We start from the raw sequence: 55,173 nt of genomic DNA, 5'->3' as shown, positions 1-55,173 counted from the left end.
TCGGCTCCATCCTGCATTCCGTTCAGGATTCATTCGCAGCCGGACACACGGAGCGCGAGACGATGGCCAGGTCGGAGGCATGCCCGGGCGCCGACTATCCCGCGCCCGGCAGGGTCGTCGAATTCCACAGTTACGCGAGGCAGGACGGCCACGCGCACGACGGTCAGGACAAGCGTGAGGCCATGGTCGTGGCCGGCGGCTCGGACTGGCCGCATGCAATCGCAGCCAGTCGTCATCTGATGCGTTTGCACGACTCGCGTACGGCCTGGAGCGAAGCGAAGCCATTCATCGATTGCCTTTTCGAGCTCGCACCCGAAGCGCGGCCCTCTTCACCCGGCGAACGGTTCATCAAAAGCGCCTCGCACTGAAGCTCCGGACGCCGATGATCGATTCGCAGATTTCGCTCATTCCCATCCAGCTGGTGGACGAGCAGCCGGTCGACAGGTCCCTGTCGAAGGACTTGCTGTGGACAGGGTGCGATGAACAAGGGAAGCGGTATGCGCTGAAGACAGTGGAGCGCGCGCATCCCCTCCTGCCGTTAACCGAGTGGCTGTGTTATCACCTCTGCAGCCGCATCGGCGTGTTGATTCCCGAGTACACCGTCGTCGTCAGGCTCGATGGAAGCCTTGCGTTCGGCTCGCTTTGGGAGATCGATGCCCGTCAGTTCTCACCGGCGAGCGTTTCCGAAGCGCAGTTCTTCACGTGGTTGGAAAGTGCGAAGTCGGATGTCAACGCGATGTTCGCACTCGACGCGTTCCTTCCGAACGAGGATCGTCACTTCGGCAACATGCTGTTCGTGGACACCGGGGCACGCGTGCGTGCATTGGCCTTCGACTGGTCACGAGCGCGCATCTTCAACCCATGGCCATGGCCGGCAGATTGCAAAAGCGAGCGAAGCTGGAACTGGCTCGCACACGTCCGGCTCCACGACCCGAAGCTCATTCGCTCGAAGCTCGACCGCCTGCAGCTCATTCCCGGTACCGATATCCGCCAGATCCTCATGGCAGCGCCAGCGGAATGGCGAATGGGCTTCGATCTCGATCAGTCGACCGTCTGGTGGGAGGGTCACCGGAGCCAGCGCGTGGACGACACGGTTAGACTTCTCCGGCCATGAAAACGAGGTTGGTTGCCCAGTACGGCGTGCTCTCGCACTATCCGCGACCGCACCTGACCGAACACGTGCATATCGGACTTGTCTGTTTCCTTGCAACCGGAGAGGTCCGCGTGCATTTTGCCGACGATCTCAGGAAGCTGCGGGCCATTGACACGACGGTCGACATGGATGCAGTTCGATCATGGGAGACGGGCCTTCCACGCCTTGTCGCAAACATGAGCGTCGCGGAGGCCACGGCATTCATCCGGGACTTCGGCCAATGGGGGGTGTCCGGCGAACTCGGACGATTCGCCTATGCCGACGAGGACGAATACGCACAGCGTGTTTCGCACGCGATGCGGAATCTGGTGGCCGCGCCGTCCAATAGTCCACGTGACCGGAGTGAGGTGTCGCGTCTTCACGTCGATCTGAAGATCGCCTTCAGCGCGAAGGGTTGGCTCGGCCGAGACATTCGCAATCACGAAATCGTCGAGCGATACCCGCTGGGACCGATGACGACGGCCGAATTCGCGTTGGAGAACGGGCGACTTCACGTCATAGAGACGCTCGATCTCCGGCGAAGCAACCTCTCCGCGAAACGCAGCGATGCGCGTTCGAAGGCTCTCACGCTGGATATGGCAAGAAGAAAATCAGGCGACTCCGCGCGCTATGCCGTAGTCGCGGGGCGCGAGAGCCCCTTGCTTCCCGAGGCCAGGGATCTTCTTTCCGACTACTGTCAATCCGTTCTGCAATGGGAGAGCGTCGCCGACATGAACGCTCTATTTGAGCAACTTGCGGAAGCCACTGGAAAGCCCGGCCTTCCGCTTCCTCTGTAGCTCTGCAGCACGGACTGCACGAGCAGACCTTCAAAAATCCACTGCCGCGCTAGAACTTCCGTGTGTCCGACGTGTCTATCGGTCTGTTCCTACACACCCATCAACACGGACCGACACCACGATGCAGAGCTTCACCCGCACCCTTACCGCCTTCTCAGTCGTTGCAACTGCCCTCGCCGGCGGCGCCAGCGCAGTGATGAGCCAGGAAGGTGCGGTTGCTGCGGCTGAGCTCCCGGTGGCGCAGACCGTGACAGCTCAGGCCGCGGTGGAGGCGCTCACGCCCGCCGCACCGCCGCAGCTCCAGTTGGGCACGATCAAGACGAAGGTTCCGCCCGTCACCCAGGCCGCGCAGGTCGCCGATGCCAACGAGGCCGCGCTTCGCGCCGAGCTCAAGTACGAGACCGTGCGCTGGAACGGCAAGCCGGTGCTCACGCTCGACGAAGGCTCGCGCGTGCTGCTCGTGAAGGCCGCCGCGCGTGAAGCGGGCCTCGACAAGGTCGGGCTGAGCTTCCACGACGTCTACGGGATCATCGAAGCCGAGACCTCCTGGATCCCGCGCACCGGCGCCAGCAAGGACGGCACGGCCAATCTCGGCCTGGCGCAGTTCGAGCCGCGCACGGCGCAGGGCCTGGGCATCGAGGACCCGAGCGATCCGGTGGAGGCCGTGTTCGGCGCCGCCAAATACATGAAGGACGGCGCGAAGTGGGCGTCGGCCAAGCTCGACGGCCTGAAGCTCTCGCCCGACGAGCGCGCCGCCAAGCTGCGCGAAGGCATCTCGATCCACTACAACCTGTCGATCAAGGGCCGCAACAAGTGGGACGGCCACAACAGCGCCGCGTTGCCGATCGAGACGCAACGCCACATCGCCAACGCGCGGGCCGGCGCCGCCGAAGCGGCTCACCTCGCGCGCACCCTGCGCGCCTGAGCTTTGCCGATTCGCGCCTGATTCACGCCGGCACGGCTGAGCCTAGCGCGGACCCCATCGGAAACGCCCGCGCGCGCACGACAGGCAGAATCCATGCCGTGCCTCTTCCTCTCCCGGATTCCTCCCACCGCACCGCCGCCGTGATTGGCGGCGGCCCCGCCGGCCTCATGGCCGCGGAGGTGCTCGCCGATGCCGGCGTGCAGGTCGACCTCTTCGACGCCATGCCGTCGGTGGGGCGCAAGTTCCTGCTGGCCGGACGCGGCGGCCTGAACCTCACCCATTCGGAACCCACGGCCAGGCTGCTGAGCCGCTATCCGGACGCGCCGCCCGGGCTGCTCGCGGCCATCGAAGCCTTCGACGGCGAGGCCGTGCGCCAGTGGGCGGCGGGCCTCGGCATCGACACCTTCGTCGGCACGTCGGGCCGCGTGTTCCCTAAGGACATGAAGGCCGCGCCGTTGCTGCGCGCCTGGCTGCACCGCCTGCGTGCCGCGGGAGTGCGCTTTCATACGCGGCATCGCTGGACCGGCTGGGCCGACGACGACGCGCTGCGCTTCGAATCGCGCGAAGGCCCGGTCTCCCACCGGGCGCATGCCGTCGTGCTCGCGCTCGGCGGGGCGAGCTGGCCGCGGCTCGGCTCCGACGGCGCGTGGGTGCCATGGCTCGAAGCGCGCGGCGTCGCGGTCGCGCCGCTGCGCGCATCCAATTGCGGATTCGACATCGCGCCGACCGGACCCGGTCGCGCGGCCTGGAGCGACTACTTCCGCGAGCGCTACGCAGGCCAGCCGGTGAAGCCCGTTGCCGCCGCGCTCGTCGACGCGAGCGGCGAGGCGGCGCGCCCCGCGCAGGGCGAGTTCGTCATCACCGACACCGGGGTCGAAGGCAGCCTGGTCTACGCCCACAGCGCGGCGCTGCGCGACCGGATCGAGGCCCACGGCAGCGCGACCTGGACCCTGGACCTGCTGCCTCGGCACGACGCCGCCCGGGTCCTCGCCGAAGTGGCGCATCCGCGCGGCTCCCGCAGCCTGTCGAGCCACCTCAAGTCGCGCCTCGGCATCCACGGACTGAAACTCGCCCTGCTCCACGAACTGCTCCCCGCGACGCACTTCGACGACGCGAAGCTGCTCGCCGCCGCGCTGAAGGCGCTGCCGCTCACGCTCGCCCGGCCGCGCCCGGTGGACGAAGCGATCAGCACCGCGGGCGGCGTGCGCTTCGATGCGCTCGACGACCGCGGCATGCTGCGCGCGCTGCCCGGCGTGTTCTGCGCGGGCGAGATGCTCGACTGGGAGGCGCCCACGGGCGGCTATCTCCTCACCGCCTGCTTCGCGACCGGGCGGCGCGCCGCGCAGGGAGTGCTGCAATGGCAGTGAGGATCACCGAGCTGCGCCTGCCGCTCGCGCACGATGCGGACGCGCTGCGCCCGGCCATCGTCGCGCGGCTCGGCATCGCCGACGCGGACCTGCTCTCCTTCGACGTGTTCCGCCGCGCCTACGACGCGCGCAAGAAGCACGCGATCGTGCTCATCTACACCGTCGATTGCGTGCTGCGCGACGAGGCGGCGGTACTCGCCGCGAAGGCCGGCGATCCGCACGTTCGCACCGCGCCCGACACCGCCTACCGCTTCGTCGCGCATGCGCCCGCGGACTTCCATGCGAGCGGGCGGCCGCGTCCGGTCGTCGTCGGCTTCGGCCCCTGCGGCCTGTTCGCCGCGCTCGTCCTCGCCCAGATGGGCCTGCGGCCGATCGTGCTGGAGCGCGGCAAGGAAGTGCGCCAGCGCACGAAGGACACGTGGGGCCTGTGGCGCCAGGGCGTGCTGAATCCGGAGTCGAACGTGCAATTCGGCGAAGGCGGCGCCGGCACCTTCAGCGACGGCAAGCTCTGGAGCCAGATCAGCGACCCGCGCCACCTCACGCGCAAGGTGCTGCACGAGTTCGTGAAGGCAGGCGCGCCGGAAGAGATTCTTTTCGTGAGCAAGCCGCACATCGGCACCTTCCGGCTCGTGAGCATGGTCGAGAAGATGCGCGCGGAGATCGTGTCGCTGGGCGGCGAGATCCGCTTCGGCCAGCAGGTGACCGACGTGCGCATCGAGCGCCGCGGCGATGCGCTGCAACTGCGCGGCCTCACCCTCGCCTCGGGCGAGCAGCTCGACGCCGACCACGTGGTCATGGCGCTCGGCCACAGTGCGCGCGACACCTTCGAGATGCTGCACGCGCGCGGCGTGTTCATGGAGGCGAAGCCGTTCTCGGTCGGTTTCCGCATCGAGCATCCGCAGGGGCTCATCGACCGTGCGCGGTTCGGGCCGAACGCGGGCAACCCGATCCTGGGCGCCGCCGACTACAAGATCGTCCACCACGCGAGCAACGGCCGCGGCGTCTACAGCTTCTGCATGTGTCCGGGCGGCACGGTCGTGGCCGCGACCTCGGAGCCGCAGCGCATGGTCACCAACGGCATGAGCCAGTACTCGCGCAACGAGCGCAATGCGAATGCGGGCATCGTGGTCGGCATCGCGCCGCAGGACTACCGGCAGGACGGACGCGCCGACGGCCCGGTCGACCCGCTCGACGGCATGCGCTTCCAGCGCATCTGGGAGTCGCGCGCGTACGAGCTCGGCGGCGGCGGCTACGTCGCGCCGGCCCAGCGCGTCGGCGACTTCATCCGCCGCCAGCGCAGCACGGCGGTCGGCGCCGTGCTGCCGTCGTACAAACCCGGCGTGGCGATGGTCGACCTGGCCGAGCCGGGACGCGGCAGCCTGCCGGAATACGCGCTGGACGCGATCCGCGAAGCCTTGCCGGCGTTCGAGAAGCAGATACGCGGTTTCGCCATGGACGACGCCGTGCTGACCGGCGTGGAGACTCGCACCTCGTCGCCGCTTCGGATCACTCGCGATCGCCAGCACCAGAGCCTGAACGTCCGCGGCCTGTTTCCGGCCGGGGAAGGGGCGGGCTACGCGGGCGGGATCATGTCGGCGGGCGTGGACGGGATCGAGGTCGCCGAGTCCGTGGCGCGGTCGATGCTCGCAGTGGCCGAGCAACGGCCGGCCTGACCGCGGCGCTGTCGCGGCCGATGCCGCGACAGCGTCCGTCCCGCGGTCGAACTTTCGAATTCAGTGCAGCGCCTGCGGCGTCCCCAGCCCCAGCCGCTTCCTCAGCGCATCCTCGTACTCCCAGTCCGCGGCGCAATCGCTGTCGCAGAACAGGCGGTCGTCGATCCCGCGGTCCTCGGCGCAGTGGTGGCAGTAGCCCACCGGCTTGAGCGCCGAGCTGCGCTGGCGCTGCGCGGCAAGGGCCTGGGACAGGTGACGCTGCTCGGAGTCGAATGCGAGGTCTGCTTCGTCGGCCATGGTGTTTCTCGGTTGCTACGGGGTTGAGGGGTGTTCCGAAGCCAGATTCTTTCTTCGCCGCGTGCCGCGCGGTGCTCCGCGAAGCCGCACTTGCTGTAGGACCGCGGCCCTCGGCGCTACCCGACGATTGGCGCCTCGCGCGTGCGACGGTTGCCAAGCCGGCGCTTCCCGGGCACGATGGTTGCGTCCGCGACGAGCGAATTACCCGACGCCCCGAAGATGTTCTACCTGTGGCCCGAATACCTCTGGGCGCTGCTCGCCGTACCCCTGCTGCCGGTGGTGTACCTGTGGCTGCTGCGCCGCCGGGGCAAGCCCGCGGTGCGCTTCAGCAGCGTGGCCGTGGTGCGCGCGGCCCATGCGGGGCGGCAGTGGCGCCGCCACGTCCCCCCCGCGCTCCTGCTGGTCGCCTGCTGCGGCCTGCTCTTCGCCGCCGCTCGCCCCGTGGCGCGCGTGCCGCTGCCCTGGGCCCGCTCCACGATCATGCTGGCGATGGACGTGTCGCTCAGCATGCGCGTGTCCGACGTCAAGCCGACGCGCCTGAAGGCCGCGCAGGAGGCCGCCAAGCTGTTCCTGAGCGAGTTGCCGCGCGAGGTCGAGGTCGGCCTCGTCACCTTCGCGGGCAGCACGCAGGTGGTGCAGCGTGCGACGCACGACCGGGGCGCGCTGGTCACCGCCATCGACGCCTTCCAGATGCAGACCGGCACGGCCGTCGGCAATGCCATCGTCATGTCGCTCTCGGAGCTGTTTCCCGACCACGGCCTCGACGTGGGCGAGATGACCTACGGCAACAACCAGAACTACGGCGGCAGGGGCGGCGCCGGCAATTCGGGCAATGGAGGCAACGGCAACAACCGGCGAAGCAATGCGCGCAGCCTCGACGACCGCGTGAAGCCGCAGCCGAAGCAGATCACGCCGGTCGCGCCGGGCTCGTACAACTCGGCGGCCATCATCCTGCTGAGCGACGGCCGCCGCACCACGGGTGTCGATACGCTGGAGGCCGCGAAGATGGCGGCCGACCGCGGCGTGCGCGTGTACGTGGTCGGTCTCGGCACGGTGGACGGCGAGTCGATGAGCAACGGCATGCCGATCTACCTGCGCCTCGACGAGCCCACGCTGCGCGAGGTCGCGCGCATGACGGGCGGCGAATACCATCACGCCGGCACGGCGGAGAAGCTTCGCAGCGTGTACGAGACGCTGAGCTCGCGCGTGCAGGTGCAGTCGCGCGAGACCGAGATCACGGCCCTCATCGCGCTGGGCGCCGCCCTGCTGGCCGCCACGGCCGCTGCCCTGTCGATGCTGTGGCATCGGCGCATCGCCTGAACGCCCGATCGCGTTCGACGCGACACGCGTCGCGCCCGGCCGGACAACAATCCTGCCTCCGCCCCTTGCGCTTCCGTAGTGCGCCTCGCGCGTCGCCATGACATCGATTACCTATCGCCCCTTTGCCGGCATCGACGACTTCCCTGCGATGGTCGTCTGCGCCAATGCGTCCTTCGCCGCCGACGGGCTCGACAGCGTGCGCCGCGTCGACGAAATGGTGCGCGACTATGCCGCGTTCACCTCGTGCGTTCCCGCGCGCGACGTGTGGATCGCCGAGGCGGGCAGCGAGATCGCGGGCTATGTCCGCGGCTGGCACTGGGAGCAGGCCGATGGCCTGCGCCTGTACGGCCAGCTCGGATTCGTCGCGCCGCAGTGGCGCCGGCAGGGTGTCGGCACCGCGCTGCTGGCATGGCTGGAAGGCCGCCAGCGCGAGATGGCGGCCGAGCACCCGGCCGCGCGCGCGCATGCGCACCACGCCTTCGTGCAGGAGAGCGAGACGGCGCGCGCGGCGCTGCTCGCCAGGCACGGCTACCACCGGGAGCGCGCCTTCTTCTCGATGGTGCGGCCGACGCTGCGCGACATCCCCGGCTTCGAGTTGCCCCCGGGGATCGTCCTGCGTCAGGTGCAGCCCGATCACCACCGCGCGATCTGGGACGCGCACGTCGCCGCGTTCGCGACGCACTGGGGCTGGTCGCCGCCGAAGGACGACAGCGACTACCAGTGGTGGCTGAAGAGCCCGCTGTTCCAGCCGCACCTGTGGCAGATCGCCTGGGACGTCGAGACGAACGAAGTGGCGGGCCAGGTCCGTGCCTACATCGACGCCAGCTACAACACGTCGCAGGGGCGCAAGCGCGGCTGGACGGAGTTCATCAGCGTCGGCCGGAAGTGGCGCCGGCGCGGTATCGCGCGGGCGTTGATCGCGCACAGCCTGCGCGCGCAGAAAGCGGCGGGCATGACGGAATCGGGCCTCAGCGTCGACGGCAACAACCACGACGGGGCGACGCGGGTGTACGAGGACTGCGGGTTCCGCGTGGTGAAGCGGAACTGGGTTTATCGGAAGGCGTTCGATTTAATTGGGATCTGACCCCAATTAATTGCCCTTCAATACCCTCTCACCGGATCCACCACGTTCCTCAGGCCCTCGCCCTTGCGCATCCGCACGAGATTCCCGGCCGCGATGTCCATGCAGCGCATCAGGAAGTTCTCGGGGTCGTCCATCGCCACGTGCGGCGTCATCACGAAATTGGGCAGGCCCCAGATCCACGAGTCGGCGGGCAGCGGCTCCACCGGAAAGACGTCGGAGACCGCGCCGCTCAGGTGGCCCGATTCGAGCGCGACGCGCAGCGCGTCGTGGTCCACGACCTTGCCGCGCGCCACGTTGACGAAACCGGCGTCGGGCTTCATCGCGGCGAACTCACGCTCGCCGAACATCCCCTGCGTTTCCGGCGTCAGCGGCACGCAGGCCGCGACGAACTCCGCCTCGCGCAGCGCCTCGAGCAGGCGGTCGGGCGTGAACATGCGATCGAACTCCGGACGCGCTTCGCCGGAGCGCCGCACGCCGATCACCCTCAGGCCGAGGGCGCGCGCCGAATGCGCGAACGCCTCGCCGAGGTTGCCGGCGCCGACCACGCACAAGGTCTTGCCCGCGATGGCCGTCGTGTGAACCTTCTCCCACTTGCTCTGCCGCTGGTTCGCCGCCATGCGCGGCAGTTGCGTGTTGAGCATCAGCAGCGTCATAGTCGCGTATTCGCGCGCCTTGATCGCGTGCGCGCCGCGGCTGTTGGTGAGCGTCACGGCCGGGGGCAGCCAGTCGAGCGGCAGCAGCTTCTCGATGCCGGCATTGGTGACGTGGATCCAGCGCAGATGCGGCGCGGCCGTGGCGAGGTCGCGGAGCGGAAAGCGCGGATGCGAGAGCACGAATTCGGAGGTGACCAGCACCTGCGCATCCGCCAGCGCGCCCGCGATGCCTGCCAGGTCTTCGCCACGCGAGACCTGCACGCCGGCGAACGCCTCGCCATGCGCGGCGCGCAACTGCGCGAGCCTCGCCTCGGTGATGTGGAAGACCGCCCGGTCGGTCAGGCTCTCGAAGTGAACGCGAAGCAGGGTGGACACCGCGCAACTATAGCGGAGCATGATCGATTAAATCCATCAAATCGATTCCCGTCCCCCCGAAAACGGGTGTAGCGGCTGTAGCGGCCGATACAGACGACAAGGCGCCGCGGGTCCACTATCCTTGCGCGATGACCCCGCCCGCCCTCCCCTTCAACATCCAGAAGCTCGGCTACATCGAGTACCAGGTCACCGACCTGGAGCGCTCGCGCGACTTCTACGTCGACATCATCGGCCTGTTCGAGACGGCGCGCGACAGCGAGCGCGTCTACCTGCGCGCCATCGAGGACCGCGAGCACCACTGCATCGTGCTCAAGCGCGCACCGCGCGCGGGCGTGGCGCACTTCGCTTTCAAGGTCGAGAGCGAGCAGGACCTCGACGCGCTCGAGGCGCACTTCCGCAAACTGGAGCGGCCGATGCGCTGGATCGCCGCGGGCGAGCGCCGCGCGCAGGGGCGGACGCTGCTCGTGCAGGACCCCCTGGGATTTCCCGTCGCCTTCTACGCGAAGCTCGAACCCGTCGAATGGTTCCTGCAGAAATACCACCTGCACCGCCACGGCTGCCCCACGCGGCTCGATCACGTGAACGTGCTCACGCCGGATGCGCAGAAGGGCTACGAGTGGTATTGCAACGGCCTCGGCTTCCGCCCCGCGGAAATCACCGAGGGCGACCCGCCCGAGAGCCGCATCTGGGCAAGCTGGCTGTTCCGCAAGTCCACGGTACACGACATCGCGGTGATGACGGGCGACGGCCCGGCGGTGCATCACGCCGGCCTCTCGCTGATGGAGCCCATGGGCGTGATCCGCGCTTGCGACGCGCTCGCGGGCGCGGGCTATGCCGACAGCATCGAGCGCGGCCCGGCGCGGCACGGCATCTCGAACGCGCTCTTCGTCTACGTGCGCGACCCCGACGGCAACCGCTTCGAGCTCTACACGGGCGACTACCTCACCACCGACCGCAATGCGCCTCCTGTGCGCTGGCGCCTCGACGACGCGCGCCGGCAGACGCTGTGGGGCCCGCCGCCGCCGCGCCGCTGGTTCGAGGAGTCGATGGCCGTCTCGAGCATCGAGACCGGCGAGGAGATCGCGAAGCAGCCCGCGCTAATGCGCGCGATTCCGACCTACGTCAGTTGAACATCGTCGCGCGACGCGAGGGCAGCACGATCGAGCGGCCGACGACGTCGATGCGGCCGTCCTTCTTCAGGCGCTGCAGCGCGCGCGTGACCGTGACGCGCGACAGGTTGGTCAGCGTGCCGATCTGTTCGTGCGTGAGGTCCACCTTCACCGCCGCGCCCTCGGACGCATGCACCTGCGCCATCTGGTCCAGGAACTTCATGACGCGCTGTGTCGGCGACTCGAAGACCGCCTGGTGCAGGCGGTCCACGGCGAGCCGCTGCTTGAGGCTCAGCAGCACCATCAGGCCGACGGCGAAGCGCGGATCCTTCGCCACGTACTCCTCCATCCTCAGGGTATCGAGGCGGATCAGTTCCGAACTCTCAAGCACGCGCGCCGCCGAGTAGCGCGGCAGGTGCGTGAGCGCCGCGGCTTCGCCGATCACCGAGCCGGGCCCGGCGATGTGGAAGCTGGATTCGTGGCCCTCGTTGCTTAGGTTGTAGACATGAACCTTGCCGGAGATGAGGACGTAGAAGAAATGATCGACGTCGCCCTGGCTGTAGAGGTACTCGCCGGGCTCGTACGCGACGCGCTCGCCGATGCCCGAGGCGAGCATGTGCGAGACGTATTCGCCGCGGGGCATCCAGGTTTCGGAGACCGAAGGGGAGGCGTGAGGGTGTTCGGCATGCATGGCGCTGGCTCCTGCAACTAACGTACCACCGGGCGGCGGCGGGCGCGAGAGGGGATTCACGGTGGGCGCGGAGGTGGCGCCTCCCCCGATGGAAGAGGCGCCGCCCTTTACTCGGCGGTGATGCCCGCTGCCTTCACGATCTGCGCGGACCTCGAAATCTCCTGCTGCACGAACTGGCGGAACGCCTCGCCCGTGCGCGGGATCGTCTGCACGCCGATCGTGCGCAGCGTCGCCTTCACGGATGCGTCGTTCATCGCGGCGTCGCTCGCACGGCGCAGCTCGGCCAGCACGTCGGCCGGCGTGCCCTTCGGCGCGAACAGGCCGGCCCAGGTGCCGAACACCATGTCCTTGTAGCCCAGCTCCGCGAAGGTCGGCACGTCCGGCAGCGCGAAGTGGCGCTCGGCCGAGGCGATGGCGAGCGGGCGCGTCTTGCCGCCCTGGATCAGCGGCAGCGACACGGCCACCGTGTCGAACATCATGTCCACCACGCCGCCCATCAGGTCGACCGAAGCGGGGCCGCCGCCCTTGTACGGGACATGCGTGAGGTCCACGTTCGCGAGGTGCTCGAACATCGCGCCGGACAGGTGCAGCGATGTCCCCGTGCCGGCCGACGCGTAGGTCAGCTTGCCCGGCGACGCCTTCGCGGCGGCCATCAGCTCCTGCAGCGTGCGCGGTCCCTTCTGCGCATTCACCACGAGCACGTTGGGCACCAGGCCCCACAGCGCGATGGGTTCGAAGTCCTTCTGCGCGTCGTAGCCGGGCTTCGAGAAGAGCGAGGGGTTCGCGCCATGCGTCGCGGACGTGCCGACGAGCAGCGTGTAGCCATCCGCCGTTGCGCGCGCGACGGATGCCGCGCCGATGTTGCCCGCGGCGCCGGCGCGGTTCTCCACCACGACGGACTGGCCCAGCTCCTTCGTCATGCCCTGCGCGATGGCGCGCGTGATGTTGTCGATGGCGCCCGCGGCCGCGAACGGCACGATGAACTTCACCGGCTGCTGCGGGTACTTGCGCTGCTGCGCGAAGGCGGCGGGCACGGCGGCCGCGGCCACCGTGCCGACGGACGCGGCCAGCCACTGGCGGCGCGTCGATTTACTGCTGATCGTCATGTCTCTCGATTCATTCGGTCGTGATCACGGCGAACTTCTCCAGGGTCTCGTCGATCTCGAGCACATAGGGCACGCCCTTGCGCAATTCGATCACGACACCCGGGGAGAACTCCACCACTTCGTCGCCGTCCCGCACGCGCCCACGGCCCTTGTAGACCACGAAGGTCTCGGACCACGGCATGCCCGCGGGGCGGTCGTACTTGCCCGGCTCGCCTTTCCATTTGGCCAGGCGGTAGGGTTGCTTGCCCCGCTCGGTCGGCACCGGCGCGCTGAACGTGCCGGCCGTGCCTTGCGGGATCGGGTTCCACGTCACCGTGGCGCCACTCATTTCGAATTTGCTGGTCATGGTTTTCCGCTCGGGAATGGAGAAAGGGTTCAGGCATGCGCCGGCAGGGGCGCAGACACGCGCGCGGCCGCGCGCGCCCGCGCCGCGCCATGCACGCCGCGCGCAACGGCGTAGAGGGCGCCGAGCACGACGATGGCGATGAGGAGCAGCACGAGCAGCGCCGCGGCCTGCGTGGGTGCGCCGGCCTGCAGCGCGGTGAAGACCTGGATGGACACGGTGGGCGTGGTCGAGGCGAGCAGCATCAGCGGCACGTCGAGCGTGCCGGCGATCATCACCGCCGTGACGATCCAGCCGGCCACGAGGCTGCGGCTCATGAGGCGAAGGATGATGTCGCGCAGGATGCGCAGCGGCGTGGCGCCCGAGATCGCGGCGGCCTCTTCGAGGTCGCGCCCGATCTGCGCGAGCGCGCCCCGGACGGCTCGGCTCGCGATCGGCATCACCGACACCACGAGCCCGATCAGCGCGAGCCACACCGTGCCGTACAGCTGGCGCAGGCCCGGAACGGAGATGTACGACCACAGCAAGGCCACCGCGAGCGCGACGCCGGGCATGACGATCGGGACGAGCGTCGCCGTGTCGAGGAAGCGCTCCATCGACTTCGAGGAATTGCGGCCCACGTGGCCGATCAGCGCCGCGAGCAGCATCGCGACCGCGCCGCCGGCGAAGGCGAGCATCGCGGTGAGGCGGAACGCGCCCGCCGTCTGCCGGTCGTTGAGCACCGCGGTGAAATTGGCCATCGTCATCTTCCACACGCCGATGGTCGGCTGGAAGGACGTGAGGACCAGCTGGACGACCGGCAGCACGAGCGCGACCAGCGTGAAGACCGCGACGAAGGCCGTGCCCGCCGCGCCCCAGCGGCCCAGCTCCCACTCGTCCTGCCGGAACGACTTGCCCGTGACCGTGACATAGCGGCCCGGCTTCACGACGATCCACTGCGCGACCAGCATCAGCACCAGCGCGAGCATGACGAAGAGGCTCAGCGCGCTCGCGCGGCCGTAGTCCGCGGGCACGTCGTAGTTGATCGCCTTGAAAATCTCGGTGGAGAGGAAGGAGATGCCGGACAGCGCGCCGAGGATCTGCGGAATGTCGAAGGTGCCGAGCCCGAACACGATGCCGACGATCAGCACGCCGAAGATGGCGGGCGTCATGGAAGGAAGCGTGATGCGCAAAATGGTGCTGAGCCGCCCCGCGCCCGAGATCATCGAGGCTTCCTCGTAGCTGCGGTTCATGTTCTGGAACGGCCCGAGCAGCATCAGGTAGCAGAAGCCCGTGAGCTTGAGCGACTGCACGACGACGAGGCCCGTCCAGGTGTAGGCGTTGAACAGCGTCGCCTTCGTCCCCGTGACCGCGCGAAAGCCGAGGTTGATGAGCCCCGCGCCCGGGTCGGCCAGCAGCGACCAGCTCACCGCGTAGAACAGGTTAGGCGCCGCGAAGATCAGCACCATGACCGGCGTGATGATCCAGCGCAGGCGGATGCGCGTGCGCGTCGCGAGCAGCGCGAGGAGGAGCGCCATCACGGTCGCGAGCAGCGTGGATGCGACGGCGTAGATCAGGGAATTCTTCAGCGCGCCGTAGGTGTCCTTGCTGGAATAGACGCGTATCAGCGTCTTGAGCGTCCAGTCGCTCTTCGTGCCCGGCGCCGCGTCGCGGAAGATGCCCAGCACCTGCATCAGCACCGGCCACAGGAAAAAGAACGCGACGATGGCGAAGAGCACCGCGACGCCCGCGCGGCGCGTGAGCACCGCACCCGATCCGCTCCTGTCGTTGCGCGTCGTGCCGGCCATGGCGTCCCTCAGGCGGCTTCGGGCAGCACCACGGCCTGCTCCGGCCGGACCCACAGGGTCAGCGACGTATCGCCCTCCAGCCGCGCGCCGGGCAGTTTCGCCACGAGGCGCGTGCCGTTGGCGGCAAGCACGAGCTCGGTCTGGTCGCCCAGGAACATGCGTTCGGTGACTTGCGCGTCGACGCGGTTCGCATCGTGCGTCTCGTTTTCCTGCAGGCTCGAGCTGCGGAAGGCGACGACGGCGCGCGCGCCCTGCTGCACGCGCGCCGCGGCGCTCATGCGCGCGCGCAGCGGCTGCGACCCGCCCTGCGGCTGCACGACGGCGACGTCGCCTTCGACGCCGGTCACCGTGCCGCTCACGAAGTTGTCGAAGCCGACGAATTCCGCCACCCACTGGCTCGCGGGCGACTCGAAGATCTCGCGCGGCGTGCCCAGCTGCTGCAGCCTGCCGCCCTTCATGACGGCGATGCGGTCGGACAGCGTCGCGGCCTCGAGCTGGTCGTGCGTGACGTACACGCAGGTCGTGCGCACCTCGCGGTGGATGCGGCGCAGCTCGCGGCGCATGTGGGTGCGCAAGGAGGCGTCGAGGTTGGACAGCGGCTCGTCGAGCAGGAGCACGCGCGGCTTGCTCACGAGCGCGCGCGCGAGCGCCACGCGCTGCTGCTGCCCGCCGGAGAGGTCGGACACGGCGCGCTGCTCGTACATCTCCATGCCGACGAGCGCCAGCGCCGCGCGCACCTGCGAAGCGATGTCCTTCTCGCCGCCGCGCACCTTGAGCGGATAGCCCACATTGCCGGCCACGCTCATGTGGGGCCACAGCGCGTAGCTCTGGAACACCATGCCCAGGCCGCGCTTGTCCGCGGGCATGGACCATTTGTCGCTGCCGTCGGCCACGAGTTGCCCGCCGATGGAGATGCGGCCGGCAGACGGCTGCTCCAGCCCCGCGATGCAGCGCAGCGTCGTCGTCTTGCCGCAGCCGCTCGGGCCCAGCAGCGAGAGGAACTCGCCGTCGGCCACGCGCAGTTCGAGCCGGTCGACCGCCGGCGGGCCGTCGCCGTAGCGGCAGGACATCGACTCGATGTTGATTTCGCTCATATCTTTCCTCGGCGCAGGGTGTCGGGCAGGCTGCTCATCGCATAGCTCGCCAGCCGGTTGTCGAGCTTCGACGGCGCGCGGCCTTCGCGCAGCGCGGCCTCCTTGCGGGCGACGGCGTTGCGGATCGACACGGCCGCCGCGTAGCGGATCGGCTCCGGCGGATACCAGCCCTTGCGCGCCCGGCTGAACAGTTTGCCGAGTTGCGACCAGTCATCGTCCTTGCCGAGCAGTTGCGAAGCCATGATGCGGCCGCCCAGCGCCGTGGCGCCCATGCCGTGGCCGCTGTAGCCGATGGCGTAGTGCACGCGCGGGTCGCCGGCGAGCGACGCGAACCACGGCAGGCCGGTGGGGGAACGGTCGATGGGGCCGGACCAGCCGGCGGCGATGGGCACGTCGTTCAGTTCGGGATAGAGGTAGCGGAAGTCGGCTTCCACTTCCTTCAGCATGCGTTCGCTGCGGTCGAACTCGGGTCCGATGTGGTTGGCCCACGCGATGGACCCGCCGCCGCGGCCGAGGTAGGCGCGGCCATTGCTCGTGAGGCCGCCGTAATTGAGCATCATGCGCGAGTTCACGCCGCCCGGCCGCTTGCGCAGGTTGCGCTGCGCGAGGATCTCGGGGATGGGCTCGGTCACCACGATCTCGCTGGAGGTCACCGCGATGTAGGGCTTGAACTCGGGCAGGTGCGACATCCAGGCGTTGGCCGCGAGCAGCACCTTGCCGGCGCGCACCGTGCCCTGCTCCGTGAACACCGCGACGTTGTCCTTCTCGCTCGCCACGCGCGTGACGGGCGAAGTCTCGTAGATGCGCACGCCGCGGTCGACGAGCAGCTGCCGCAGCGCGCGCGCGAGCCGCGCGGGTTGCACGCGGATCGCCTGGTCCTCGACGATGCCGCTGTAGAACGGGGCCGAGCCGAAGAGATCGCGCATTTCGTCGGCCGAGAGTTCGCGGTGCGGCGGCGTGAAGCCCGCGGCCTCCGCCGCCTTGAACATCGGCAGCCATGCGCCGGGCTGCTTCGGGAAGGTGGTGCTCCACACCGACTTCTCGACGCGCAGGTCGCAGTCGATGCCGTTGTGCCCGATGAAGTCGCGCACGTCCTGCAGGATGTCGACGCTGGCGTCGATCAGGTGCTTGGCGTCGTGCTTGCCCAGCAGCTTGACGAGCGTGGGCAGCTTGGCCCACCAGTGTCCCGTTCCGCCGCTGTTGCGCCCGCTCGCGCCGTGCCCGCACAGGCCGGCCTCGACGATGACGATCGCGAGCGTGGGCGACTGCTCCTTGAGCCGCCACGCCGTCCACAAGGCGGAAAAGCCGCCGCCGACCATGCAGACATCGGCGCGCGTGTCGCCCTTCAGCACGCGCGGCTCGAACCCGGGCTCGGCCGCCATCGCTTCCTTCAGCCACAGCGACGCATCGGCCAGCTTGCGCGGGTCCTTGCGCCAGGTTTGCATCCGCAGATCGACAGTCATACCGATTTATAGCGGATTATCGATTATTGGAAAACCGTGGGCGTCTCCGCCAGGCGCTTGGCATCAACCCGAGCCTGTACAAGAAGCTCGCCATCGATCCTATCAAGGACCTCGCGCCCGTCGGCCTGCTCGCGGCCACGCAGAGCGTGATCGCGGCGGCCGACAGCCTGACCGTCCTCAGAGCGCGGCGCGCTGTCTGCCCCGCGTCCGTGTCTATGCCGTGGAGATTCGACGCGTGATCCAGGAGGCCAGCGTCATCCGCGTGGAGTACGGAGGTGCATCAGCACGTCGACGAGCCGATGCATATCCGTGTACGTCGCTTCTCCGTCATGCGCAGTCGTGCTACTCGCTCGCGCGGCCGCATGCATCGCAGCCGTCTCTCTACGCTCTTTCGTAGCCCCCCAGTGCCCGCCTCCGCCTTTCTTGTAACCCGGCAGGTGCGCCTGCAGACGCGCTGTGACTTCGTTCCGGTGGATGGGGGCCTGCACGTCTTCGAAATGAAGGAGCAGCCACACCTCGAAGCAGGGAACGGATGCGATTGCCTCGAATGGTACGGCATGCCTTTCGTCGTTCAGCAGTTTTCCATCGAGCGCGGCGGCCTTGCTCAGCGCCGGGTAGTAGGTGTCGTGCTCGTCGCGATCGAAGACCACGTAAATGTGATCGAAGGCGCCCGCCTCGATGCCTGCATTTCGGTCACCTTTGCGAAACAGGTGCTCCGCATATTCGACGAGATCCATCGGGTCCGTGCCGAAACCGCCGTGGCGGACGTGGACATTCGCGGTAGACAAGCGCAGCTCCGCGCGAATCTCGTTCAGGTACTGAGGCTCGGTCTTCTCGCCCTCACAGACGATGAGCAGTCTCTTGAAAGCCTGACGACTGGCAGCCCGCCGACGTAAGTCGCGCGCCTCGCGTCGGTGCTTCGGCTGGCCGTCCCTCCCCACGTGCGACCTTTCAGCTTGGCGCGGACGTCGACTTTGTCATGTCACGGAAAAACGGCACGGCGCCATACCTGCCGGACAGGTATCCCTTCTCCCAGGCTTCGTGCTTGCGCGGACTGAAGTCCGTCAGCGGGTACAGGCAGGTCGCCTGATCCTCGTCTTTCTCCGCGAACCATATCTGGTCTCGCCGAAAGAGCGTGTGATCGAGCAGGGACGTATCGTGCGTCGTGAAAATGAGCTGCGCTCCCGACCTGTTGAGGGCGGGATCGTGAAACATTCCGATGAGCCGTCGCACCATGAGCGTGTGCAGACTGCTGTCGAGTTCGTCGACCACCAGCACGCGGCCATCTCTCAGCACCTCGAGAACGGGGGCGGCGAGGCCGAAGAGCCGACGTGTCCCCTCGGATTCTTCTTCGAATTCCAGGGTTGCTTTTCCTCGGGACGTACGGTGTTCGAACACCGGCACCAAGAACTCCCTCTCGGCCTGATTCACCTGGGCCAAGCCGCCCGGAGGAGGCACAAGCACCTGAGCACGAATTCCCTTTCGAGGCACAACTTTGATGTCCGCGATCGAGATGTCCGCGGATGACAGGAAGCTGCAGACTGTCTTTCTTCCCTCTTCCGTTGCAAGCAGCGCGGTCGTGAAGTCGCTATCCACCGCGCTGTGCGCAGGCAGGTACACGATGCGATCGACGATCCAGCGAAAGACCGGCAAGAGCAGTTCGCTGTTCAGCTGCGCCGCGGTGGACAGGAAGAGCGCATTGGCTCGCGTGCTTTCCTGCCAGAGCTTCCGCGAGCCGGTGAGGTAAGAGCTGAATTCGTAGTCGTAGCTCTCGCCGTCTTCGCGAAGACGCCTGCTGAACCACACGGAGGGCTTGCTGGTCCGGTAGACCGCAAGCGACTCGGTGACGATTCGTCGCTGAGTCATGGCGAACGAATACTCGTGTCGGATACCGTCGAGAAGGAAGGTGAGTTCGAACGTGGTGGGCGCAAGCGTGAAAGCCGCGTCGAGCTTGAAAGGCTGGACGTTGTATGTTTCGCCGGGCTTCACGTGAGATGCCGATTCGGCAACGACCGCGCGCATGTAGTTGAGCGCCATCAGGATCGTCGACTTTCCGCTTGCGTTCGGCCCGTAGACCACTGCGGAACGCACGACCGACGGCAGCGCCCTCAGACCGGTGGCGAGGAGGTGGGTCTGTGCCAGTTCCTTGTCCGCAGTCGCACCCACCAAGCTGAGGGCTTGCTCGTCCCGGACCGAGCGGAAGTTGCTCACCCGGAATTCCACGAGCATATTCGCCTCCAATCTAAAATTGGAGCGATTATTGCATGAAAACTTCCTGAATCTTGGAAATATCAGACTCTCGGGCGGCGCTTGCTTGCCTGAATGAGGAAGTCTCAGCCCGGCCCCACCCACCGCGCCGCAAACCCATCCCCCACCCGGTCGATCGCCGTCACATGCGGCGCGCCGAAATGCGTCGGCAACAACAGCGCCCCCGTGTCCGCGCAATGTTCGAGCACGCGCCGCCGCGTCCTGCGCGAGTTCTCGGGGTCCTCGCAGAAGCACATGATCCAGTCCGGCGCGTAGATCTGGATCGGGTGGTGGATGACGTCGCCGCAGAACACGCCGCCGCCGTTCGCGTGCAGCAGCTTCAGCAGGATGTGCCCCGGCGTGTGGCCCGGCGCGTTCTCGACCAGCAGGTCGTCGCCGATCGCATGCGGGCCGGTCACCAGTTCGACCAGGCCCGCCTCGATCACCGGCAGCACGCTGTCCTGGTAGACGATGCGCCGGTGCGGATCGTCCGCGCCGGCCGGATTCGTCTCCGGGCTCCAGTGCTCGCATTCCTTGCGCGAGATCACGTACTTCGCGTTCGGGAACGTCGGCACCCAGCGGCCGTCCTTCAGCTGCGTGTTCCAGCCCACGTGGTCGGCGTGCAGGTGGGTACACAGCACGAAGTCGACGTCCTCGGGCGCCACGCCCGCCGCCGCGAGCCGCTCGAGGAACGGCGTCTGCAGCATGTGGAAGCGCGGCCAGAAATGGCGGTCCTTGTGATTGCCCGAACACGCATCGACGAGGATGGTGTGGTGCTTCGTGCGCACCAGCCACGAATGCACGCTGGTGACGAGCTGATCGTCCTCGGGGACGTAATGAGACGGCGCCATCCAGCCGAGGTTGCGCTCGACCAGCGCGCGGTCCCAGCCCTTCAGGTACTCGTGGGGCGGGAAGCTGCCGGGGCCGAGCTGTTCCTCGATGCGGGTGACGGTGGCTTCGCCGATCTGCCAGGTCTGGTTCATGCGTTCACCCCGCGCGCTGGAACCAGTGCAGCACGCGCTTCTCGACGGCGAGCATCAGCAGGTTCAAGACATAGCCGAGCAAAGCCAGCAGCAGGATCGCCGCATACATGTCCCCGGCCCGCATCGCGAACTGCATGGTCATGAGGTAGTAGCCGATGCCCTCGGACCCCGCGATCATCTCCGCGACCACGGTCACGATCAGCGCGAGCGCGAGGCTCGTGCGCAAGCCCACCATGATGTAGGGCATGGCCGCGGGAAGCACCACGCGGAAGAGCGTGCGCGCGGGCGGAACGTGAAAGGTGCGCGCGACGTCCAGCGCGGTCTTCTCCACCGAGCGCACGCCCGAGATCGTGTTCACGAGGACGGGAAAGAAGGTCGCGAAGGCCACGATGGTGATCTTCATCGTCGCGTCGATGCCCAGCAGCAGGATGAGCGGCGGCACGATCGCGGGAATGGGGATCGGCCGCACGAGTTCGACCAGCGTGTCCAGCGCGGAATTCACCACGCGAAAGCGACCCATCAGCAAACCGATGGCCACGCCCAGCGACGCGCCGGCGGCGAATCCCGCGAGCATGCGCCACAGGCTGGAGAGGAACACCCGGGGCAGCTCGCCCGTCATCACGCCCGCGCCGCCCGCGACGAAGACCTTCGTCACCGGCGGCCAGTTCTGGCTGCTCACCCAGGTGCGCGCCGACACCTCCCACAGCACGAGCAAGGCCGCGACGAAGAGGAAGCCGAAGACGCGGTAGCTCTTACGCGGCATGCACGACCTCGCCGCCCACGGCGGTCGCGAGAACGCGCGCGTTCTGCAAGGCATCGGGCTCGCACGCGACCGGGTCGACCGACAGCACCGTCCAGTCCGCGAGCAGGCCCGGACGCAGCACGCCCCGCTCGTGCTCGGAGAAAGCGACGAAGGCCGCGTCGCGCGTGTACATCGCGAGCGCTTCCTCGCCGCTCACGGCCTGCAGCTTGCCGACCGGCTCTTCGGTGCCCGCGATGCGGCGCGTGCGGGCCTGCCACAGGCCGAGCAGCGGCTCGAACGGCGTCACGGGCGAATCGGACCCGCCGCCGACCACCACGCCCCCGTCGAGCCAGCTTCGCACCGGCGTGGCCGTGGCCATCATCGCCATGCCGAAGCGCTTCACGAGCAACGGGCCGAAGGTGTACTGCATCGAGCACTGCGTCGCGACCGCGATGCCCATCTTCTTCGCCTGGCGGATGTTGCGCTGCTCGGGCCACAGGTAGGCGTGAATCAGGCTGAAGCGCAGCGGCGCCAGCGGAATCTCTTCGTTGATTTCCTCGAACACGTCGAGCGCGATGTCGATGGCCTTGCCACCCACCGTGTGGACGCCCATCGACCAGCCGAGTTGCGCGCAGGCCTTCGCGATGGCGCGGAAGTTCTCGGTCGGCGTGACCTGGATGCCGCAGTTGCAGCGCTCGTCCGGATACGGCTCGCGCATGAGCGAGGTGCCGAGCGACGCGCCGCCGTCGAGAAAAAGCTTCACCGCGCCGAACTTCATGCGCGAATCGCCGAAGCCGGTGCGCACGCCCATGCCGCGCAGCTTCGCGAGGTTCTCTTCCACGGGCAGGCTGGAGTCCGCCAGCGGCATCAGCACCGATCGCACGGTGAGCTCGCCACGCGCCCAGAGGTTCTGGTAGACGGCGAACATGTCGGGCGTCATGCCGGGGTCGACGATGCCCGTGAGGCCGGCCGCGTGATAGCGCTTCTGGATGTCGCGCAGCGCGCCTTCCTGCTGCGCCATCGACAGCGGCGGCACGAGCCGCGCGACGGGCTCGAACGCGGGCGGCTCCATCAGCACGCCGTTGGGCACGCCATCGGCGTCGCGCTCGATCTTTCCGCCGTCGGGTTCGGGCGTGTCCTTCGTGATGCCCGCGAGCTTCAACGCCAGGGTATTCGCCACGGCCGCGTGGCCGACGCGCGGCAGGTACACGGGGCGATCCGCGCACACCGCGTCGATCTCCTGCCGCGTGGGGTAGCGCTGCTCCTTCAGGTTCACGATGTGCCAGCCGGAGCCGCTCGTGATCCAGGCCGCCTGGGGGTTGCGCGCCGCGTAACCGCGAATCGCCTCCTGCACGTCGGCGATGGAACGCGCGCCCGCGAGGTCGACGAGGCACGACTGCACGCCGGTCCACTGCATGTGGTTGTGCGTGTCGATGAGTCCGGGGACGATGGTGCCGCTCGCGTAGCGGATGGTGTCGTGGTCCGGGCCCGCAGCGGCGCGCGCGTCTTCGACGGAACCCACCGCGACGATGCGGTCGCCGCGCACCGCCATGGCCGCGGCGCGCGGATTCGCGCGGTCCATGGTGACGATGTCGCCTTCGATGACTCTCGACTTCATTTTCTTCAACGCCCTGGATTCCCCGAACGCTCAGCGAACCGGCGTCGTCGCCGTCCGGTACACCACCGACTTCGCATCGAACGCGCCATCGAGCAGGCCGTTCTTGCGCATCGTCGCCGCGATCGTTTCCACCGACGCGGGCGCCACGATCTTCTCGAACGGCGGCACGTGCAGGTTCTTCACGTTCTCGGGCGTCATGCGCGTGAAGCCGGCCATGATCTTCACCCACTCGTCGCTGCCCTTGTTCGCGTTCGCCCAGTCCACGCCCTTGAGGTAGGCGCGGACGAACTTGTCGATGACGGCCGGGTTCTGCTGGATGTAGGTCTTCGTCGCGACGTACTGGCCGAGCGGCACGCGCTCCTTCACCGCGTCGGCGGGCCAGCCGACCACCTGCATGTCGGTGGCGACGGCGGCGCTCAGGTACGGATCCATCACGAACGCGACCTCGGCGCGGTTGCCGCGCACGGCATCGGGCATCTGCGGGAACGGCACCTCCACGTAGGTCACCTTGTCGGGGTCGCCGCCGGTGGCGCGCACCCACTCGCGCGCATACATCCAGCCGATGTTGTTGCGCGTGTTGACCGCGAAGCGCTTGCCCTCGAGCTCCTTGCCCGTGCGCACGCCCCCCGCCTTCTGCGAGATGATGCCGCCGATGTCCGGCTTGCCGCCGCCCATGTGGCTGCCCGCCGCGATGATCTCGAAGCCCAGGCCCTGCTTTGCGCCGAGCAGCGTCGAGACGGTGTTGCTGAACGCGATCTGCACGTGCCCCGCCGCGAGCGCGGGAAGGCCGGCGGCGCCGCCCGCGACGGGCGTCGTGTCGACCTCCAGACCCTCGGCCGCGAAGAAGCCCTTGGCGATCGCGACCTGCAGCGGCAGGGTGTCGATGATGGGGATGGTGCTCACGCGCAGCTTGGTGGTCTGCGCGAGGGCGCCGGTGGCGGCGAAGGCGGCAAGCAAGGTGCCGGCCAGGGCCTTCAGTGCATGGCGGCGGAATGCGTCGAACATGGTTTTTTCGGCTTTCGATGAAAGAGGTTCAGCGCACCAGCGTCGTCGCGGTGCGGTGCAGCAGGCCCGCGGAATTGATGGGCGCGTCGAGCAGCGCATTGCGCACCATCAGGCCCTGCACGGCGTCGATGCGCTTCGGGTCGATCGTCTTGTCGTACGGCGGCAGCGTGAGACCCTTCACCTTCTCGGGCGGCAGGCGCGTGTAGCCCGAGACGATCTTGAAGAAATCCTCGGACGCCTTGTTGGCGTTGGTCCAGTCCACCGACTTGTTGTAGGCGCGCGTGAAACGCTCGATGAGCTGCGGGTTCTGGTCGATGTACGTCTTGGTCGCCGCGTACATGCCGACCGGGATGCTCTTCATCACCACGTTGTACGGCCAGGCGACGAGCTGCATGCCCTCGGCCTGCAGGCCGTTCGACAGGAAGGGCTCGACGACGAAGGCCGCCTCCACGCGGTCGCCCTTCACGGCGTCGATCATCTGCGGGAACGGCACTTCCTGGTAGTTCACCTTGTCGGGGTCGCCGCCGGTGGCGCGCACCCACTCGCGCGCGAACAGCCAGATGATGTTGTTGCGCGTGTTCACCGCGATGCGCTTGCCCTCGAAGTCCTTGCCGGTCTTGAAGGTTGCGCCCTTCTTGGCGATGATGCCCGCGAGGTCGGGCAGCGTCTCGCCCGTGCCCGCGCCGGCCGCGACGACCTGGAAGCCCAGGCCCTGCTTGGCGCCGAGCACGATGGAGATGATGTTGCTGAAGGCGATCTGCACCTGCCCCGCGGCCAGCGCCGGCAGGCCGGCCGCGCCGCCCGCCGTGGGCGTCGTGTCGATCTCGATGCCCTGCTCACCGAAGAAGCCGCGGGCCATGCCGACTTGCATCGGCGCGGTGTCGATGATGGGGATCGTGCTCACGCGCAGCTTGGTCGTCTGCGCGAAGGCGATGCCGGGCGCGGCGAGCGCGGCGGCCCCCGCGGCGGCGGCGAGGCCGAATTCACGGCGGCGAAGGGTCTTGCGGATCATGACGATCTCCTTTGAGTTATTCGGCTTTCGAGAAAGACCAGTGAATCAGGCTGCGCTCCAGCCGGACGAAGAGCGCATTCAAACCATAACCGAGCACGGCGAGGATGACGATCCACGCATACATGTCGGCGCTGCGGAACGAGCGCTGCATGTCGATGACCAGGTAGCCGATGCCGCCCGTGCCCGCCATCATCTCGGCGACGATCACGAGCACCAGCCCGAGCCCGAGGCTCACGCGCATGCCGGCCAGGATGAGCGGCAGCGCGGACGGCAGCACGATCTTGAACATCGCCGCAGACGACTTGTGCCCGAAGGTGCGGCCGACGTCGAGCAGCACCGGGTCGGTGCCGCGCACGCCCTGCACCGTGTTGATCAGCACCGGGAAGAACACGCCGAGCGACACCGCGGTGATCTTCATCGTGTCGCCCAGGCCGAGAAAGAGCATGAGCGGCGGCAGCAGGGCCGGCTTGGGCAGCGGCCGCAGGAATTCGATCAGCGGCTCCAGCAGCCCGTCGACCACCGGATAGCGCCCCATCAGCAGGCCCAGCGCCACGGCGAGCGCGCAGCCGATGACGTACGACACGAAGAGGAGATAGAGCGTGGTGCCCAGCGGCTTGATGAACGAGCCGCCGCCCACGAGCGTCCACAGCTTCTGCGCGACGACGGTGGGTGGCGGAATGATCGCCGCGTTGAGCGCGCCGCCGCGCACGAGCGCCTCTACCGCGAGCAGCAGCGCGACGACGGTGAGCACGCCGAAGAAGCGCTCGGCGGCGAAGCGGGGGGAAGTCGCGTTCATCTCCGGCCCCGGCTCAGCCCGGCCGCCGCAGCAACTGCTCGAGCAGGTGGTGGCGCAGCTCGATGAAGCGCGGCAGCTCGCGCGTGGCGAGGTTGTCGCGGGGGCGCGGCAGTTCGGTGTCGACCACCTCCGCGATGTGCGACGGCCGGCGCGTGAGCACGGCCACGCGGTCTGCGAGGAACACGGCTTCGTCGACATCGTGCGTCACGAGCACCGCCGTGAAGCGCTGCTTCTGCCACAGGTCGAGCACGAGCGCGTGCAGTTCGAGTCGCGTGAGCGCATCGACGGAGCTGAAAGGCTCGTCCATCAGCAGCACGCGCGGCTGCGCGGCGAGAGCGCGCGCGATGGTCACGCGCTGCTGCATGCCGCCCGAGAGCTGCCACGGGTACTTGCCGCCCGAATCGGCGAGGCCGACCATGTCGAGATAGCGGCGGCTTTCCTCGCGCGCCTTGTCGCGCGTCATGCCCTCGGTGTGCTCGATGGCGAAGGCGACGTTGTCGACGACGGTGCGCCACGGAAAGAGCGACTTGCCGTACTGCTGGAAGAGATAGACGATGCCCCTGGGCGGCTGGGAGACGTCGTTGCCCTCGAAGGAAACGCGCCCTGCGGTCGGCAGCGCAAGCCCCGCCGCGATCTGCAGCAGCGTCGACTTGCCGCAGCCCGAGGGGCCGATGACCGCGAGGAATTCGCCCTGGCGCACGTCGAGGTCGACGCCGTCGATGGCCAGCGTCTCGTTCTCGCCGCTGCCGAAGGCCTTGCGGATGCCCTGCATCCGCAGGTAGGGCGCGGCGGCGGCCGCGAGGGCGCCCTCTTCCGCCGTATCGAATTGCATGCTCATCGACCCGAGTATCACCCCAGGTAGGCGATGCAGTCGATCTCGACCTTCACGCCCTTTCGGTGCGGCGTGCCCCCGATGCAGGTGCGCGTGACCTTCTCGCCGTCCATGAATTCGCGGAACGCCTCGTTGAACGCGGAAAAGTCCGCCGTGTCGCGCAGGCACACGCGCATGTTGACCACCTGCGCCATCGTGGCGCCGCCGGACTCGAGGATGTTCTTCAGGTTCGTGAGCGTCTGCCGCGTCTGCTCGGCGATGTCCTCGCTCACCACTTCCTTCGTCTCGGGATCGAGCGGCCCCTGCCCCGACACGTAGAGCATGTCGCCCGCGCGGATGGCCTGGGCGAGCGGCGACGGCTTGCTCTTGTCGGTGAAGCCGGTGACCGGCGCCTTGGCGCTTTGAACGAGGATCTTGGGCATGGAGGTTCCTGTTGGGAGCAAATCGATTATCCGATGGACAATCGAAATCTAGAACGAGGTGCCTCCGCTGTCAACGGGACATGTCAGGGCTTCGTCATCCCGCGAAGGATGACGGTCCTTCAGGCCGCCTGCTTCAGGGGCGCATCGCTCTTCAGGATGGCTTTGCGGATGTTGGTGCCGGTGCGCTCGATGTGCTCGGCGAGGATGCCGCAGGCGAGATCGGCATTGCGCTCCAGCGCCGCGTTCGCGATGTCGGTGTGTTCGCGGCGCACCGTCTTGTCGAACGGGCGCGAGGTGAGGAAGAGCCGGCGGTAGCGGTCGTTCAGGTCGTGCAGCGTCGCGCTGAACGTCAGCAGCAGCGGCATGTTGCACGCGGAGATCAGGCGGTAGTGCAGGTCGCGGTGCGCGCCCTCCCAGGCCACCTGGTCGGCCGGCGCGTCGGTGCGCTCCAGCTTGTTCAGGCGATAGAGCGAGGCGACCACGTCGCCCTCCCACTTGTCGTCGCCACGGGCGATGGCTTCGCGCAACGCGAAGCACTCCACCATGCCGCGCAGCTTGGTGACCTCGACCAGGTTCTGCTCGGACACCGGCGCGACGCGGTAGCCGCGCTGGTCCTCCATGACCACGAAGCCCTCGGCCGACAGCCGCGAGAGCGCTTCCCGCAACGGGCTCAGGCTCACCCCGAAGGTGACCCGAAGCTCGTCGAGCCGCAGCTTGCAGCCCGGTGCGAGCTCGCCGTTGGAGATCGCGGCGCGCAGCGTGTTCGCGATCGTCGTCGAGAGGGTCTGGCCGCTTTGCTCTGCAGTCTGGAGGAGGTCCATGAGAAAACGAGAGGAGTGAGTAATTTCGATTATACGAAGACGTCCGGCGCCGGCGACCCCTCGACGACGCGAATCGAAATCGTTGAAATAATCGATGCGGTGGCCTAACCTGTCGGGCAACCGGCGCGCGGTTTGCGCCATGCCGGTGCGTGCGATACATTATCGATATTCAACGGAAAATCGATAAGCGAGACAGGGCTCATCATGGATGCCGCCACGCCCAGCGCCGAACCGGGAGGCCAGACGCTTTCCTCCACGATCGCAAGCAGCCTGCGCGAATCGATCGCGAGCGGGCGCATCCCGCCCGGCGCGAAGCTGCGGCTGGAGGAGCTGCGCACGCGCTTCGGCGTGAGCCTGAGCCCGCTGCGGGAAGCCCTGTCGCGGCTGGCCGCCGAGGGCTTCGTGGTGCTGGAGGACCAGCGCGGCTACAAGGTCGCGCCCGTCTCCGTGGCGCATCTCGAGGAGGTGACGAAGCTGCGCACCCTGGTGGAAGGGTTCGCGCTGCGCGAAGCCATCGCGGCCGGCGACGACCGCTGGGAAAGCGGCATCGTCTCGCGCCTCTACCGGCTCAACAAGCTGGGCCAGGCGGGCTCGAGCGAGGCGGACGTGCAGGCCTGGGAAAGCGCGCACCGCGACCTGCACCACCACATGATCGCCGCCTGCGGCATGCCGCTGCTGATGCAGTTCAGCGCGACGCTGCACGACCTGAGCGACCGCTACCGCCGCATCTACCTCGACGAGCGTCCGCTCGACCCCGACGTTGTGCGCGAGCACACCGAGATCTGCGACGCCGTGCTGGAGCGCGACGCCGACACCGCGGTGGAGCGCCTGCGCAAGCACATCGAGCGCACGGGCAACAACGCGCGCGGCGCGCTGGCGAGCGACGCGGCCAGGCCGCGGCGCAGGGCGAAGCCCGCCGGGCCGGCGGGTTGATTCCGCAACGCAACCGATCCACAATCGATTTTCGCGACTATTTCGATCCACAACGGGAAACCGCATCATGGGCATCCGAGACACCGACCGCACGCTCCCCTCGAACCGCATGGTGTTCGAGCTGCGCCGCGACCCCGAAGCCTTCGCCTTGTTCCGCCGCGACCTCGAGGCAAGCATGACGCACTTCGGCCTGTCCGACGAGGAAAAGCGCGCCTGGCGCGAGATCGACCTCGCCACGCTCGCGCGCAAGGGCCTGCACCCCTATTTCCTGCCGCAGGTCTCGCGCCTCTTCAAGGGCGGCGGCTACAACCACAACGACAGCGACGCGGCGCGCCTGTACGCCGAGAAGATGAACATCCGCTGAAGGAAGAGGGAAAAAACAAGATGGCACGACTGATCGCATCCGTGGGCATCGCGCATGCCCCCGGCGTCACCGGCTGGATCGACAAGGCGCCGAAGCACGAGCAGGACGCGGTGCTCGCCGGCTACGCCGAGTTCGGCCGGCGCATGGCGGCGCTGAAACCCGACGTCGTCATCGGCGTGGCGAACGACCACCTGCTCAACTTCCCGATGAGCAACGTTCCCGACTTCTGCGTCGGCATCGGCGACCGGTGGGCCGGCCCCGCGCCGTGGTTCCGCGACTGGCTCAACGTGCCCGACTACCGGATCGAGGGTCACCGCGAACTCGCGCGCGCGCTGGTGCGCGACTCGGCGAAGGCCGGCATCAACCATGCCTTCGCCGAGGAACTGCTGTTCGACGACAACTGGTCGGTGCCGCTGAAATTCCTGTTCCCCAACTACGACGTGAAGTTCGTGCCGATCCACATGAACCCGATCGTGCCGCCGGTGCCGAGCGCGCAGAAGTGCCTCGACGTCGGCCGCCAGATCGCGCGCATCGTGCAGGCCTTTCCGGGCGACGAGCGCGTGGTGCTCATGGGCACGGGCGGGCTGTCGCACGACCCGGGCGGCCCGGACTACTTCACCGTCCACGAAGGCTTCGACCGCTGGTTCATGGAACTCATGGAGTCCGGCGACACGGAGCGCGTCGCGCGCGAACTGACGATGGACAAGCTGCTCACCGGCGGCGACGGCGGCGCGGGCGAGCTGCTCGCCTGGGTGGTCGCGATGGGCGCCGCCGCGGAACTCGGCAAGCCGAAGGCCGAAAGCGTTTTCTACGTGCCCTCGGTGCCGATGCGATGCGGCATGGGCGGGTCCTACTGGAGTCTGAGCGACGCCCGGCCGCCCGAAGGCGCTCATACCGCAGTGCAAAGCACGGAGGTTACGAATCCATGAGCCTGGCCGACCGCAAGTTGCCCTTGACGCCCGCGGAGCGCCTGCAGCCGCAGAACTGCGCGCTGATGGTCGTCGACATGCAGAACGACTTCTGCGCGCCCGGCGGCTTCATCGACAAGACGATGGGCAAGGACGTGAGCGCGGGCGCCGAGATCGCGCCGCGCATCAACGCGCTGCTGGACCGCGCGCGCGCCGCCGGCGTGCCGGTCGTCTGGCTGCGCGCCGACTACTCGCACGACATCATCCCCGACTCCATGGCCGTGAAGCTCGCCGCGCGCGGCATCCAGGCCGAGTGCTGCAAGCCCGGCACCTGGGGCCACGAGTGGTATGGCGTGCAGCCGCTGGACGGCGAGCCGGTCGTGACCAAGCACAGCTACTCCGGCTTCACCGGCACGGACATGCAGGACGTGCTGAAGAAGCTCGGCCGCAAGACCATCGTGTTCACCGGCGTGCAGACGCAGGTGTGCGTGGAGTCGACGCTGCGCGATGCGCATGCGCACGGCTACTACTGCGTCGCCGTGCAGGACGCCGTGGGCTCGCACACGCCCGCGCTGCACCAGGCCACGCTCGACAACGTGAAATTCCTGTTCGGCGACGTCGCCCCCGCGAGCGACGTGCTGGCCGCCTGGCCCGCCGCCCGCTGAGCCCCCGCATTCCAGAGAGGACCCACCCATGCTGCCCAAGCGAATCAACAAGGACGTCGTGCGCAAGAGCATCGGCGAATACGCCGACACGAAGTTCACCGCCGAAGAGCGCGGCAAGATCTACGAGGACCTGATCGGCTTCGTCCCCCCGCGCATCGAGGCGCGCTTCGCCGTCACCGGCGCGCTCGACCCGAAGATGGTCGACTTGCAGGAGCAGATGCGCGAGCATGCGATGTACCCGAAGAGCTTCGACGTGAAGACGGCGCAGCTCATGCTCTTCGGCATGCTCATGATGGACGGCAGCGACGCCGCCGTGCTGCACGCCATGGCCGCGCGCAAGGCCGGCGCGAGCTGGGCCGAGTTGCAGGACGTCATCAACCTGTGCTTCATCTTCCGCGGCATGTCCGCGGCGAACAAGGGCGCCGAGCTGATCGCGAACCTCGCCGCGCGCGAGGCGGAAGCGGCGACGGGGAAGACCGCATGACGAAGGAGACCCTTCACTTCATCAACGGCGAGTTCGTCCGCAGCGCGAGCGGCAAGACCTTCGAGAACCGCAGCCCGATCGACAACAAGCTGATCGCGAAGGTCCACGAAGCCGGCCGCGCCGAAGTGGATGCCGCCGTGCGCGCGGCGAAGGACGCCTTGAACGGCCCGTGGGGCCGCATGACGGTGGAAGAGCGCTCGAAGATGCTCTACGCGGTGGCCGACGAGATCACCGCGCGCTTCGACGAATTCCTCGCGGCCGAAGTCGCCGACACCGGCAAGCCCGTGTCGCTCGCCTCGCACATCGACATTCCGCGCGGCGCGGCCAACTTCAAGGTCTTCGCGGACACCGTGAAGAACGTGGCCACCGAGTTCTTCCAGATGCCCACGCCCGACGGCGCGGGCGCGCTGAACTACGCGGTGCGCGTGCCCAAGGGCGTGGTCGCGGTGATCTGCCCGTGGAACCTGCCGCTGCTGCTCATGACGTGGAAGGTCGGCCCGGCACTCGCCTGCGGCAACACCGTCGTGGTGAAGCCTTCGGAGGAGACGCCGACGACGGCCGCGCTGCTGGGCGAAGTGATGAACAAGGTCGGCGTGCCGCCGGGCGTCTACAACGTGGTCCACGGCTTCGGTCCGGACTCCGCGGGCGAATTTCTCACCACCCACGACGACGTGGACGCGATCACCTTCACCGGCGAGACGCGCACCGGCGCGGCGATCATGAAGGCCGCCGCGCCCGGCATCAAGGCGACGTCGATGGAGCTCGGCGGCAAGAACCCGGCGATCGTGTTCGCGGATGCCGACATGAACGTCGCGCTCGAGGCCACGGTGCGGTCCGTCTTCGCGAACTGCGGCCAGGTGTGCCTGGGCACGGAACGCGTGTACGTCGAGCGGCCGATCTTCGACGAGTTCGTGCGCCGCCTGGGCGACGCGGCGAAGGCGATGAAGCCCGGCCGTCCCGAGGAAAAGGACACGAAGATCGGCCCGCTGATCTCGCACGAGCATCGCGACAAGGTGCTGTCTTACTACAAGAAGGCCAAGGACGAAGGCGCGACCGTCGTGGCCGGCGGCGGCGTGCCGCGGATGGCGGGCGAGCTCGCCGAAGGTTCGTGGATCGAGCCGACGGTGTGGACCGGCCTGCCCGAGACGAGCGCCGTGGTGCGCGAGGAAATCTTCGGCCCCTGCTGCCACGTGACGCCCTTCGACACGGAAGAAGAAGCGATCCGCCTCGCCAACGACACGAAGTACGGCCTGGCCGCCGCCGTCCACACGACCAACCTCGCGCGCGCGCATCGCGTCGGCGCGAAGCTCGAAGTCGGCATCTGCTGGATCAACTCGTGGTTCCTGCGCGACCTGCGCACGCCCTTCGGCGGCACCAAGCAGTCGGGCATCGGGCGCGAAGGCGGCGTCCACTCGCTCGAGTTCTATACGGAACTGCGCAACGTCTGCATCAAGTTATAGGCCCCCCCCGAAGCGCCTGCGGCGCTTCCCCCCTCAAGGGGGCGCATCCAGCGGCCCGGCAAAGCCGGTTCCGCGGGTGCTCCCGAAGAGACACGTCGAACGAGGAGTGATTGCATGACGACCGACATATTCGCCGACACGCTCGCCGAGATGACCTGGTACGAAGTGGACCAGGCCGCGAAGGACGGCGCCGTCCTGCTGTGGGCGTTCGGCGTGATCGAGCAGCACGGGCCGCACCTGCCCACGGGCACGGACGTGTACCTGCCGCAGGCGCGGCTGCGCGACGTCAAGCGCGAGCTGAAAGACCGCGGCGTGCAGGCCTTGATCGTGCCGCCCTACTACTGGGGCGTGAACGTCGTGTCGGGCTCGTTTCCCGCGTCGTACCGCGTGCGTCCGGAAGTGATCCGCGAACTGATGGCCGACGTGTTCCAGAGCTTCGAGGGCGATGGCTTCAAGCAGGTGTTCTGCTTCTCGGGCCACGGCGACGCGCTGCACAACCGCACCATCCACGACGGCATCAAGCTCGGCACGGAAAGGACGAAGCTCGACCTCAGCTTCGTCATGGATGCGGCGCTCGCGAAGCGGCTGGGCATCGCGCTCGACGACGCGAACATCACCGTGCCCGACGGTCCGCTGAACGAAGGGCTGAAGTTCTTCCAGATCAACGCCTCCTCCCCGTCCTCGCCGCAGAGCGACGACACCGCGCCGCGCTACGTCGACGTGCATGCGGGCCGCTGGGAGTCGTCGATGATGCTCGCGAGCTGCGCGAGCCTGGTGCGCGACGACGTGCGCAAGACCCTGAAGTCCACCGACCTCGGGCCGGACGACCTCGCCGTGTGGCGCAAGGGCTATCTCGAAGCGCGCAAGACCACGCCGCTCGGCTACTTCGGCGATCCCGCCGCGGCGAGCCTCGAAGAAGGCGTGCGCAACATGAAGAGCTCCGCGGAGATCGCGGCCGACGCGATCGTGAAGCGCATTCGCGCGAAGGAAAAGGCATGAACCGCAAACACCTCCTCACCGCATTCGCGGCAGCCGCCTTGCTGGGCGCGTTGACGTCGGGACCCGCGCAGGCCCAGGAGCCGCCGATGAAGCTCGTCATCGGTTTTCCGCCCGGCGGCGCCGTCGACAACCTCGCGCGTTCGCTCGCCGAGAAGTTGCGCACCTCGCTGGGCACCACCGTGCTCGTGGAAAACCGTCCCGGCGGCAACACCTTCATCGCGATGGACGCGGTGAAGAAGGCCCCACCTGATGGCCGCACGGTGCTCATCAACTTCTCGAACGCCTGGACGATCTACCCGTACACGTTCAAGACGCTGCCCTACGACGCCGCACAGGACTTCGTGCCCGTGGCGAACCTCGTGAAGTTTCCGCTCGCGCTGAGCGCGGGCGCGAACCAGCCGTACCGGAATTTCGACGAGTACCGCAAGTGGGTCACGGCCGCGCCGGGCCGCGCTTCGGTCGGCATGCCCGGCTCCGGCACGAGCGCGAACTTCGCGGTGCTGCAGATGGGCAAGGCCATCGGCACCGACATCACGGCCGTGGCGTACAAGGGCGGCGCGCTGATCCTCGCCGACGAGATGGGCGGCCACATCGGCGCCGGCATCGACTCCATCGGCAGCAAGCTCGAACTGTTCCGCGGCGGCAAGATCCGCATCCTCGCGGTGACGGGCGCGAAGCGCACGCCGCTCGCGCCGGACGTGCCGACCTTCGGCGAACTCGGCGTGCGCGGCCTCGACTACCCCTCCGGCTGGTACGGCGCATTCGTTCCGGCGCGGACGCCGGCCGACGTCGTCGCGCGCCTGAGCCGCGCGTTGAACGATGCGATGGCGGACCCGGCGCTGCGCAAGCAGCTCGACAATTTCGGGCTCGAAGTCGCGGGCGGCACGCCGGCCGAACTCGCGGCGACGATCGCTTCGGACCAGAAGTTCTGGAAGCCCGTGATCGAGGCGGCGGGCATGGCCGGTTCGCAGTGATGCAGGTGGATGCGGTCATCGCCGGGTTGATCGCGGGGCGCGAGGACGAACTCGCGCGCCTCGAAGCGGGCTTCGCCGCGATGAGCGAGCGCGCGCTTGCGCACGGCAGCGATGGCGCAGCCGCGCATGCGGGGATCGATGCGGGGCAGGTGGCGGTTCGCATCGGGATCGCGCGCAAGGCGCTCGCGACCGCTTCTGCCTACGACGGTGAAGCGCGGGAAATCAACCGCGCGCTGGCGCGCGCGAATCTCCTGGACGCCGTCGCGGCGGTCGCGCGTCTGGCACCCTCCGCCCTTGGGGGAGCGGGCGAGGCCCTCAACGAAGGCCCTGCCGCACCGGCCCCTCTCCCAAAGGGGGAGGGAGCAAGACCCGACGTCCTGCTGAACATCTGCCGCCATCACCGCGAGCACGAGCGCTTCTACGTCCAGGACCGCACCACCGTCGCCGCCGACCTGCACCGCGAAGCCACCAAGCTCAAGATCGTGGCCGATGCCTGGCAGCGCAAGCCGGCTCACACGCCCGACGCGAGCATCGACTGGGCCGAGCCGACCTACGCGCCCGCCGGCTGCCCCGACCTGAACGAACTCAACGCCATCGGCATGATCGGCGTGCTCTTCATGGAAGGCGACGGCGAGCCCATCGAGATCAAGGTGCTCAAGTCCCGGCTGGCCGCGCTGGCCGCGGCATGGCGTCGCGCGGGCGAATGGCTCGCGGCCAAGATGGAGGCCGCATGGGACCGCGAGCAGGCGATGTACCGCCCGGCATCCATCGCGGTCGCGCGACAGCGCTTCAACACGATCGTGATGAACTGGCGCGGATCGCGCGAGCGCCTGCTCGCCGCGCGCACGCTCGAGATGGCGCTGCGCGTGCTGGAAAGCATTCCGTTCGAGCCGAAGAAGATTCGGGAGGATCGCGCGAACCTCGGACGCCGGCTCGACGAGGCCGGCGAGATGATCGCCGCCGCCGCGCAGCTCGTGCAGCGCACCGCCGCCGATCTCGCGGACAACGACAGGAACTGGACGGATTGCATACGACACCTCGAACACGCAGGCACGCGCGGATAGCGGCAGGCCTCGTCATTCCCGCGCAGGCGGGAATCCAGGGCTTTCAAAGGACACAGGAGAAACACGCGAAATGAACGATCAGCAACTCCAGCAGGCCGCCGCCTCGCTGCGCGACGCCGCGAAGAGCGGCGCATGGATCCCGCCGCTGCGCGAGACCTACACCGACATCGACGCCGACGCGGCCTACGCCATCCAGAAGATCAACACCGAGCTGCGCCTCGCCGAAGGCCGCCGCATCGTCGGCCGCAAGATCGGCCTGACGGCGAAGGCCGTGCAGGCGCAACTCGGCGTGGACCAGCCCGACTTCGGCATCCTGTTCGACGACATGGGCTACGGCGACGCCGAGGCGGTGCCGCTGAACGTGCTGCACCAGCCGAAGGTCGAGGCCGAGATCGCCTTCGTGATGGGCCGCGACATCGACGCCGCCGAACCGAGCATGGTCGACGTGATGCAGGCCATCGAATACGCCCTGCCCGCCATCGAGATCGTCGGCAGCCGCGTCGACAAGTGGAACATCAAGTTCGTCGACACCGTGGCCGACAACGCCTCGGCCGGCGCGTTCGTGCTCGGCAGCTCGCCGCGCAAGCTGTCGCAGTTCGACCTGCGCATGTGCGGCATGGCGATGATGCTCAAGGGCGAACCGGTCTCCACCGGCGCCGGCGTCGCCTGCCTGGGCAATCCGCTGAATGCGGTGTTGTGGCTCGCGCGCACGATGGCGCGCGTGGGCTCGCCGATGCGCGCGGGCGACCTCGTGCTCTCCGGCGCGCTCGGCCCCATGGCGCCCGTAAAGCCCGGCGACATCTTCGAGACCCGCATCAACGGCCTCGGCACGGTCAAGGCCGTGTTCGAGGGAGCGAAATAACATGAACGCCGCACGGCCGCCCGAAGGCGTTCGGCACCGCAGCGCATAGCGCGAAGGTACTTCAATGACTTACATCACCGAATTCGCCACCTTGCTGGACGACGCCGCGCGCAACGCGAAGGGCGTGGACCAGATCGACCCCGGCAGCAAGATGGCGCTGGCCGACGCCTATGCCATCCAGTCCGCCTCCATCCAGAAGCGGGTGGCGCGCGGCGAGAAGCGCGTGGGCGTGAAGATGGGTTTCACCTCGCGCAGCAAGATGGTCCAGATGGGCCTGAACGACGTGATCTGGGGCCGGCTCACCGATGCGATGCTCGTCGAGGAAGGCGCGAAGACCGCGTTCTCGAAGTACGTGCATCCGCGCGCCGAACCCGAGATCGCGTTCGTCCTGAAGAAGGAACTCGCGGGCCACGTGACGGCCGTCGAGGCGCTCGCCGCCGTCGAAGCCATCGCGCCGGCCATCGAGATCATCGACTCGCGCTACAAGGACTTCAAGTTCAGCCTGCCCGACGTGATCGCGGACAACGCGTCGTCCAGCGGCTTCGTCATCGGACCATGGTGCGACCCGCGCCAGGACTTCAGCAACCTCGGCCTCGCGCTGCAGATCGACGGCAAGGTGGTGCAGGTCGGCTCCACGGCCGCGATCCTCGGCCATCCGCTGCGCTCGCTCGTGGCGGCGGCGCGCCTGTCGGCCGAGGCCGGCGAGCCCCTCCAGGCGGGCTGGGTGGTGATGGCCGGCGGGGCGACGGCCGCCGAATGGATCAAGCCGGGCAACTACGTCTCGGTCGAGATGGAAAAACTCGGAAGCTGCGGCTTCCACGTAGGAGAGTGAGCATGGGTGATAGAAAACTCAAGGTCGCGATCATCGGCTCGGGCAACATCGGCACCGACCTGATGATCAAGGTGATGCGCAACGCGAAGCACCTGGAGATGGGCGCGATGGTCGGCGTGGACCCGGAGTCCGACGGTCTCGCGCGCGCCAAGCGCCTGGGCATCGCGACCACGCACGAAGGCATCGAGGGCCTGCTGAAGCTGCCGGTGTTCAAGGACATCGACATCGCCTTCGACGCGACGTCGGCCGGCGCGCACAAGAAGCACGACGCCATCCTGCGCGAGCACGGGATTCAGGTGATCGACCTCACGCCCGCGGCCATCGGCCCCTACGTCATTCCGCCGATCAACCTCGAAGAAGTCGATGCGCCCAACATCAACATGGTGACCTGCGGCGGGCAGGCGACGATTCCGATGGTGGCCGCCGTCTCGCAGGTCGCGAAGGTGTACTACGGCGAGATCGTCGCCTCCATCGCCTCGAAGTCCGCCGGCCCCGGCACGCGCGCGAACATCGACGAGTTCACCGAGACCACGCGCCTGGCCATCGAGAAGCTCGGCGGCGCCGAGCGCGGCAAGGCCGTGATCGTGATGAACCCGGCCGAGCCGCCGCTCATCATGCGCGACACGGTGTTCGTGCTCTCCGAAGCCGCCGACAAGGCCGCCGTGGAGAAGAGCATCGAGGACATGGTGAAGAAGGTGCAGGCCTATGTGCCCGGCTATCGGCTGAAGCAGAAGGTGCAGTTCGAGGACATTCCGGAATCCGCGCCGCTCAACGTGCCGAAGATCGGCCCGCGCCATGGCCTGAAGACCTCCATCTTCCTGGAAGTCGAAGGCGCGGCGCATTACCTGCCCGCCTACGCGGGCAACCTGGACATCATGACCTCGGCCGGCCTCGCCTGCGCCGACCGCATCGCCAGCAGAAAGATCGAGCGCAACGAGACCCGCGCCGCAAGGAGCGCAGCATGAACGGCAAGAAGATCTACATCTCCGACGTGACGCTGCGCGACGGCAGCCACGCGATCCGCCACCAGTACAAGGTCTCGGACGTCCGCAAGATCGCCGCGGCGCTCGACGCCGCCGGCGTGACCAGCATCGAGGTCGCGCACGGCGACGGGCTGGAGGGCTCCAGCTTCAACTACGGCTTCGGGCTGCACACCGACCTGGAGTGGATCAACGCCGTGGCCGAGTCGGTGAAGCAGGCGCAGGTCGCCACGCTGCTGCTGCCCGGCATCGGCACGATCCACGACCTGCGCGAGGCCTACGACGCGGGCGCGCGCATCGTGCGCATCGCCACGCACTGCACCGAGGCGGACGTGTCGAAGCAGCACATCGAGTACGCCCGCGAGCTGGGCATGGACACCGTCGGCTTCCTGATGATGTCGCACATGACGCCGCCGCACGAGCTTGCCAAGCAGGCCAAGCTGATGGAGAGCTACGGCGCGACCTGCATCTACGTGGTGGACTCCGGCGGCGCGCTGAACATGCGCGACGTGCGCGACCGCTTCCGTGCGTTCAAGGAAGTGCTCAAGCCGGAGACCACGCTGGGCATGCACGCCCACCACAACCTGGGCCTGGGCGTGGCGAACAGCATCGTGGCCGTGGAAGAAGGCGCGGAGCGCATCGACGCGAGCCTGGCCGGCATGGGCGCGGGCGCGGGCAATGCGCCGCTGGAAGTGTTCATCGCCGCCATCGACCGCATGGGCTGGAACCACGGCTGCGACGTGATGAAGCTGATGGACGCGGCCGACGACATCGTGCGTCCCCTGCAGGACCGCCCCGTGCGCGTGGACCGCGAGACGCTGTCGCTCGGCTACGCCGGCGTGTACTCCAGCTTCCTGCGTCACGCGGAGATCGCGGCGAAGCGCTACAACCTGCCGACCGTCGAGATCCTCATGGAACTCGGCAAACGCAAGATGGTCGGAGGGCAGGAGGACATGATCGTCGACGTGGCACTGGACTTGCTCAAGGCGAAGGGCCAGGCCGCTTAGTTCTCCCGTCCGTCAACAAGAAACGCTTCCGATGCTCGAACAACAACTCCTCAACGGCGTCATGCTCGGGAGCACGTATGCGCTGATCGCGATCGGCTATACGCTCATCTTCGGCGTGCTCCACCTCGTCCACCTCGCCCACGGCGAGGTGTTCATGGTGGGCGCGTTCGCCGGGCTCGTCGCCGTCAAGTTCGCGGGCGGCGACATCGCCACCGCCCTGCTCTTCGGCATCGTGGCCGCGGGCGCGGTCGGCGCGCTCGTCGAATTCCTCGCCATCCGCCCCTTGCGCAAGAGGAAGGGCCACGCGCTCGCGCCGATGATCAGCACCATCGGCATCGGCATCGTGCTGCAGGAGGTCGTGGCGCGCAGCTTCGGCGCCGAGCAGGTGGGTTTTCCGCACCACATGGAGCCGAAGTCGTGGCAGGTCGGGCCGGTCACGGTCAGCGCGGTGCAGCTGGTGATCCTCGGCGTTTCGGTGGTCCTGATGCTCGCGCTGCACCTGTTCGTCAAGCGCACCAAGATTGGCATGGCGATGCGGGCCACGGCGGAGAGCGCGTCGATCGCGCACACGCTCGGCATCCGCTCCGAGCGCATCGTGCTGATGACGTTCGTGATCGCCTCCGCCCTCGGCGGCGCGGCAGGCGTGCTCGTCGGCCTCGCCTTCAACGCGATCTCGCCCTTCATGGGCATCGACATGGGCATCAAGGGGCTCGCCGCCATGCTGCTGGGCGGCCTGGGGAACATCTACGGCGCGATGCTGGGCGGACTGATCATCGGGCTCGCCGAAGTCCTGAGCGTGGCTTATCTCGCGTCGTCCTACCGCGATGCCTTCGCCTTCATCATCATGATCGGCGTGCTGCTGCTGCGGCCGCGCGGCATTTTCGGCTCCACCCACCACGTGGAAGGCTGAGGCGGCGATGCTCGACCAGTTCACCCAGTCGGTGCTCATCTTCATGGGCATCAACATCATCCTCGCGCTGAGCCTCTACCTGCCGGTGTCGGCCGGCCTGCTGTCGCTCGGCCAGGGGGGCTTCATGGCCATCGGCGCGTATGCGTCGGCGTATCTCACCGTCAACCATGCGTGGCCCTTTCTCGCGGCGCTGGCCGTCGGCTCGGTGCTCGCCGCCATCGTCGGCGTCATCGTGGGTTTTCCCGCTCTGCGCATCAAGGGCGTGTACCTGATCATCCTCACGATGGGCTTCGGCGAAATCGTGCGCGTCTTCTTCCTCAACTTCGAGCCGACCGGTTCGGCATCGGGGCTGGGCGGCATTCCGAATCACACGACGCTCGGGATCGTCATGGCCTTCGTCGCGATCCTGCTCGCGGGCTTCTGGCAGCTCCGGCGCTCGCGCATCGGCCGCGCGATTTCCGCGGTGCGCGAGGACGAACTCGCCGCCGAGATCATCGGCATCAATCTCACGCGCGTGAAGCTCGCCGTGTTCGCCATCGGCGGCGCGATCGCGGGGCTCGGCGGCGGGCTCTATGCGCACTACGCATCCTTCATCGATCCGGCGCAGTTCGGCTTCCACCGCTCCGCCGAGATCTTCATCATGGTGCTGCTGGGGGGTATGGGCAACTTCATCGGCGCCACCGTCGGCGCGATCACGGTGACGCTGCTGCCCGAGGTGCTGCGCTTCCTGCAGGACTGGCGCATGACCTTCTTCGGCTCGCTGCTCGTCATCATGATGATCGTGCGGCCGTGGGGCCTGGTCGGCGCTCGCCGCTGATCGTCGGGCAGGAACGCGACATGCTCGAAATCCGGGAACTCACGAAGACGTTCGGCGGCTACCACGCCGTGCGCGACGTCTCGACCACCATCCGCGCCGGCACGATCCACGCGGTGATCGGCCCCAACGGCGCCGGCAAGACCACCCTCTTCAATCTCGTGAGCGGCGTGCTCGCGCCGACGTCGGGCAGCGTGCTGCTGGAGGGGCAGTCGCTCGCCGGCCTGCGCCCCGACCGCATCGCGCGCCTGGGGCTCGTGCGCACCTTCCAGGGCGTGCGCCTCTTCGGTCCGATGACGGTGCTCGAGAACGTGCAGACCGGCCGCTACATGCGCACGCACGGCGACCTGCTGGCCATGTTCTTCCGCATCCCCGGCCGGGAGTCGAAGCAGGAGACCGAGACGCGCGAGCGCGCGATGCAGCTGCTCGACATGGTCGGCCTCGCGAAGCAGCACGATGCGCTGGCAAGCGAGCTGGCGCTGGCCGACCAGCGGCGCCTGGAGATCGCGCGCGCACTCGCGACAGAGCCGCGCATGCTGCTGCTCGACGAGCCCGTGGCCGGCATGAACCCGGTGGAGGTCAACGAAGCCGCCGCATTGATCCAGCGCATCCGCGACAGCGGCGTGACCGTGCTGCTGACCGAACACCACATGAGCCTGGTCATGAAGATCTCCGACCGCATCACCGTGCTGAACTACGGCGAGAAGATCGCCGAGGGCACGGCGCGCGAGGTGCGCGAAGACCCGCTCGTGCTGCAGGCCTACCTCGGCACCGAAGAAGGAGCGCACTGATGCTCGAAGTGCGCGGCGTGGAAATCAACTACGGCAAGGTGCGCGCCGTGCAGGGCGTGGACCTCGACGTGCGCCAGGGCGAGATCGTGTCGCTCATCGGCCTGAACGGGGCGGGCAAGAGTTCGCTGCTGCGCGCCATCGCGGGCCTGAACCGCGTGCAGGCCGGCACCATCCGCTTCCAGGGCAAGGAGGTCCACAACCTCGCGGGCCCCGAGGTGGCGCGGCGCGGCATCGCGATGGTGCTCGAAGGCCGCTCGACCTTCAAGGGCCTGACGGTGCACGAGAACCTCGTCCTCGGCGGCTACATGCGCAAGTCGGGGCCGGAATTCAACGCCGACGTCGAGCGCATCACCGAGCGCTTCCCCGTGCTGAAGCAGCGGCTGAAGCAGCTCGCCGGCACGCTCTCGGGCGGCGAGCAGCAGATGCTCGTGATCGCGCGCGCCCTGCTCACGAAGCCGGCGCTGCTGATGCTCGACGAGCCCTCGCTGGGCCTCGCGCCGCTGATCGTGGCGGACATCTTCCGCCTGATCGCGGAGCTGAACAGGGAAGGCATGACGATCCTGCTGGTGGAGCAGAACGCGCACCAGGCGCTGAAGCTGTCGCACCGCGCGTACGTCATGGAAACGGGAAAGATCGTGCTCGAGGGCGACAAGCTGGCCGACGACCCGCGTGTGCGGCAGGCCTATCTGGGAGTTTGAAGAATGATCGACTGGAGCATCTGGAGTTTCAGCTACGCGACCGGCAAGCTGCCCAAGGACTTCCTGAGCGGCTCGCCCGTCAGCAGCAACCAGGGCACGCAGCCCGTGCCGATGATCGTGACGCTGCTGAAGTCGTCCGACGGGGAGCTGATCCTGGTGGACACCGGCTTCGCCGCGGGCGAGTCGATGACCGGCCGCAAGTTCGACGACTTCTGCCGCAGCGACGAACTGCTGCGCAAGTTCGGCGTCGACCCCGCGCAGATCGGCAAGCTCGTGCTGACGCACATGCACTTCGACCACGCGGGCAACCTCGATGCGTTCCCGAACGCGCGCATCTACCTGCAGCGCTACGAATACGAATCATGGAAAACCGCCATCGAGGAATTCGGCGGCGGCACCGCGCAGGGCAAGGACCACTGGGCCTTCTCGTCGCTCAACGTCCCCGACTTCGACGCGCTCGAGCGCGCGATGGCGCAGGGCCGCGTCGAGCTGCTCGACGGCGACCGGGAGGTCGCGCCCGGCGTCACCTGCCGGCTCGCGAAGGACTCGCACACCTTCGGCAGCCAGTGGCTCGAAGTGCAAACGCGCGTGGGCCCGTACGCGCTCGCCGGCGACGTCTGCTACACCTTCCAGAACGTCGAGCGCATGTGGCCGCCGGGTTACACGCAGGGCAACACGTTCAACATGATTCGCGAGTTCAAGAAGATGAAGGCCGTGGCGGGCGACGACCTGAAGCGCCTCGTGCCCGGCCACGACATCGAACTTTTCACGCGGTACCCGAGCGGCAGGCGCGACGGGACCGCGTTCATCGAGGTGGCGCTGGCCGAAGGCCATGCGTCGCTAATTTCAACCTAGAGGTGTCCTCATGCAATCCACCCCGCTGTCTCTTCCTTCCCGCACCCACCGCCTGAAGGCCGTTGCCGGGGCCGTCGTCGCCGCGAGCGCGCTGCTCGCGGGCAGCGCCTGGGCCGACATCAAGATCGGCGTGCTGCTGCCCTTGTCGGGCAAGGGCTCGTCGTACGGCGTGCACCAGGAGATCGCCATGAAGATGGCGATGGAGCAGATCGTCAAGACCGGCATCAAGGGCGAGAAGGTCAACCTCGTGGTGTACGACACGCGCGGCGAGAACGCCGAGGCGATCAACCTCACGCGCAAGCTGATCTCCAACGACAAGGTGCTCGCCATCGTCGGCCCGTTCTTCAGCGGCGAGACCGAGGTGACCTTCCCCGTCGCCGTGCAGGGCAAGACGCCGATCATCACCGCCTCGGCCGCCAAGCCCGGCATCGCGACGAAGAACCGGCCCTGGGCGTTCCGCAACGCGCTGGCGTCGGACCAGATGAACGGGAAGCTGATCGAAGCCTGGCTGAAGCAGAACCCGAACGTGAAGTCGGTGGTGATCCTCACCGACGTGAAGGATGCGTTCACCAAGATCGACGGCACCGCGGTCTTCCCCGCCATCCTGCAGGCCAAGGGCATCAAGGTCATGGACAACATCTCGTTCCAGACCGCCGACATCGACTTCGCCGCGCAGGTCACCAAGGCCAAGCAGCTCAACCCCGACGGCATCATCGTCGCCGGCCTCTACAACGAGGGCGGCAACGTGGTGCGCGAGATCCGAAAGCAGGGCCTGAAGCAGCCCGTGGTCGGCGCCCTGGGCATGGCCGAAGTGAAGTTCCTCGAGATCGCGGGACCGGCTTCGGAAGGCACGATGGTGGTGATGCCCTTCTGGCCGGACAACCCGGACCAGAAGATCGCCGGCTTCGTCAACGAGTTCAAGAAGCGCGCCAACCGTCCGCCGGGCAACACCGACGCGCTGATGTACGACACGCTCTTCATGCTCAAGCAGTGCATCGAGACCAACGGCGTGACGAACAAGGACGCCGACCTCGCCGCCGACCGCGACAAGATCCGCGGCTGCTTCGAGAAGATCAACTACACGGGCGTGACGGGGCCGATCCGCTTCAACAACGACGGCGACGCCGTGCTGGTGCCCACCGTGCTGCAGGCCAAGGGCGGCAAGTGGTCGTATCTCCGCTGACCGCGAGCGCATGAGCCAGGCAACCCAGGGGCAGGTCGCCGACCTGCTCATTCACAACGCCATCGTGCATACGGTGGACGCGAAGGATTCGGTGGCCGAGGCCATCGCGGTCGGCGGCGGCCGGATCCTCGCGGTCGGCCGGCTCGCGGACGTCGAGGGCCGCTGCGGCCCCTCGACGCGCCGCGTCGACCTGCAGGGCAAGACCGTCGTGCCCGGCTTCGTCGACGCGCATCCGCACATGGACATCGTGGGCCTGAAGCTCACGAAGCCCGCTTTCGACAACCCGAAGTCCATCGCGGACATCCTCGACGTGATCCGCAGGGAAGTCGAGACGAAGAAGCCGGGCGAGTGGATCGTGTGCAACCCGGTCGCGAACGAGCCCGAGGTGTTCGGCTATCCGGGCGCGCTGGCCGAGGGACGCTGGCCGACGCGCCACGACCTCGACACCGTGTCGCCCGACAACCCTGTCTACATCGAGCCGCCGCAACTCGTCGCGCCCGGGCACGCCTTCGCCAACAGCGCGGCCATTCGCGCCTGCGGGATCACTGGGGATTCGAAGGTGATCGAGGGCGTGAACATCGAAATCGATGCGAACGGCGAACCCACCGGCGTCTTCACCGACATCACGTTCCCGAAGTGGCTGCCGGTGCGCGACGGCGCGTTCCGCGCATCGACGTCGCTGTTCCCCGCGATGCCCGAGCTCACCGACGCCGAGACGCTGAAAGCGGTGGCGGCGGGCGCGAAGGCGTTCAACGAGGCCGGCATCACGACGATCTACGAAGGCCACGGCATCCCGACCGGCCCGCAGCGCGCGTACATGGACCTGTGGAGCAGGAAGCAGCTCACGATCCGCACGTACTTCGTGGTGTCCTATCCGGTGCCGCTGTACCGCGACCGCGAGAAGGGCAATGCGCTGATCGAGCAGACCGCGCGCTACGCGGGCGGCAACGGTTTCGGCGACGACATCCTGAAATTCGGCGGCCTCGGCTTCTCCTTCGACAGCGCGGCGGCGATGGGCGCGTGCCTGATGCGCGAGCCCTACGTCGGCGCGGCCGGCACGCCGTGGCACGGCGTGCAGATGGTCGACGACGAGGCGTTCCGCGACATCGTGAAGCGTTGCGCGGCTGCGGGCATCCGCGTGCAGGTGCAGTGCTCCGGCGGCGCGGCCATCGACAAGGTGCTCAAGACCTACGAGGACGTCGACAAGGACATTCCCATCGAGGGCAAGCGCTGGACCATCCAGCACTGCCAGTTCCCGAGCGCGGAGAACATGGAAGCATGCCGGCGCCTGGGCGTGCTGCCGACGACGACGACCAACTTCCTGTGGATGTACGGCTCGGTGTATCGCAAGGCGTTCGGCGAACAGCTCGCGCAGAAGGCGATTCCGTTCAAGAGCTGGCTCGACGCGGGCATCCCCGTCGCGCAGTCCACCGACGGCAATCCCTTCCAGCCGATGTTCGCGTTCTGGGAGCTGCTGTCGCGCAAGGATGCGGTGTCGGGGCAGGCGCTCGGCGGCGAGTCGCAGCGGCTCACGCGGCAGGAGGCCCTGCGCACCTACACGCTCAACGGCGCGCGCACGGCGTTCTGGGACGAGGTGACGGGTTCGATCGAGCCCGGCAAGTATGCGGACTTCGCGATCCTGTCGGACGACATCATGACGATCGACGAGGACGCGATTCCGAAGACCAAGGTGCTGGCGACGCTGCTGGGCGGCAAGCCGGTGCATGACACGGGTGTGTTCGCCTGAAGGAGCGCTTGAGGATGGCCTCGAACGATTTCGCGTCGAAGCTGCTGCGCGCGGCGCTGGCGCTGGAGGGCGACACGCCCTCTTCGTCCGTCACCGCCGACGTGCAGTCGTTCTACAAGCAGGCGAACGACGACGCCGAGGCGTGCTTCGCCTCGTGCCGGGATGCCAATGACGTCGAGCAGGCGGTGCGCACGGCCGGCGCGACCATCGAGCTGAGCCTGGCGGCGCGCGCGCTCGAATCGGCGGACGAGTGGATGGCGCGCGGCAAGCGCGATGCGGCCGCGGTCAACGCGGCGATCGCGCGACGCCAGTTGTTGCGCGCCGCCGCGGCGCTGGAGAAGCCTTCGGTGGTCACGACGAAGCTGCCCGCGGACGGCGCGCCGCTCAAGGGCAGCATCGATTCGGCCCTGCCGCCGTCGAAGGAAAACGCCCTCGACGGCCCGGTCGCCGTCGAGGCGCAGCGCAACATCGCGCAATACCACCGCGAGCACGAGCGCTACTACACGACGTTCACCACCGAACAGGCGCTCGACATCTACCGCGAAGCGAACAAGCTGAAGATCCTCGCCGGCGTGTGGCTCGAAGCGCCGGGCGCCGACGTGCAGCCCGCCGTCGACTATCTCAAGGACGAATACCACCCCGTCGGCAGCGTGGACCTCAATTCACGCCATGCCATCGGGCATATCGGCGTGCTGTACATGGAAGGCCCGGGCGAGACCGAACCGGGCGAGATCGTGGTGCTGAAGAACAAGCTTCGCGCCTACGGCATGGGCACGGGCCGCCTCGGCACCTGGCTGGTCGACAAGATGCATGGCGCGTGGAAGCGCGAGCAGCGCATCTTCGATTCGCAATCCGCCGAACTGGCGGCCGCGCGCTTCGTGAGCATCGCGACCAACTGGCGCGGCGCGCGCAACATGCAGCTGGTCGGCCGCGTGCTGGGCCTGGGTCTGGACCTGCTGTCGCGGCAGGATTTCAGCCGGGAGGGCGTGCGCAAGGACAAGGCGGCCGCCGCGAAGGTCGCATTGAACGCAGGCTGGATCGTCGCGATGGCCGGGCAACTCCAGGCCAACGCGGGCATCGAGCTTGCCGAGGCGGACCGGTCGTGGACGGGGTTTCTGGAGATGCTGGAAAGCCGGTTCCAATAGCCGGCCGGACGAAATTCAGTCTGCCGTCCTTCGTACGGCGGATCCGTAGACCCTGCCATCTTCGCGCCGATCGACGGCGAGCACGTACACGATCACCTCTTCGTCGATGACTTCGTAGACAAGTCGAACGCCCGCCTTCTGCAGTTTGATCTTGTAGCAACCGGCGAGCGGCGGGTGAAGCGCCGAGCCGGGAATGTGCGGGTGCTCCAGCCTTTTCGCCAGGAGCTTCTTGAGCGGCGCTCGTATCGAGTTGTCGAGCGCGTGCCATTCCTCGAGCGCTTCGGGATGGAACCTGAGTCGGAACCGCGGTAAGGGCGACGCAGAGGACTGGAGGGGTTTGGCCGATTTTCTAGAGGTCTTCAATGTCCACCTCGACCGCCTTGCCCCGTTCGGCCCGGCGTCGAAGAACTTTCCTGTCCCACTCTCGTTCGGAAAGCTCTTCCACGAGCGCTTCGAACAGCTTGGGCTCGACCATGTAGAACGCGGGCTTGTTGTGATTGAGCACCGCCACCGGCTGATGATTCGCACCGCGCAGCACCGCCGCCGGGTTCCGCTTGAACTCGGACATGCTGACACTGAGGCTGGCGAGGATCGGAGACATATTCAGCTCTTTTATTGGCGCTGATTTTAGCTGGATCCGTCATGGCCTGCAAACCGGCTACCGCGACCCTGACGAGATCGAAGCGGGCTTGGTGCGCTCAGCAACCCGCAGCTACCCCATCCCGCCTGAAATCCGACGCCCCCGCCCACGCATCGCCGACGCGATGCACCATCTGCGCGCCGCCGAATTCGAGCGAGGCCGGGTCTGCGATCTCGACGCGGTGGCCCCAGGAGGCGAGCGTCTCGGCCACTTCCGAAGGCACCTGCGACTCGAGGCGGATGCGCCCATCGTCTTCCGCGATGCGCCACCTCGGAAGATCGAGCGCCGACTGCGGATTGGCGCCGCGGTCGAGCAGGTCTCCGATCACCTGCACCTGCCCCTGCGGCTGCATGTCCGCGCCCACGACGCCGAGTGCCGCGAGCGGCAAGCCGCCCTGCATCAGCATCGCGGGCAGGATCGTGTGGAACGGGCGCTTGCGCCCTGCCACGATGTTCGGGTGCGACGGATCGAGCGAGAACCCAGTCCCTCGATTGAGCAGGCTCACCCCGACTTCCGGCACGACCACGCCCGAGCCGAAACCCTGGAAGTTCGACTGGATGTACGAGACAAGGCGGCCGCTTGCGTCGCCCGCGGCGAGGTACACCGTGTTGCCCGGCGCGAGTTCGCGCGCCTGCCACTGCGCGGCACGCTGCGGGTCGATGGCCGCGGCACGCTGCGCGAGGTAGTCCGGCGCGAGCAGATCGGCCACGCCCATCGGCATGAAGCGCGGATCGGTCACCCAGCGGTAGACGTCCGCGAACGCGATCTTCATCGCCTCGATCTGCAGGTGCATCCGGGTGGCCTGCGGCGTCCGCGAAGACAGATCGAAGTGCCGCAGGATCCCGAGCGCGATCTGCACCGCCACGCCCTGCCCGTTCGGCGGCAACTCCAGGACCTCGGCGTCGCGGTAGGCGAGCCGCGTCGGCTCGACCCAGTCGGCCCGGTGCGACGCGAGATCGTCCATCGACAAGGCGCCGCCGTGCGCACGTGCGTGCGCGACGATCGCCTCGGCGATGCCGCCTTCGTAGAAGTCGCGGCCCTCGGTCTGCGCGATGCGCGCCAGGGACTTCGCCACGGCGGGGAAGCGGAAGCGCTCGCCCACTTTCGGCGCGCTGCCGCCGGGCAGGAACGCGTCGGCGAACCCGGGCTGTTTCGCGAGACGCGGGACCTGCGCGGCCCACTGCCGCGCGATCCGCGGGGACACCGGGAAGCCTTCGGACGCATAGCGCATGGCCGGCGCGAAGAGCTCGTCGAGCGGCAGAGTGCCGTGCCGCCGCCACAACGCGATCCACGCGGACACGGCCCCCGGCACGGTCACCGAGTCCCAGCCCTCCGCCGGCATCTTCGCGTGGCCGGCGAAGCGCTCCGGCGTCCAGGCGGCGGGCGAATGCCCGGACGCATTGAGCGCGGCAATTTCCTTGCCGTCCCAGAGCATCGCGAAGGCGTCGCTGCCCAGGCCGTTCATGATCGGCTCGACGACGACGAGCGTCGCCGCCGCGGCGACGATCGCATCGACCGCATTGCCGCCCCGCGCGAACATGGCCGCGCCGGCCTGCGAAGCGAGCGGCTGCGAAGTCGCGATCACGTTGTCCGCGAGCACGGGCATGCGCTGCGAGCGGTGGGGGAAAGTCCAGTCCACGGTGAGTCCTCGTCAGTCGCGTGGCGCGACGCGGCCGCCGACGATGGTCATGTCGGGAACGAGCGTGGGGATGCGCTCGGCCGGCATCGTCAGCGGGTTGTCCGCCAGCACGATCATGTCGGCGAGCTTGCCGGCCTCCAGCGTCCCCCGTCGCGTTTCATCGCCGCACAGCCATGCGCCGTTCACGGTCGCGCATTGCAGCGCCTCCTCGCGCGACACCTTTTGAGAAGGGGCGATCACGCGCCGCGTCGCACGGTCGATGCGCTCCGTCGCCTGCCACACGCAGGGCCACAAGGTCACGGGCACGTTGTCGGACGCGAGCGAGACCTTCACGCCCGCGTCGAGCAGCGAACGGATCGGGCAGATCTCGTTCTCGCGTTCGGCGCCGATTCGACCGAGCACCGACGACGCGCTGCGCCAGATGTACGCATTGGTCAGCGTCGTCACGACGACGCCGTTGTCCGCGATGCCCGCGACCTGCCTTGCATCGAGCGTCGCCGGATGCGCGATCACCCAGCGCAGGCCGTCGATGAGCGCCTCGCGCGCGACGTCGATGAAGACGTCGGCCATCGCGGTCTGGATCGCGCACACGCGCAGGCCTTCGCGCGCGGCATTCGTCAGCAGCGTCCGGAACTGTTCCGGCGGCAGGCCCGCGTCGTAGTTGAAGCCGGCCCAGCCCGACTGCGGCGCGCAGCCCGCCCGCAGCCGCGCTTCGGGCGCATCGACCGCCGGCTCCGCGTACATGCCCTGCAGCCGCACCCAGTCGTCGCCCTGGGCATCGCGCCTCAGGCGCGCGGCCTCGCGCGTGACCCACTGCGCCACGTCGGCCACGCTCGCCCCGCTGAAGGCCGGGCTCACGAGCAGATGCGCGCGCAAGGTCGAACGGCCGGCATCGCGCGTGCGGCGCCAGGCGTCGATCACTTCGCCATTGACGCCGTGGCCCTCGAACACGCCGGTCGTGCCGAACCGGTTGTACGCGCGCATCGACGCTTCCATCGTGCGCAGGCGGTCGTCCGCGGTGAAGTTCGGCGCGCCGCGGAACAGCGTGAACTCCGCGAGCGGCTGCATCGCATGTTCGAAGAAACGCCCTGTCGGCTCGCCGGCGCCGTCCTTCTCGATCGTGAGCTTCGCCGAAGGCGACTCCGTGCCGGCGTCGACTTTCGCAAGCCGCAAGGCCGCGCTGTTCGCGATGGAGACGGTGGGCAGCACGCCCGGCCAGTAACCCCATGCACAGCGGATCAGCACCGGATGATCCGCCGTCGCCCGGTCGAGATCGAAGCGGTCCGGCAGGCGTCCTTCGCCGAACATCGAGGGCGACGACGCATATTCCGGCGGCTCGCCGAGCGGCATCGTCACGATCCAGCGGCCCTTGGGCGTGGTCGCGGCGATCTCGCGGATGCGGTCCACGACACCCGCGACCGAGCGGCAGCCCGACAGCGAGGGCAGCAGCCCCTTCAGGCCTTCGCGGTCCGCATGCGCGTGACCGTCGATGAGGCCGGGCATCAGCGTGCGACCCTCGAGCTCGACGATTTCCGTGGCCGGACCCGCGAACGCGGACACTTCCGCATCCGAACCCACGGCGACGATTTCGGCCCCGCGCGTCGCCACGGCCTGGGCCGTGCGCCCGGCTGCCATCGTCAGCACGTGCCCGCCGCGCAGCACGCGGTCGGCGTGGACCCCTGACCCGCCGCCAGGCATATCGCCAGGAGCGCCGGCGAACCCGCCGCCGGCCCCCTCCCCGCCCGTGCCCCCCGTCACTCCGGTTTGATCCCCGCGTCCTGCGTGATGCGCGTGTACTTCGCCTGGTCCTCGCGCAGGATGGCCGCGAATTCCGCCGGCGAGGTCGGCGCGACGTCGATGGAGCTGTCCGTGATGCGCTTCGCCACCGCCGGGTCGGCCAATGCGAAGCGCAGCGCCTGGTTGATCCTGTCCACGATGGGGGCGGGCGTGCCGGGCGTGATCATCACGCCGTGCCAGCCCTCGAGCACGAAGCCGGGAATCGTCTCGGCGATGACCGGCAGGTCCGGCAGCGGCATGCCGCGCTTGGAGCCGGTCAGCGCGAGCGGCTTCACCTTGCCCGCACGGACCTGCGGCATCGCGGTGTTGAAGAGGTCGATCACCACGTTGATCTGCCCGGCGATGAGGTCGTTCATCGCGAGCGTGTTGCCCTTGTAGAGCACGTGGGTGAAGTCGGCCTTGCTGTGCGACTTGAACCACATGCAGCCGAAGCCCGGCAGCCCGCCGCCCGAGGCGCAGTTCACGCCCTGCTTGCGGGCGACGTCGATCATCTCGGCCACGTTCTTCGCGGGGAAGTTCGGGTTGGCGACGAGGATGTAGGCCTGCGAGGTGATGCGCGCGACCGGCGCGAGGTCCTTCAGCGGGTCCACCATGTTCTTGTACGTGAGCGGGTTCGTCACGATGTTCGGCACGACGTAGAGGATCGTGTAGCCGTCCGGCGCCGCCTTGGACACCATGTCGTGGCCGATGTTGGCGTTGCCGCCGGGCCGGTTGTCGATGACGACGGGCTGGCCCAGGAACTCCGCCATCTTCGGCTGCAGCGCACGGGCGATGACGTCGGCCGGGCCGCCGGCGGCATAGGGCACGACCCAGCGGATGGGCTTGGTGGGGAAGGCCTGGGCGCTCGCGGCGATCGAAGCGAGCGCGAGAGGAAGCGCCAGGGCGGCGCGAACGAGGGCGCGACGGTACATCATGTTCGGGTCCTTTTCTTGAATAATCGATTTTGCTATGAACATCGAGAATCCGGCAAGTCGTCGAACCCTCAGGTCCGCGGCCGTCCGGCCTTTCGCTTCTCGTCACGCCGCGCCGAACCCATCCAGCGGTTCGCCGACACGTCGACGACGTGCAGCGTCGCAAGCTCGCCCGCGCGGGCGGTGAGCTTGGACAGCGAGCGGTCGAAGGCGGCGAGCTCGTCCGCGTCCAGCGCGCCGATGAGCTCGGCGTTGATGCGCACGAGCAGCGGAAAGATCTGCGCATGCAATTCGCGGGCCGAGGCGGTGGCTTCGAGCGTCGCGCGCCGCCGGTCGTCCTCCCGCTCGGTGCGCAGCACGAGGCCCTTGCCGAGCAGCGCGGTGAGGAGGCGCGAGGCCCGCGCGGACTCCATGTGGGCGCGGCGTCCCAGTTCGGTGGGCGACATCGCGCCGTCTTCCACCAGGATCGCCATCAGGTGCCATTCCGCGCGCGCGATGCCGAAGCCGCCCTCGAACAGGCGCAGCCCCGGCGCGCCGCTCGAGGCGAAGAGCGTCTTCAGCCGGTAGTTCAGGAGGTCCTTCTGCCCGCGCGGGTGGGCGAGCGTGGAGCACGTCGGTTCGTTCGCCATCGTTCGCTGTTTTAAACAAATATCGGGCCCGGACCTAGCATTTCCGTCTCGGGGAAGACCCCTACGGAACCGGACACACATCGATGATGCTGCTGGGCGTCGACATCGGAGGAACGTTCACCGACTTCGTGCTGCTGGACACGGCCACCCGCCGGATCTGGACGGAGAAGCTGCTGACCGACCCCGCGCGGCCGGACGACATCGTGCTCGAAGGCACGACGCGCCTGCTGGAGAAGTGCCGAATGGGGGCGCGCGACCTCGGCTATGTGGTGCACGGCACCACGCTGGTGACCAACGCGGTGATCGAGCGCCGCGGCACGCCCACGTGGCTCGTCACCACGAAGGGCTTTCGCGACGTGATCGAGATCGGCCGCGAGAAGCGGTACGACATCTACGACCTGCACCTCGTCAACCCGTCGCCGCTGGCGGAGCGTTCGCGGCGCCTGGAGATCGACGAGCGCATGTCGGCGCAGGGCGAGGTCGTGCGCGAGCCTTCGCGCGAGGAACTGCGCGACGTCGTTCGCGACATTCCGCGCGACGGCACGCAGGCCGTCGCCGTGGTGCTCCTGCATTCCTGGCGCAATCCGCGCAACGAGCGGCTCGTCGCGCAGTGGCTGCGCGAGGAACTCGGCCCGCAGGCCGCCATCTCGCTGTCGTGCGACGTCTCGCCCGAAATGGGCGAGTTCGAGCGCACCTCCACGACGCTCATCAACGCCTACGTGCAGCCGCTCGTGTCGACCTACCTCGACCGTCTCGAAGGCGCGCTCGCGCGCATGGGCATCCAGGCGCCGCCGTTGATGATGCTGTCGCATGGCGGCCTGGCGCGCTTCCGGCTCGCCAAGGAATTCCCTGTCCGCATCCTCGAATCCGGTCCCGCGGGCGGCGCGGCCGTCGCGGCCTACGTCGCGGAATCGCTGGAGATCCGGCGCGCCCTCGCCTTCGACATGGGCGGCACCACGGCAAAGATCTGCTTCGTCGACGACTACAAGCCTCAGGTCGTGGCCGACGGCGAGGTGGCGCGCATGGACCGCTTCAAGAAGGGCAGCGGCATGCCCGTGCGCGTGCCGATGGTCGACCTGATCGAGATCGGCGCGGGCGGCGGCAGCATCGCAAGCTGCAACGTGTTCGGCATGCTGGCGGTGGGGCCGCGCAGCGCGGGATCGGTGCCGGGCCCGGCCTGCTACGCGCGCGGCGGCGAGCTGCCCACCGTCTCGGATGCGAACCTGCTGCTCGGCTACCTCGATGCCGACAACTTCCTCGGCGGCGAGATGCGGCTCGACGCCGACGCGGCCCGCAGGGCGTTCGCGCCGCTGTGCGAGCGCCTCGGCAAATCGGCCGTCGAACTCGCGTGGGCGGTGCAGGACACGGTGAACCAGAACATGGTTCGCGCCGCGCAGCTGCATGCCTTCGACACGGCGAGGGACCTGTCCGACTACACGCTCATCTGCTCCGGCGGCGCCGCGCCCGCGAACGCATGCCGCGTCGCGCGCGAGCTCGGCATCCTGAAGGTGGTCGTGCCGACCGCGGCGGGCGTCGCGTCCTCGCTCGGCTTCCTCGTGGCGCCGGTCTCCATCGACCTGCGCCGCACCGTGCTCACGGCGCTTTCCCGCCTGGACGGCGCGGCCATCGACGCCGCCGTCGATTCGATGCGGCAGGAGGCGCGCACCGCGCTCGCCGACGTCGGCGTGCAGGAGGAGCGGGTCGAGGTCGCGCTCGCCATCGAGGCACGCTTCACCGGCCAGGCGCACTCGCTGGTGCTCGACGTCGATGCAGCGCAGCTCGCCGACGCCGCGGCGCTGCGCGATGCGTTCAGGGACAAGTACCGCCAGTCCTACGGCGACTGCCCCTCGCGCGCGGACGTCGAGATCACCGCGGTGCGCCTGCGGATGCTGCAGCGCGCGGACAACGTGGGCTCGGTGACCCGCGACGCCGTCGAGACGCGCCGGCACGCCGCCGCGCGCACCGCCTACTTCCCCGAGACCGGCGAGATACCGACGCCGGTCCACGACCGGGACGCGCTGGCGGCCGGCACGCGCATCGACGGCCCCGCCATCGTGCAGGAGCGCGACACGACCATCATCGTCCCGCCGGGCGCCGTCGCGCATGTCGATCCGTCGGGAAACTTCATCATCGACCTCGCCGGCATGGCGCTCACCGCATGAAACTCGACGCGATCCAGCTGGGCATG

The 55,173-nt window shown here is 68.1% G+C and carries 58 protein-coding genes (2 of these 58 running past the window's edge); 33 read left to right on the top strand and 25 right to left on the bottom strand.

Translation table 11 applies throughout. The features are described from left to right. The 6 genes from AB7E83_RS08905 to AB7E83_RS08880 all read left to right on the top strand — a co-directional run. On the top strand, positions 1–368 hold the final stretch of the coding sequence (locus AB7E83_RS08905) for a hypothetical protein (protein WP_428567976.1). Its footprint begins 784 nt before the window's first position; 368 of the gene's 1,152 nt are visible here — the last part of the coding sequence; the start codon falls outside the window, past its left edge; its stop codon occupies positions 366–368. A gap of 14 nt (positions 369–382) precedes the next feature. Then, positions 383–1,114 (top strand): hypothetical protein, encoded by a 732-nt coding sequence (locus tag AB7E83_RS08900; RefSeq protein WP_428567973.1) that lies wholly within the window; start codon positions 383–385, stop codon positions 1,112–1,114. Further along, on the top strand, positions 1,111–1,929 hold the full coding sequence (locus AB7E83_RS08895) for a hypothetical protein (protein WP_428567971.1): 819 nt from the start codon (positions 1,111–1,113) through the stop codon (positions 1,927–1,929). Before AB7E83_RS08900 ends, AB7E83_RS08895 begins: the two co-directional genes overlap by 4 nt. A gap of 235 nt (positions 1,930–2,164) precedes the next feature. Then, positions 2,165–2,854 carry a hypothetical protein gene (locus tag AB7E83_RS08890; protein WP_428567969.1) on the top strand — a complete coding sequence of 230 codons (690 nt, stop codon included), beginning with the start codon at positions 2,165–2,167 and terminating at the stop codon, positions 2,852–2,854. An 89-nt stretch (positions 2,855–2,943) separates the two neighbouring features. Beyond that, positions 2,944–4,221, top strand: coding sequence for a TIGR03862 family flavoprotein (locus tag AB7E83_RS08885; protein WP_428568013.1), 1,278 nt, complete (start codon positions 2,944–2,946; stop codon positions 4,219–4,221). Continuing rightward, entirely contained in the window at positions 4,212–5,894 is a 1,683-nt protein-coding gene (locus AB7E83_RS08880) for an NAD(P)/FAD-dependent oxidoreductase (RefSeq protein WP_428567966.1), read from the top strand. Before AB7E83_RS08885 ends, AB7E83_RS08880 begins: the two co-directional genes overlap by 10 nt. 60 nt (positions 5,895–5,954) lie before the next feature. Here AB7E83_RS08880 and AB7E83_RS08875 read toward each other — a convergent pair whose 3' ends face one another. Further along, the gene (locus AB7E83_RS08875; RefSeq protein WP_428567963.1) at positions 5,955–6,191 is read right to left on the bottom strand and encodes a hypothetical protein; all 237 of its coding nucleotides are present in this window, start codon (positions 6,189–6,191) and stop codon (positions 5,955–5,957) included. A gap of 219 nt (positions 6,192–6,410) precedes the next feature. Here AB7E83_RS08875 and AB7E83_RS08870 point away from each other — a divergent pair, with 219 nt between their 5' ends. After that, positions 6,411–7,511 (top strand): VWA domain-containing protein, encoded by a 1,101-nt coding sequence (locus AB7E83_RS08870; protein ID WP_428567960.1) that lies wholly within the window; start codon positions 6,411–6,413, stop codon positions 7,509–7,511. 97 nt (positions 7,512–7,608) lie between these two features. Next, entirely contained in the window at positions 7,609–8,595 is a 987-nt protein-coding gene (locus AB7E83_RS08865) for a GNAT family N-acetyltransferase (RefSeq protein ID WP_428567957.1), read from the top strand. Between the two features lie 17 nt (positions 8,596–8,612). On the opposite strand, the gene AB7E83_RS08860 is transcribed toward AB7E83_RS08865, so the two are convergent. Further along, positions 8,613–9,623 (bottom strand): D-2-hydroxyacid dehydrogenase, encoded by a 1,011-nt coding sequence (locus tag AB7E83_RS08860; protein WP_428567955.1) that lies wholly within the window; start codon positions 9,621–9,623, stop codon positions 8,613–8,615. Between the two features lie 128 nt (positions 9,624–9,751). On the opposite strand from AB7E83_RS08860, the gene hpaD reads away from it, so the two are divergent. After that, positions 9,752–10,753 (top strand): 3,4-dihydroxyphenylacetate 2,3-dioxygenase, encoded by a 1,002-nt coding sequence (gene hpaD, locus AB7E83_RS08855; protein ID WP_428567953.1) that lies wholly within the window; start codon positions 9,752–9,754, stop codon positions 10,751–10,753. Here hpaD and AB7E83_RS08850 read toward each other — a convergent pair. The 6 genes from AB7E83_RS08850 to AB7E83_RS08825 form a co-directional block, all read right to left on the bottom strand. Continuing rightward, positions 10,746–11,423, bottom strand: a complete 678-nt coding sequence (locus AB7E83_RS08850; protein ID WP_428567950.1) for a Crp/Fnr family transcriptional regulator — start codon at positions 11,421–11,423, stop codon at positions 10,746–10,748. The two genes, hpaD and AB7E83_RS08850, sit on opposite strands and share 8 nt — an antisense overlap. A gap of 107 nt (positions 11,424–11,530) precedes the next feature. Continuing rightward, positions 11,531–12,529, bottom strand: a complete 999-nt coding sequence (locus AB7E83_RS08845; protein WP_428567948.1) for a Bug family tripartite tricarboxylate transporter substrate binding protein — start codon at positions 12,527–12,529, stop codon at positions 11,531–11,533. Positions 12,530–12,539: 10 nt separating this feature from the next. Beyond that, positions 12,540–12,875 (bottom strand): cupin domain-containing protein, encoded by a 336-nt coding sequence (locus AB7E83_RS08840; protein ID WP_428567945.1) that lies wholly within the window; start codon positions 12,873–12,875, stop codon positions 12,540–12,542. Between the two features lie 29 nt (positions 12,876–12,904). Further along, complete coding sequence (locus AB7E83_RS08835; RefSeq protein WP_428567943.1) at positions 12,905–14,659, bottom strand: ABC transporter permease; 1,755 nt, start codon at positions 14,657–14,659, stop codon at positions 12,905–12,907. A gap of 8 nt (positions 14,660–14,667) precedes the next feature. After that, positions 14,668–15,753 carry an ABC transporter ATP-binding protein gene (locus tag AB7E83_RS08830; RefSeq protein WP_428567940.1) on the bottom strand — a complete coding sequence of 362 codons (1,086 nt, stop codon included), beginning with the start codon at positions 15,751–15,753 and terminating at the stop codon, positions 14,668–14,670. Continuing rightward, positions 15,750–17,198: an NAD(P)/FAD-dependent oxidoreductase gene (locus tag AB7E83_RS08825; protein WP_428567938.1), complete on the bottom strand. Its 1,449-nt coding sequence runs from the start codon at positions 17,196–17,198 to the stop codon at positions 15,750–15,752. Before AB7E83_RS08825 ends, AB7E83_RS08830 begins: the two co-directional genes overlap by 4 nt. Before the next feature lie 44 nt (positions 17,199–17,242). Between AB7E83_RS08825 and AB7E83_RS08820 the strand changes: the two genes are divergently transcribed. Further along, complete coding sequence (locus tag AB7E83_RS08820) at positions 17,243–17,455, top strand: hypothetical protein (protein WP_428567935.1); 213 nt, start codon at positions 17,243–17,245, stop codon at positions 17,453–17,455. A 15-nt stretch (positions 17,456–17,470) separates the two neighbouring features. On the opposite strand, the gene AB7E83_RS08815 is transcribed toward AB7E83_RS08820, so the two are convergent. The 11 genes from AB7E83_RS08815 to AB7E83_RS08765 form a co-directional block, all read right to left on the bottom strand. Beyond that, positions 17,471–18,157: an RloB family protein gene (locus AB7E83_RS08815; RefSeq protein WP_428567932.1), complete on the bottom strand. Its 687-nt coding sequence runs from the start codon at positions 18,155–18,157 to the stop codon at positions 17,471–17,473. A 10-nt stretch (positions 18,158–18,167) separates the two neighbouring features. Next, positions 18,168–19,445 (bottom strand): AAA family ATPase, encoded by a 1,278-nt coding sequence (locus AB7E83_RS08810; RefSeq protein ID WP_428567930.1) that lies wholly within the window; start codon positions 19,443–19,445, stop codon positions 18,168–18,170. Between the two features lie 104 nt (positions 19,446–19,549). After that, complete coding sequence (locus tag AB7E83_RS08805) at positions 19,550–20,446, bottom strand: MBL fold metallo-hydrolase (RefSeq protein WP_428567927.1); 897 nt, start codon at positions 20,444–20,446, stop codon at positions 19,550–19,552. A gap of 4 nt (positions 20,447–20,450) precedes the next feature. Then, a complete protein-coding gene (locus AB7E83_RS08800; RefSeq protein WP_428567924.1) occupies positions 20,451–21,209 on the bottom strand; it encodes an ABC transporter permease in 759 nt (252 codons plus the stop codon). Further along, positions 21,199–22,806, bottom strand: coding sequence for an amidohydrolase (locus AB7E83_RS08795; protein WP_428567921.1), 1,608 nt, complete (start codon positions 22,804–22,806; stop codon positions 21,199–21,201). Before AB7E83_RS08795 ends, AB7E83_RS08800 begins: the two co-directional genes overlap by 11 nt. 30 nt (positions 22,807–22,836) lie before the next feature. After that, positions 22,837–23,811 carry an ABC transporter substrate-binding protein gene (locus AB7E83_RS08790; protein ID WP_428567918.1) on the bottom strand — a complete coding sequence of 325 codons (975 nt, stop codon included), beginning with the start codon at positions 23,809–23,811 and terminating at the stop codon, positions 22,837–22,839. 28 nt (positions 23,812–23,839) lie between these two features. After that, on the bottom strand, positions 23,840–24,823 hold the full coding sequence (locus AB7E83_RS08785) for an ABC transporter substrate-binding protein (RefSeq protein WP_428567915.1): 984 nt from the start codon (positions 24,821–24,823) through the stop codon (positions 23,840–23,842). 16 nt (positions 24,824–24,839) lie between these two features. Then, complete coding sequence (locus AB7E83_RS08780; protein WP_428567913.1) at positions 24,840–25,619, bottom strand: ABC transporter permease; 780 nt, start codon at positions 25,617–25,619, stop codon at positions 24,840–24,842. Positions 25,620–25,632: 13 nt separating this feature from the next. After that, entirely contained in the window at positions 25,633–26,451 is an 819-nt protein-coding gene (locus tag AB7E83_RS08775; protein WP_428567910.1) for an ABC transporter ATP-binding protein, read from the bottom strand. A 17-nt stretch (positions 26,452–26,468) separates the two neighbouring features. Then, positions 26,469–26,873: a RidA family protein gene (locus tag AB7E83_RS08770; RefSeq protein ID WP_428567907.1), complete on the bottom strand. Its 405-nt coding sequence runs from the start codon at positions 26,871–26,873 to the stop codon at positions 26,469–26,471. A gap of 119 nt (positions 26,874–26,992) precedes the next feature. Further along, positions 26,993–27,694 carry a GntR family transcriptional regulator gene (locus AB7E83_RS08765; RefSeq protein ID WP_428567904.1) on the bottom strand — a complete coding sequence of 234 codons (702 nt, stop codon included), beginning with the start codon at positions 27,692–27,694 and terminating at the stop codon, positions 26,993–26,995. A 204-nt stretch (positions 27,695–27,898) separates the two neighbouring features. Here AB7E83_RS08765 and AB7E83_RS08760 point away from each other — a divergent pair, with 204 nt between their 5' ends. From AB7E83_RS08760 to AB7E83_RS08660, 21 genes are all read left to right on the top strand, one after another. Further along, on the top strand, positions 27,899–28,627 hold the full coding sequence (locus tag AB7E83_RS08760; RefSeq protein WP_428567901.1) for a GntR family transcriptional regulator: 729 nt from the start codon (positions 27,899–27,901) through the stop codon (positions 28,625–28,627). Between the two features lie 67 nt (positions 28,628–28,694). Beyond that, positions 28,695–28,991 (top strand): hypothetical protein, encoded by a 297-nt coding sequence (locus AB7E83_RS08755; RefSeq protein ID WP_428567898.1) that lies wholly within the window; start codon positions 28,695–28,697, stop codon positions 28,989–28,991. A 20-nt stretch (positions 28,992–29,011) separates the two neighbouring features. Beyond that, positions 29,012–29,920 carry a hypothetical protein gene (locus AB7E83_RS08750; protein ID WP_428567895.1) on the top strand — a complete coding sequence of 303 codons (909 nt, stop codon included), beginning with the start codon at positions 29,012–29,014 and terminating at the stop codon, positions 29,918–29,920. Next, positions 29,917–30,564: a cysteine hydrolase family protein gene (locus tag AB7E83_RS08745; RefSeq protein ID WP_428567894.1), complete on the top strand. Its 648-nt coding sequence runs from the start codon at positions 29,917–29,919 to the stop codon at positions 30,562–30,564. The genes AB7E83_RS08750 and AB7E83_RS08745 overlap by 4 nt, the downstream gene beginning before the upstream one ends. A 28-nt stretch (positions 30,565–30,592) precedes the next feature. After that, positions 30,593–31,048: a carboxymuconolactone decarboxylase family protein gene (locus AB7E83_RS08740; RefSeq protein ID WP_428567892.1), complete on the top strand. Its 456-nt coding sequence runs from the start codon at positions 30,593–30,595 to the stop codon at positions 31,046–31,048. Beyond that, a complete protein-coding gene (locus AB7E83_RS08735) occupies positions 31,045–32,508 on the top strand; it encodes a 2-hydroxymuconic semialdehyde dehydrogenase (protein ID WP_428567890.1) in 1,464 nt (487 codons plus the stop codon). Before AB7E83_RS08740 ends, AB7E83_RS08735 begins: the two co-directional genes overlap by 4 nt. 114 nt (positions 32,509–32,622) lie before the next feature. Further along, on the top strand, positions 32,623–33,507 hold the full coding sequence (locus AB7E83_RS08730) for a creatininase family protein (protein ID WP_428567887.1): 885 nt from the start codon (positions 32,623–32,625) through the stop codon (positions 33,505–33,507). Continuing rightward, positions 33,504–34,481 (top strand): tripartite tricarboxylate transporter substrate-binding protein, encoded by a 978-nt coding sequence (locus AB7E83_RS08725; RefSeq protein WP_428567884.1) that lies wholly within the window; start codon positions 33,504–33,506, stop codon positions 34,479–34,481. The genes AB7E83_RS08730 and AB7E83_RS08725 overlap by 4 nt, the downstream gene beginning before the upstream one ends. Continuing rightward, entirely contained in the window at positions 34,481–35,545 is a 1,065-nt protein-coding gene (locus AB7E83_RS08720; protein ID WP_428567882.1) for a hypothetical protein, read from the top strand. Before AB7E83_RS08725 ends, AB7E83_RS08720 begins: the two co-directional genes overlap by 1 nt. Positions 35,546–35,615: 70 nt before the next feature. Then, positions 35,616–36,407 carry a 2-keto-4-pentenoate hydratase gene (gene mhpD / locus AB7E83_RS08715; protein ID WP_428567879.1) on the top strand — a complete coding sequence of 264 codons (792 nt, stop codon included), beginning with the start codon at positions 35,616–35,618 and terminating at the stop codon, positions 36,405–36,407. Between the two features lie 64 nt (positions 36,408–36,471). After that, positions 36,472–37,239 (top strand): 2-keto-4-pentenoate hydratase, encoded by a 768-nt coding sequence (locus AB7E83_RS08710; protein WP_428567877.1) that lies wholly within the window; start codon positions 36,472–36,474, stop codon positions 37,237–37,239. A 2-nt stretch (positions 37,240–37,241) separates the two neighbouring features. Next, on the top strand, positions 37,242–38,204 hold the full coding sequence (locus tag AB7E83_RS08705) for an acetaldehyde dehydrogenase (acetylating) (protein WP_428567874.1): 963 nt from the start codon (positions 37,242–37,244) through the stop codon (positions 38,202–38,204). Continuing rightward, entirely contained in the window at positions 38,201–39,226 is a 1,026-nt protein-coding gene (gene dmpG / locus AB7E83_RS08700) for a 4-hydroxy-2-oxovalerate aldolase (protein WP_428567872.1), read from the top strand. The genes AB7E83_RS08705 and dmpG overlap by 4 nt, the downstream gene beginning before the upstream one ends. A gap of 31 nt (positions 39,227–39,257) precedes the next feature. Beyond that, positions 39,258–40,136, top strand: coding sequence for a branched-chain amino acid ABC transporter permease (locus AB7E83_RS08695; protein WP_428567869.1), 879 nt, complete (start codon positions 39,258–39,260; stop codon positions 40,134–40,136). A 7-nt stretch (positions 40,137–40,143) separates the two neighbouring features. Beyond that, on the top strand, positions 40,144–40,953 hold the full coding sequence (locus AB7E83_RS08690) for a branched-chain amino acid ABC transporter permease (RefSeq protein ID WP_428567866.1): 810 nt from the start codon (positions 40,144–40,146) through the stop codon (positions 40,951–40,953). Between the two features lie 20 nt (positions 40,954–40,973). Beyond that, entirely contained in the window at positions 40,974–41,741 is a 768-nt protein-coding gene (locus AB7E83_RS08685; protein ID WP_428567862.1) for an ABC transporter ATP-binding protein, read from the top strand. After that, a complete protein-coding gene (locus AB7E83_RS08680; protein ID WP_428567861.1) occupies positions 41,741–42,439 on the top strand; it encodes an ABC transporter ATP-binding protein in 699 nt (232 codons plus the stop codon). The genes AB7E83_RS08685 and AB7E83_RS08680 overlap by 1 nt, the downstream gene beginning before the upstream one ends. Before the next feature lie 3 nt (positions 42,440–42,442). Continuing rightward, positions 42,443–43,294, top strand: coding sequence for an N-acyl homoserine lactonase family protein (locus tag AB7E83_RS08675; protein ID WP_428567858.1), 852 nt, complete (start codon positions 42,443–42,445; stop codon positions 43,292–43,294). A 10-nt stretch (positions 43,295–43,304) separates the two neighbouring features. Then, positions 43,305–44,477 (top strand): ABC transporter substrate-binding protein, encoded by a 1,173-nt coding sequence (locus AB7E83_RS08670; RefSeq protein ID WP_428567856.1) that lies wholly within the window; start codon positions 43,305–43,307, stop codon positions 44,475–44,477. A 10-nt stretch (positions 44,478–44,487) separates the two neighbouring features. Beyond that, entirely contained in the window at positions 44,488–46,224 is a 1,737-nt protein-coding gene (locus tag AB7E83_RS08665; RefSeq protein WP_428567853.1) for an amidohydrolase, read from the top strand. A 14-nt stretch (positions 46,225–46,238) separates the two neighbouring features. Continuing rightward, entirely contained in the window at positions 46,239–47,369 is a 1,131-nt protein-coding gene (locus tag AB7E83_RS08660; protein WP_428567851.1) for a hypothetical protein, read from the top strand. A gap of 15 nt (positions 47,370–47,384) precedes the next feature. On the opposite strand, the gene AB7E83_RS08655 is transcribed toward AB7E83_RS08660, so the two are convergent. The 6 genes from AB7E83_RS08655 to AB7E83_RS08630 form a co-directional block, all read right to left on the bottom strand. Then, positions 47,385–47,732 (bottom strand): type II toxin-antitoxin system RelE family toxin, encoded by a 348-nt coding sequence (locus AB7E83_RS08655; protein ID WP_428567848.1) that lies wholly within the window; start codon positions 47,730–47,732, stop codon positions 47,385–47,387. Further along, on the bottom strand, positions 47,719–47,970 hold the full coding sequence (locus tag AB7E83_RS08650) for a type II toxin-antitoxin system Phd/YefM family antitoxin (protein ID WP_428567845.1): 252 nt from the start codon (positions 47,968–47,970) through the stop codon (positions 47,719–47,721). The genes AB7E83_RS08655 and AB7E83_RS08650 overlap by 14 nt, the downstream gene beginning before the upstream one ends. A 97-nt stretch (positions 47,971–48,067) precedes the next feature. Then, positions 48,068–49,615 carry a gamma-glutamyltransferase family protein gene (locus tag AB7E83_RS08645; RefSeq protein ID WP_428568010.1) on the bottom strand — a complete coding sequence of 516 codons (1,548 nt, stop codon included), beginning with the start codon at positions 49,613–49,615 and terminating at the stop codon, positions 48,068–48,070. A 45-nt stretch (positions 49,616–49,660) separates the two neighbouring features. After that, a complete protein-coding gene (locus tag AB7E83_RS08640; protein ID WP_428567842.1) occupies positions 49,661–51,283 on the bottom strand; it encodes an amidohydrolase in 1,623 nt (540 codons plus the stop codon). 119 nt (positions 51,284–51,402) lie between these two features. Continuing rightward, positions 51,403–52,359, bottom strand: a complete 957-nt coding sequence (locus AB7E83_RS08635; protein ID WP_428567840.1) for a Bug family tripartite tricarboxylate transporter substrate binding protein — start codon at positions 52,357–52,359, stop codon at positions 51,403–51,405. A 68-nt stretch (positions 52,360–52,427) separates the two neighbouring features. Beyond that, a complete protein-coding gene (locus AB7E83_RS08630; protein WP_428567837.1) occupies positions 52,428–52,985 on the bottom strand; it encodes a MarR family winged helix-turn-helix transcriptional regulator in 558 nt (185 codons plus the stop codon). A gap of 83 nt (positions 52,986–53,068) precedes the next feature. On the opposite strand from AB7E83_RS08630, the gene AB7E83_RS08625 reads away from it, so the two are divergent. Both AB7E83_RS08625 and AB7E83_RS08620 read left to right on the top strand, forming a co-directional pair. Continuing rightward, positions 53,069–55,147: a hydantoinase/oxoprolinase family protein gene (locus tag AB7E83_RS08625; RefSeq protein ID WP_428567834.1), complete on the top strand. Its 2,079-nt coding sequence runs from the start codon at positions 53,069–53,071 to the stop codon at positions 55,145–55,147. Next, on the top strand, positions 55,144–55,173 hold the start of the coding sequence (locus AB7E83_RS08620; RefSeq protein ID WP_428567831.1) for a hydantoinase B/oxoprolinase family protein. The gene runs 1,623 nt beyond the window's last position; only the first 30 of its 1,653 coding nucleotides appear in the window; the start codon lies at positions 55,144–55,146; its stop codon lies beyond the right edge, outside the window. Before AB7E83_RS08625 ends, AB7E83_RS08620 begins: the two co-directional genes overlap by 4 nt.

The organism is Ramlibacter sp., assembly GCF_050250995.1.
Taxonomy (GTDB): domain Bacteria; phylum Pseudomonadota; class Gammaproteobacteria; order Burkholderiales; family Burkholderiaceae_C; genus Ramlibacter.
This window is presented reverse-complemented; position numbering and strand designations above follow the sequence as displayed.

Excerpts from the sequence above, each read along its gene's own strand:
- AB7E83_RS08690 (WP_428567866.1), top strand. The coding sequence starts at position 40,144 with ATGCTCGACCAGTTCACCCAGTCGGTGCTCATCTTCATGGGCATCAAC.
- dmpG (WP_428567872.1), top strand. The coding sequence starts at position 38,201 with ATGAACGGCAAGAAGATCTACATCTCCGACGTGACGCTGCGCGACGGC.
- AB7E83_RS08710 (WP_428567877.1), top strand. The coding sequence starts at position 36,472 with ATGACTTACATCACCGAATTCGCCACCTTGCTGGACGACGCCGCGCGC.
- mhpD (WP_428567879.1), top strand. The coding sequence starts at position 35,616 with ATGAACGATCAGCAACTCCAGCAGGCCGCCGCCTCGCTGCGCGACGCC.
- AB7E83_RS08670 (WP_428567856.1), top strand. The coding sequence starts at position 43,305 with ATGCAATCCACCCCGCTGTCTCTTCCTTCCCGCACCCACCGCCTGAAG.
- AB7E83_RS08625 (WP_428567834.1), top strand. The coding sequence starts at position 53,069 with ATGATGCTGCTGGGCGTCGACATCGGAGGAACGTTCACCGACTTCGTG.
- AB7E83_RS08900 (WP_428567973.1), top strand. The coding sequence starts at position 383 with ATGATCGATTCGCAGATTTCGCTCATTCCCATCCAGCTGGTGGACGAG.
- AB7E83_RS08695 (WP_428567869.1), top strand. The coding sequence starts at position 39,258 with ATGCTCGAACAACAACTCCTCAACGGCGTCATGCTCGGGAGCACGTAT.
- AB7E83_RS08790 (WP_428567918.1), bottom strand. The coding sequence starts at position 23,811 with ATGTTCGACGCATTCCGCCGCCATGCACTGAAGGCCCTGGCCGGCACC.
- AB7E83_RS08775 (WP_428567910.1), bottom strand. The coding sequence starts at position 26,451 with ATGCAATTCGATACGGCGGAAGAGGGCGCCCTCGCGGCCGCCGCCGCG.
- AB7E83_RS08680 (WP_428567861.1), top strand. The coding sequence starts at position 41,741 with ATGCTCGAAGTGCGCGGCGTGGAAATCAACTACGGCAAGGTGCGCGCC.
- AB7E83_RS08895 (WP_428567971.1), top strand. The coding sequence starts at position 1,111 with ATGAAAACGAGGTTGGTTGCCCAGTACGGCGTGCTCTCGCACTATCCG.
- AB7E83_RS08825 (WP_428567938.1), bottom strand. The coding sequence starts at position 17,198 with ATGCAAACCTGGCGCAAGGACCCGCGCAAGCTGGCCGATGCGTCGCTG.
- AB7E83_RS08780 (WP_428567913.1), bottom strand. The coding sequence starts at position 25,619 with ATGAACGCGACTTCCCCCCGCTTCGCCGCCGAGCGCTTCTTCGGCGTG.
- AB7E83_RS08630 (WP_428567837.1), bottom strand. The coding sequence starts at position 52,985 with ATGGCGAACGAACCGACGTGCTCCACGCTCGCCCACCCGCGCGGGCAG.
- AB7E83_RS08875 (WP_428567963.1), bottom strand. The coding sequence starts at position 6,191 with ATGGCCGACGAAGCAGACCTCGCATTCGACTCCGAGCAGCGTCACCTG.
- AB7E83_RS08745 (WP_428567894.1), top strand. The coding sequence starts at position 29,917 with ATGAGCCTGGCCGACCGCAAGTTGCCCTTGACGCCCGCGGAGCGCCTG.
- AB7E83_RS08640 (WP_428567842.1), bottom strand. The coding sequence starts at position 51,283 with ATGGCAGCCGGGCGCACGGCCCAGGCCGTGGCGACGCGCGGGGCCGAA.
- hpaD (WP_428567953.1), top strand. The coding sequence starts at position 9,752 with ATGACCCCGCCCGCCCTCCCCTTCAACATCCAGAAGCTCGGCTACATC.
- AB7E83_RS08645 (WP_428568010.1), bottom strand. The coding sequence starts at position 49,615 with ATGCCCGTGCTCGCGGACAACGTGATCGCGACTTCGCAGCCGCTCGCT.
- AB7E83_RS08835 (WP_428567943.1), bottom strand. The coding sequence starts at position 14,659 with ATGGCCGGCACGACGCGCAACGACAGGAGCGGATCGGGTGCGGTGCTC.
- AB7E83_RS08810 (WP_428567930.1), bottom strand. The coding sequence starts at position 19,445 with ATGCTCGTGGAATTCCGGGTGAGCAACTTCCGCTCGGTCCGGGACGAG.
- AB7E83_RS08795 (WP_428567921.1), bottom strand. The coding sequence starts at position 22,806 with ATGAAGTCGAGAGTCATCGAAGGCGACATCGTCACCATGGACCGCGCG.
- AB7E83_RS08770 (WP_428567907.1), bottom strand. The coding sequence starts at position 26,873 with ATGCCCAAGATCCTCGTTCAAAGCGCCAAGGCGCCGGTCACCGGCTTC.
- AB7E83_RS08635 (WP_428567840.1), bottom strand. The coding sequence starts at position 52,359 with ATGATGTACCGTCGCGCCCTCGTTCGCGCCGCCCTGGCGCTTCCTCTC.
- AB7E83_RS08760 (WP_428567901.1), top strand. The coding sequence starts at position 27,899 with ATGGATGCCGCCACGCCCAGCGCCGAACCGGGAGGCCAGACGCTTTCC.
- AB7E83_RS08765 (WP_428567904.1), bottom strand. The coding sequence starts at position 27,694 with ATGGACCTCCTCCAGACTGCAGAGCAAAGCGGCCAGACCCTCTCGACG.
- AB7E83_RS08685 (WP_428567862.1), top strand. The coding sequence starts at position 40,974 with ATGCTCGAAATCCGGGAACTCACGAAGACGTTCGGCGGCTACCACGCC.
- AB7E83_RS08865 (WP_428567957.1), top strand. The coding sequence starts at position 7,609 with ATGACATCGATTACCTATCGCCCCTTTGCCGGCATCGACGACTTCCCT.
- AB7E83_RS08705 (WP_428567874.1), top strand. The coding sequence starts at position 37,242 with ATGGGTGATAGAAAACTCAAGGTCGCGATCATCGGCTCGGGCAACATC.
- AB7E83_RS08845 (WP_428567948.1), bottom strand. The coding sequence starts at position 12,529 with ATGACGATCAGCAGTAAATCGACGCGCCGCCAGTGGCTGGCCGCGTCC.
- AB7E83_RS08880 (WP_428567966.1), top strand. The coding sequence starts at position 4,212 with ATGGCAGTGAGGATCACCGAGCTGCGCCTGCCGCTCGCGCACGATGCG.
- AB7E83_RS08730 (WP_428567887.1), top strand. The coding sequence starts at position 32,623 with ATGACGACCGACATATTCGCCGACACGCTCGCCGAGATGACCTGGTAC.
- AB7E83_RS08840 (WP_428567945.1), bottom strand. The coding sequence starts at position 12,875 with ATGACCAGCAAATTCGAAATGAGTGGCGCCACGGTGACGTGGAACCCG.
- AB7E83_RS08735 (WP_428567890.1), top strand. The coding sequence starts at position 31,045 with ATGACGAAGGAGACCCTTCACTTCATCAACGGCGAGTTCGTCCGCAGC.
- AB7E83_RS08850 (WP_428567950.1), bottom strand. The coding sequence starts at position 11,423 with ATGCATGCCGAACACCCTCACGCCTCCCCTTCGGTCTCCGAAACCTGG.
- AB7E83_RS08870 (WP_428567960.1), top strand. The coding sequence starts at position 6,411 with ATGTTCTACCTGTGGCCCGAATACCTCTGGGCGCTGCTCGCCGTACCC.
- AB7E83_RS08740 (WP_428567892.1), top strand. The coding sequence starts at position 30,593 with ATGCTGCCCAAGCGAATCAACAAGGACGTCGTGCGCAAGAGCATCGGC.
- AB7E83_RS08665 (WP_428567853.1), top strand. The coding sequence starts at position 44,488 with ATGAGCCAGGCAACCCAGGGGCAGGTCGCCGACCTGCTCATTCACAAC.
- AB7E83_RS08660 (WP_428567851.1), top strand. The coding sequence starts at position 46,239 with ATGGCCTCGAACGATTTCGCGTCGAAGCTGCTGCGCGCGGCGCTGGCG.
- AB7E83_RS08805 (WP_428567927.1), bottom strand. The coding sequence starts at position 20,446 with ATGAACCAGACCTGGCAGATCGGCGAAGCCACCGTCACCCGCATCGAG.
- AB7E83_RS08650 (WP_428567845.1), bottom strand. The coding sequence starts at position 47,970 with ATGTCTCCGATCCTCGCCAGCCTCAGTGTCAGCATGTCCGAGTTCAAG.
- AB7E83_RS08750 (WP_428567895.1), top strand. The coding sequence starts at position 29,012 with ATGGCACGACTGATCGCATCCGTGGGCATCGCGCATGCCCCCGGCGTC.
- AB7E83_RS08725 (WP_428567884.1), top strand. The coding sequence starts at position 33,504 with ATGAACCGCAAACACCTCCTCACCGCATTCGCGGCAGCCGCCTTGCTG.
- AB7E83_RS08755 (WP_428567898.1), top strand. The coding sequence starts at position 28,695 with ATGGGCATCCGAGACACCGACCGCACGCTCCCCTCGAACCGCATGGTG.
- AB7E83_RS08720 (WP_428567882.1), top strand. The coding sequence starts at position 34,481 with ATGCAGGTGGATGCGGTCATCGCCGGGTTGATCGCGGGGCGCGAGGAC.
- AB7E83_RS08675 (WP_428567858.1), top strand. The coding sequence starts at position 42,443 with ATGATCGACTGGAGCATCTGGAGTTTCAGCTACGCGACCGGCAAGCTG.
- AB7E83_RS08830 (WP_428567940.1), bottom strand. The coding sequence starts at position 15,753 with ATGAGCGAAATCAACATCGAGTCGATGTCCTGCCGCTACGGCGACGGC.
- AB7E83_RS08785 (WP_428567915.1), bottom strand. The coding sequence starts at position 24,823 with ATGATCCGCAAGACCCTTCGCCGCCGTGAATTCGGCCTCGCCGCCGCC.
- AB7E83_RS08800 (WP_428567924.1), bottom strand. The coding sequence starts at position 21,209 with ATGCCGCGTAAGAGCTACCGCGTCTTCGGCTTCCTCTTCGTCGCGGCC.